Below are 55,512 nucleotides of genomic sequence, written 5' to 3'. Positions count from 1 at the left end.
TCAAGTCGCTGACGATCTTCGACGCTGTTGCACTTGCCCCCTGGGGGTCGCCCTTCGTGCAGCACGTGCGGCAGCACGAGACCGCATTTGCGGGAATGCCCGATTATATGCATCAGGCGCTGCTGCGCGCCTATTTGCAGACCGCCGCGCACCGGCCGCTGTCGCCAGAGGCAATGGATATCTATGCAGCGCCCTGGACTGGCCCGGTCGGGCAACCGGCCTTCTATCGCCAGATCGCCCAGATGGATCAGAGATACACCGACGAGGTTCAAGGGCTGTACCGTCAGATGGATTGCCCTGTCACCGTCCTGTGGGGAGAGCGCGATGCCTGGATCCCCTGCGACAAAGGCATGGAGCTGGCGGCTTTGATCTCAGGGAATGCCTGCACTCCCATCCCCGATGCCGGGCATCTGGTTCAGGAGGATTGCCCCGAAGCGATCGTTGCCGCCGTCCTGAAGCAGATCACCTGACCCTGGACGATCCCGGCCCCCTCTATCCCCGGCCCAGCGCTGCTGCGGCACGGGCCAGGGCCTCGATCCCGGCCCAGTCGCCCGCCGCCACCATGTTCTTGGGCGCCACCCAGCTGCCACCGGCACAGACCACGTTGGGCAGGCTCAGATAGCTCTCGGCATTCTGCGGCGACACGCCGCCGGTGGGGCAGAACCCGATCTGCGGCAGGGGCGCCCCGATCGCCTTGAGCGCGGGTGCCCCGCCCGAGGCCTCGGCCGGAAAGAACTTGAGCATGTCATAGCCCCGTTCCAACAGCCGCATCGCCTCGCTGGCGGTGGCGGCACCCGGCAAGAGCGGCAGGCCCTCCGCCTCGCAGGCGGCCAGCAGTCTGTCGGTCGCGCCGGGCGATACGCCGAACCGGGCGCCAGCGGCCTTGGCCGCGCGCACGTCCTCGGGCGTGACCAGCGTGCCGGCGCCGACCACGCCGCCGGGCACCTGGGCCATGATGCGGATCGCCTCGAGCGCTGCCGGAGTGCGCAGCGTCACTTCCAGTGCGGGCAGACCTCCGGCGACCAACGCCTCGGCGAGCGGGCGCGCATGGGCGGCATCGTCGATCACCAGAACCGGAACGATGGGCGCCATCTCGCAGATGGCGCGGGTCTCTCGGGATGTCATGCGCTAACCTCCAAATACGCTGGCGCCAGTATCTGCCGAACCGACCGCCGCACGGAAGGCGGCAAACAGGTCGCGGCCGGTGCCGAACTGGTTGCCGGACAGGTCTGCCGTGACCGGGTCGCGTGCCAGTACACCCTCGGTCAGGATATCAAGCACGCCCGCCTCGGCATCGACCCGCAACAAGTCGCCATCGCGCAGCCGCGCGATGGGACCCCCCTCCAGCGCTTCGGGCACAACGTGGATTGCGGCCGGAACCTTGCCCGAAGCGCCCGACATGCGCCCATCGGTGACCAGCGCCACCTTTTGCCCGCGCCCTTGCAGGATCGACAGGATCGGTGTCAGCGAGTGCAGCTCGGGCATGCCGTTGGCCTTGGGTCCCTGAAAGCGGACCACCACCACCATGTCGCCGGTCAGCTGACCGGACTTGAAAGCGGCCTTGACCTCGTCCTGGTCGTGAAAGACGCGCACCGGCGCCTCGACCACCCGATGTTCCGGCGCCACGGCCGAGACCTTCATCACCGCCGTTCCCAGCGACCCCGAAAGGCGCGACAGCCCACCGGTCGCCTGAAACGGGTCCGAGGCCGGGCGCAGTATCTTGTCGTTCAGGCTCGTTTGCGTTCCGGCCTCCCAACCGAGCACCCCATCCCGCAGCTTGGGCTCCTGTGTATAGCGCTCGAGCCCCCGGCCCGCCACCGTCAGCGTGTCGGGATGCAGGAAACCGGCCTCGAGCAGGGTGCGGATGGTATAGCCCAGCCCGCCCGCCGCGTGGAAATGGTTCACGTCGGCCAACCCGTTAGGATAGACCCGTGCGATCAGCGGCACCACCGCCGAGATCTCGGCAAAGTCCTGCCAGTCAAGCAGGATACCCCCCGCCCGCGCCATGGCAACCAAATGAATGAGCAGGTTGGTCGAGCCACCGGTCGCCATCAGCCCGACAATGCCGTTCACATAGGCGCGTTCATCCAGCACATGCGCCACCGGGGTATAGGTGTTGCCCAACGCCGAAAGGCTGAGTGACCGCCGCGCCGCCTCGGCGGTCAGCGCCTCGCGCAGGCCGGTGTTCGGCGGCACGAAACTGGCGCCCGGCAGGTGCAACCCCATGAACTCCATCAGCATCTGGTTGGTGTTGGCGGTGCCGTAAAAGGTGCAGGTGCCCGGCCCGTGATAGGCGGCCATCTCGGCAGCCATCAGCTCGGCATGGCCCACCTCACCCTTTGCAAAGCGCTGCCGCACCTTGGCCTTTTCATCATTGGGCAGACCGCTGGTCATCGGCCCCGCAGGCACAAAGACCGCCGGCAGGTGGCCAAAGCTCTGCGCCGCGATCACCAGCCCCGGCACGATCTTGTCGCAGACGCCCAGAAACACAGCCGCGTCAAAGGTGTTGTGGCTGAGCGCAACACCCGCCGCCATGGCAATCACGTCGCGCGAGAACAGCGACAGTTCCATTCCCGGTGCGCCCTGGGTGACGCCATCGCACATGGCCGGAACCCCGCCCGCCACCTGCGCGGTGCCGCCGACAGAGCGGGCGGCCTGGCGCAGCACATCCGGATAGCGCTCGAACGGCTGATGCGCCGACAGCATGTCGTTATAGCTGGTGACGATGCCCAGATGCCCGGCCGAGCCGGTGGCCAACGCCTGTTGATCCTCCCCCGCCCCGGCATAGGCATGCGCCTGTCCCGAACAGCTGAGATGCGCCCGCGCCGGGCCCTGGTCGCGGGCCGCGTCGATCCGGGCCAGATAAGGCCCGCGCGTTTCGGCGCTGCGCGCCACGATCCGGGCCGTCACCTCGGCTATGGTCGCATGTACCATGGTCATCCTCCGATCTGCCGCCAGCGGCGGCCGTCGCGATGCAGCAGCATCAGCGCCTCTTCCGGACCCGAACTGCCCTGATCATAAGGATAGGGCCGGTCGCGGTTTCTTTCCCATTCGGCGATGATCGGATCAACCCAGGCCCAGGCGGCCTCGGCCTCGTCACCGCGCATGAACAGGGTCTGGTCACCCCGGATCACGTCCATCACCAAACGCTCATAGGCGTCCTGTGGCCGGGTATCGCCGCCCAGCGCCTCGGCAAAGCTCATGTCCAGCGGCACCTCGGCCAGCCGGAAGCCGCCCGGCCCCGGATCCTTGATCGTGGTGCGCAGGGTGATGCCCTCATCCGGTTGCAACCGGATGATCAGCTTGTTGCCGTGGATCGGCCCCACATTGGGAAAGATCGAATGTGGCGGATCGCGGAACTGCACCACGATTTCCGAAACCCGCGCCCGCAGCTTCTTGCCGGTGCGCAGATAGAACGGCACCCCGGCCCAACGCCAGTTGGCCACATGAACCCTGAGCGCAATGAAACTCTCGGTGCGGCTCTGGGGATCGCCCACATGGTCCAGATAGCCATCGCCGCCCTCGTCGGCGCGGTATTGCCCCCGGGCGATGTCGCCGGGCGGAACCGGGTCAAGCGCCTCGATCACCTTGACTTTTTCGTCGCGCACCGCGTTGGGGGTGAATTTCGATGGCGGCTCCATCGCGGTCAGACAAAGGAGCTGCACCAGATGGTTCTGAACCATATCCCGCATGGCGCCGGACTGGTCGTAATAGGCCTCTCGCCCCTCGACGCCGATGCTTTCGGCGACCGTGATCTGCACATGGTCGATATGGGTCGCGTTCCAGAGGGGTTCGAACAGCGAGTTGGCAAAGCGCAGCGCCATCAGGTTCTGCACCGTTTCCTTACCCAGATAGTGGTCGATCCGATAGATCTGGTGTTCCTCGAAACAGACCCTCAGACCCGCATTCAGGGCGCGCGCGGTTTCCAGATCGCGGCCAAAGGGCTTTTCGACCACGATCCGCGCCTCGGGCGTGGCCATGCCGTGGCTCTCAAGCTGCCGTGCGATGCCGGCAAACAGGGACGGCCCGACCGAAAGGTAGAAGGCCCGCACCGCATCCGCGCGCAACATGGCTGCAAGCGCCTGCCAGCCATCCTCGCCGAGCGCATCCACCGCCACATAGTCGAGCTTTTGCAGGAACCGTCCGAGCACCTCGGTGCGGGTCGGGGTGTCCGGGGTAAATTCCTCGATCGCCTGACGCACCTCGGCGCGAAAGGCCTCGGTCGTCAGCTCGGTGCGGGCCGAACCGATGATCCGCGCCTCCTCGGGCATCTGTCCCACTTCGTAGCGATGAAAGAGCGCTGGCAAGATCTTGCGGCGAGCAAGATCGCCGGTAGCCCCGAACAGAACCAGATCGAAGGCACTGACCGGAATGACACGGGATACCATGCTGTCTCCTTTGCAACGGCTCTTTTGCGTATCCACGCCGGGCTCCGGGACGGGACATCACAAATGTTAACGCTAACAATTTGCCGTCCTCTTTACGGATACCCTGCAAAATATCAAGCCCATCCTGACATAAAACAGTTTTCTGTAGCGGCCCTGATCCAGTCCACCCTCAGCAAGCGGCGACGAGCACGACGAGAAACGATTGTGGATATCTGTGACACGACTGCTCACCATCAGACGAAATAACCTATATGAAAACAGGTTTTTCAGGCCCATTAAGCTCCTGCTTTCGGCTGTGGAAAACTCTGTGGGTGATATCGAAAGTTGACTTTATTATAAATGGTTAGACATGAATACTTATGTAGCGGTTCAGCATTTGAGACCACTACGCACGGATTCAATGGAGAAATCGCATTGCACCTGATATCCGTGCCACCAAGAGTAAGGTGAACGAGGCTTGCTGCCAGAAAACGACCTGCGGAGATACGTCAAAGCATATCGTACAGCGGATTTCCTGTCTGCACAGCAGTTGTGGATGAAATTGATGCACAAAACGCTTGTTATCAAAAATAGAATATTCTAGGGCAAAATCTTCCTGAAATTCGATGAAATGAATCAAGAAACATCAATTATTTACGGCAAAACGCTGGTGAATTTATCCACAGCTCTCGCTCTCAATTGACCCAAACCGCTACTCGATCCGGCCCAGGACCAGCAAAGATTTGCTGAAAACAACAGACAAATAGCACCGGGCCCGTACGGGCACTGTCAGAGATCCGGTATCGGGGAAGATCAAGGATTCTGGCTAAGCCAGTCCATCACCGCAGGACGCACGGACTGAACACCACGGTGGCGGGCATCCGTGATGATCTTGCGCAGCTCACCCAGATCCGTACGCAAAAGCAAGCTCTTGACGGGTCCAATTGAAGCGGGGCGCATCGACAAGGTGCGGATACCCATAGCCGCCAGACAGATCGCCTCGATCGGTCGTCCGGCATCCTCACCGCAAAAGCTGAGCGGCGTTCCAGAGATGCCGCACCGCTCGACAATCCGTTCGATCAGGCTGAGAAAGCTGCTGTTGAGCGTGTCATAGCGCCGGCGCACGCGTTCGTTCTCGCGGTCGGCGGCAAAGAAGAACTGTTTCAGATCGTTGCCACCGATCGAGAGAAATCCGACATCGTCAAAGAACTTCTGCGGCGCAAAGGCCAGCGACGGCGTCTCGAGCATGGCGCCGATTTCCAGCGTCTCGGGCAGCGGATGGCCCAGAACCTTTTCGCGGGCGATGGTCTTGTCCACCTCGGCGCGCGCGGCGTGATACTCCTCGGCCTGGGCGACAAAGGGGAACATGATGCTGAGCGCACGGCCATTTGCGGCCCGGATCAGCGCCTGCAACTGCATGCGCATCACTCCGGGCTTGTCCAGCCCCACCCGGATAGCGCGCCAGCCCAGCGCCGGGTTCGGCTCGTCCGTGGGCTTCATATAGGGCAGCACCTTGTCCGACCCGATATCGAGGGTGCGGAACACGACCCGCTTGCCCTTGGCCGCGTCCAGAACGCGCGAGTAGAGCGCCACCAGTTCCGATCGTTTCGGCATCTGGTTGCGTACCAGAAATTGCAGTTCGGTCCGAAACAACCCCACCCCTTCGGCACCCGAACTTTCGAGCGAGGGCAGATCCGCCATCAGCCCCGCATTCATCACCAGATTGATATGCTGTCCGTCCTTTGTGATGGCGGGGGTTTCCCGGATCGAGGCATAGCGCGCCTGTGCATCCGCCTGCATCGCGATCTTGTCGCGAAAGGCACTGACCACACTCTCCTCGGGACGCAGGTGCACCACCCCCTGATCGCCATCGACCAGGATCTGATCGCCGTTCAGTGCCTCGGTGGTGATCCGCTCGGCATGCACGACCAGCGGTATCGCCAGTGCCCGCGCAACGATGGCCGCATGACTGCCGACCGAGCCTTCCTCCAGCACGATCCCCTTGAGCGAGCGGCCATATTCCAGCAGGTCGCCGGGCCCGATATTGCGTGCCACCAGAATCGGATCGGGCGGCAGTTCGGCGCCGGTCTGCTTGCCCTGACCGGTCAGGATGCGCAGCAGGCGGTTCGACAGGTCATCGAGGTCGGCCAGACGCTCGCGCAGATAGGAATCCTGTACCTGCCCCATGCGGGCGCGGGCCAGAGACTGTTCCTTTTCCACTGCCGCCTCGGCGCTGAGGCCGCGGGCGATATCCTCTTCCATCCGGCGCATCCAGCCTTTGGAATTGGCGAACATCCTGTAGGCCTCGAGAACCTGCAACTGTTCCTTGTCGCCGTTCTGCGACATCTCCAGCATCTTGTCGACGCCGACGCGCAACTCGTCCACAGCCTCGTTCAGGCGCTCCATCTCGCGATGGGGATCGTCGGCGATCGGGTTGGTGATCACCACGCGTGGCTCGTGCAGCCAGACATGGCCCTCGGCCGCGCCTTCCTGCCCGGTGCCGCCCCGGAACATGGCAGATTTCTGATGCAGCGGCGACAGCGCCGCGCCCTCGCCGACAAAGGCGCCCAACTCGGCCATCTCGGCCAGCACCATGGCCACCACTTCCAGCGCATAGACCTCGTCGGCGGAAAACTCGCGTGCGTCGCGCGACTGCACCACCAGAACACCCAGCTTTTCGCCAAGCCGCTGCACGGGGATGCCCAGGAAAGAGGAATAGCGTTCCTCCCCTGTCTCGGGCATGTAGCGGAATCCCTTGGCCGAGGGCGCATCGGGCGTGTTGACCACCTTGCCGGACTTGGCGACGCGGCCGACCAGCCCCTCGCCCAACCGCATCCGGGTCTGGTGCACCGACTCGGGCTTCAACCCCTCGGTGGCGCACAGTTCCAGCGTGTCGACATCGCGGAACAGGTAGATCGAGCAGACCTCGGTCCCCATGCTGTCGGCGATCAGATGCGTGATCCGGTCCAGACGGGCCTGACCGGCCTCGTCCGTCGCCATCGCCTCGCGTAGCCGCCCCAGCAGCTTGCGGGATTCGCTTTCGGTTCCGTCCGCCATGGGTCCTCGCGCCGTTGCAGGATCAGGCGCGCCCGGCCCCGCTTGGATCAGGCCGCCTTGTCCAGTTCAAACGCATCATGCAGCGCCTGCACGGCAAGTTCCATGTATTTCCGGTCGATCAACACGGAAATCTTGATCTCAGAGGTTGTAATCACCTTGATGTTGATCCCCTCATCCGAGAGTATCTTGAACATCTTGGCGGCCACGCCCGACTGGCTGCGCATGCCGATGCCGACGACCGAGACCTTGCAGACGTCATAATCGACCAGCAGGTCCTCGAATTCCAGCTCCCCGGCTTCCTTGACCGCGTTCATCGCCTTTTCGGCGCGCGACACCTGGTCGGTGGGGCACGAGAAGGTCATGTCGGTGATGCCTTCCTCGGACACGTTCTGCACGATCATGTCGACGTTCACGCCGCCCTCGCTGAGCGCATTGAAGATGGTGGCCGCAACGCCGGGACGGTCCTGGACCGAGACAACGGTCATCTTGGCCTCGTCGCGGGAATAGGCGACGCCGGAGACTACATTGGATTCCATGATTTCCTCCTCATCGACAACCAGCGTACCGGCGGTGTCGGATTGTTCCTCGAAACTGGAGAGGACACGCAGTTTGACCTTGTACCGCATGGCCAGTTCGACCGAGCGGGTTTGCAGCACCTTGGCCCCCAGCGAGGCCAGTTCGAGCATTTCCTCGAACGAAATCTTTTCCAGCTTGCGCGCCTTGGTGCAGATGCGCGGGTCGGTGGTATAGACGCCATCCACATCGGTATAGATGTCGCAGCGCTCGGCCTCGAAGGCGGCGGCAAAGGCAACGGCGGTGGTGTCCGACCCGCCCCGGCCCAGCGTGGTGATGCGGCCCTCGGGGCTGACGCCCTGGAACCCGGCGACCACCGCAACCTTCATGCCTTCGGCGAATTTCTGGTTGATATTGTGCGGCGGGATATCTTCGATCCGGGCCTGGCTGTGCGCGCTGTTGGTCATCAGCGGCACCTGCCAGCCCTGCCAGCTGCGCGCGGGGATATCCATCTCTTGCAGCGTCAGCGCCATCAGGCCGGCGGTGATATTCTCGCCCGACGACACAACCGCATCATATTCCCGCGCATCGAACAGCGGCGAGGTCTCGTTGACCCAGCCCACCAGTTCATTGGTCTTGCCGGCCATGGCCGAGACGATGACGATCACGTCATAGCCCTTGGCCACTTCGACGCCCACGCGCTTGGCCGCGCGGCGGATACGGTCGAGATTGGCGACCGAAGTGCCGCCGAATTTCATCACGAGCGTTGGCATGGGGGCTAGGTCTCCGCGCCTGTGGAAAAATGTCCCGAGCCTCTTATGCGAGGGGGGGTACAAGAGCAAGAGGGCATTGGGGCCGTACCGATTTGACGCAGGACCGCAAGGCGGCGTACGGGCTTTACAGATCCCGGTCGGAATGCGAGCGTTGCAGAGCCTTTAGCCAGCAAGGAACCACCATGCGCGCCACCATCCTCGCCGTCAGCCTGATCTTGTCTTCGCCTGTGGCGTTTGCCGCCACCGTATCCGGAACCGACGGGCAGAACGCGCTGGGAACGGTCCCCTGCGCGACGGGTGGCGCGGCCCTGTCCGATTGCCCGGCAGAACTGCGCCGCAAGGAGGATGGTACCGCGACACTCGCCGTCATCCTGCCCGGTGGAACCGTGCGCAACATCTATTTCGAGGATGGCAAACCGGTCTCCAGCAGCGCGCCCTCGCCCGTCAGCTCGGAAACTGTCGGGGACACGCTGCGGATTTTCATTGCACCAGGCGAGGTATTCGAACTGCCGGCGGCCGCGGTCGCGTCTCAATAAGGGTGCGCGCGCCCGTCCCAGGTTTCGAAACATCCCGTCGTCTCGGGCGATAGCGTGGCAAAGCGCTCGATCAGGCCGCCCGCCGCCTCGGTAACGTCGATATCGCCGCCCTGACCACCCATGTCGGTACGGACCCAGCCCGGATGATAGACGCCCACGGCGATGCCCTCGGGTGCCAGATCGGCAGCCAGGTTGCGGCCCAGGTTCAGCACAGCCGCCTTGGACGCGCGATAGGCATAGCTGCCGCCCGGCGCACGCGTGTGCGAGGCCATCTGCGACGAGATGATTGCAATCTTGCCGCCGGCGGCCCTGATATTGGGGAGCAGGGCCTGAACGGTCAGAAAGACGCCGGTGACATTGGCGGCAAAGCTGTCGGTCCAGACCTGCGCGGTGTAGCCCTCCAGCGACAGCCCCTTGTCCAGATAGACGCCTGCATTGCAGATCAACAGATCAATGGGGCGCCCCGCCAGCACCTCGGCCATGGCGCGGTGCTGGACCGGGTCGGTCACATCAAGCGCGATATCGCAGCTGTCATCGCGCGCGGTGGCGGTGACGTCATGGCCCGCCTTGCGATACTGTGCGGCGAGCTCCCGCCCGATCCCGCGGTTGCCGCCGGTGATCAGTGCATGCATGTCAATTCGCCTTTCGGTTCGGCAGGAATGGCAACGGCGCGACGGGGATACCGTCCTCAAGCAGGGCCTTTGCCTCTTCCATCTTGGCCTCGCCATAGATCGCCCGTTCCGGCGCCTCACCCAGATGCATCCGGCGCGCTTCGGTTGCGAAATCCCGGCCCACATAGTCGGAATTCGCCTCGATCTTGCGCCGGATCTCGGCCAGTGCCTGTTCGGCGGGTGTTGCAGGCGCGGTCAGCGGGCGGGCGTCCTTGTTGGACCGGACCGAGGTGACACGGGGGCTCATGATCGCCTTTTCGACCTCGGTCCCGCCACAGATCGAGCAGGCGACCATTCCGGTCGCCGCCAGTTTTTCAAATGCGGCAGCCGATTGGAACCAGCTGTCAAAGCTGTGCCCGGCGCTGCATTTCAGAGAATACTGAATCATCTGGCCATTCCATTGCGGTCCGCCCAGTAGATATCCACATATGCCGCAAGATCAAGTAGAGCGCGGCATCCCGGACGATTGACACAGGCCGCGCAGAGCGACCGGATCAATACCCATCAGCAGCTGATGCAGGCCCGGTTCGTCGACCAGCGCGGCGGAGTCAGCCAGCGGCACCCATCTTCGCTGCCGCTGGCCCGTTTCGGGGTATTCATCTTCCAGACGCGCAACGCAGAGCGGATATACCTCGATCTTGCAGGGAACCTCGCGCCGTTTATCGAGCAGCTTGACATAGTGGTAAGCCCCCAGCGAGACCGGAGAGACACGCCCCACGACGCCCGCCTCCTCCCACGCCTCGCGTGCGGCGGTGGCGGCTCCGTCCAGGCCGGGTATCGGCCAGCCCTTGGGCAGAATCCAGCGCCTCGTCCCGCGCGAGGTGATCAGCAGCACCAGAGGCGTGTCCCCGTCGAACCGGTAGCAGAGCGCGCCATATTGCAGCCGGGTCAACGCCTGCGCCCTTTGCATCGTCACCGCCTTGTCGAGCTTTGCGTTCATCGCGCTCCGTCCTGTCCGCGTGGTCGCGCGGGTTGAAACCAATTAACGGCGGAATTGTGAAACTGCGGTTACATCCCTTCGCCCAGCGCCATCTTGTCCGACAGGCGCGCAACCAGTTCGGCATGGGGAATATCCGCATCCACCGCCAACCGCCTGAGCCCGAAATGCACATGCGCGATCTGCTGGTAATAGCGGGTATAGACATAGTTCACCGATGCCCCGGCAACCGCGCCCAGCACCGGCACCGATTGCGCCGCCAACTTTTGCCCCAATGCTGTTGCAAGTCGCGGTGCCACGGCCGAGATCATCTTGTGCAAGGCCCCACCGGTCAGCGTAAGCCGCAGCGAGACAAAACCCAGATCGGCGCCGTCATCCGTCGACAACGGGCCTGCGGCGGCAAAGACCCGGATACAGTCGAACTGCACGTTCTCGGCGGCGGGATCGAACCCGTGTTCGGCGGCCACATCCTGTATCGCGCGCAAAAGAACCGCGGTGGTCGCTGGCAATTCGACGAGCGCCGAAGGCAACCCACCCATGCCACCGGCGGCGCCCATGGCTGTGGTCCAGATCATGTTGGTTCGTCCGCTCTGTCCCGGCACCGCCAGGCGCGAGCCTTGTGCGGCACGCATAGCCAGCACCAGCGCCCGCTCGGTCGCCTCGGTCAGACCGGCGCGCACCTGATGCGGCAGCCGGTCAAGCAGCCCTTCTGCCTGCCCGCCCAGCGCGTTTAGCAACCGGATCCCGGTGCCGCCCGCCGCACGATAGCGCGCGGCCAGCGCCTCCAGCTCGGCCTCGGCATCCACCGGGGCAACGATCACGATATCCTGCATGGCGCATGCCTCCTCTGACTTTCAAAGATCGGCATCGCATCTTGCGATTTCAACGGGTCCAGCGGGTGACCCGGCCTGAAACGCCTGCCCAGGCGCCGGGCACCAGATCCAACCCCAGCACCCGGTCGGGATTGGTGGGTGGCGGCATCTCGACCCCATCCAGCCGGGCAAAGCCGAAGCGGCTGTAATAGGGCGCATCTCCCACCAGCATCACCCGTGCCCAGCCGCTTTCGCGGCCCGCCTCCAGCCCTTCCTGGATCAGAAACCCACCCAGCCCTTCGCCCTGGTGGGTGGGGTGCACGGCCACGGGCCCCAGAAGCAGCGCGTCGCAATCGCCCACATGCACCGGCCAGAACCTGATCGCCCCGGCCAGTGTGCCATCGCTGTCGCGCGCAACCAGCGACAGGCCGGCCACTGGCGGTACATCATCGCGCAGCCGGTACGAGGACAGCGCCGTGCGGCCCGGTGCAAAACACAGGTCATAAAGCGCCTCGACCTCCCACCAATCGTCCGGTGTTTCCGGTTTGACCTCGATCACCTGTCTTCCTGCCTCTCCCTTCGGGTGGAAATCGCCCTATCACTTCGTTACCCCTAGGGCAAACGCTTGGAGATCAAAGACACATGTTCTATCGACCTGAAGACGGGCACGGCCTGCCGCACAACCCGTTCAACGCCATCATCACGCCGCGCCCCATCGGTTGGATATCCACCCGTGCTGCGGATGGCACCAACAACCTTGCCCCCTACAGCTTCTTCAATGGTGCCGCCTATGTCCCGCCTCAGGTGATGTTCTCGACCACGGGCAGCAAGCCCGACCAGGACAACACCAAGGACACCGTCGCCAATATCGAGGCGACAGGTGTCTTCTGCGTCAACATCGTCGAATACGCGATGCGCGACGCGATGAACGCGACATCGGAGAGTCTCCCGCGCGATGTGGATGAATTCGCCCATGCCGGGCTGACACCCGTCGAGTGCGAAACGATCGCCTGCGCCCGCATCGCCGGGGCGCCCGCCGCGCTGGAATGCAAGCTGACGCAGATCGTGACGCTGCCCGGCGAGTCCAATCGGGTGGTATTCGGCGAGGTGACCGGTATCCACATGCGCGATGACTGCCTTAAGGACGGGATTTTCGACGTCACCACCTATCAACCGCTGGCCCGGCTTGGCTATCGTGACTATACCGTCGTGCGCGACCTCTTTACGCTTGCGCGCCCGGACGACAGATGACCCTTCCGGACCCAGGTCGTCGCTACCCGATCACGTTGCCTGACGGGTCCGACCATGCTGGCACCGTGTTCCTGAACCGGGTGATAGACCATCCCCGGTTCCGCGCCGGGGACTACAGCTATGCCTCTGATTTCGATCCGCCGAAGGATTGGGCGGCGCGGCTAGCGCCCTATCTGTTTCCCACTTCGGCCGAAACACTGACACTAGGCCGCTTCTGCCAGATCGCTCACGGGGTCCGCTTCATCACCGCCTCGGCCAATCACGCCCAGAACGGGATCACCTGCTTTCCCTTCCCGGTCTTCGACCCGGCGCAAATGACCTCCTATCAGCCGGACCGCCGCGATACGGTGGTCGGCCACGATGTCTGGATCGGATATGGGGCGATGATCCTGCCCGGCGCGCGGATCGGCAACGGCGCCATCATCGGCGCCGGCGCGGTGGTGCGTGGCACGGTGCCCGCTTACGCGGTGGTCACCGGCAATCCCGGCCAGGTGATCCGCTTCCGTTTCGATCCCGACACCATTGCCCGGCTGCAATCTCTCGCCTGGTGGGACTGGCCGCCCGATCTCATCGCCCGCGCCGAACCGGCGCTGCTCTCAGGCGATCTTGCCGCTCTCGCCGCCCTCGCCCCCTGATCCCTCTTTCCTCTTGCCCCAAATATCCCGGAGCGCGAGGCAGCGCCTCGCATCCCGCACCGAAAGGTGCGGCAACAAGAAAGCGCGCGCCGTCAGGCGCGCACCGCTTGGCAAAGGGTCAGTGACCACCCAGGATGCCGGTCCGGACCGAGTAATCCACCGCCAGCCCGTAATCGGGGTCATCGTCGCTGTCGACCATCAGATGCCCGGCCTTGGTCAACAGCTGGTGGCAGTCGCGGCTCAGATGCCGCAGCATCACCTGCTTGCCCGCCGCCTCGTATTTGAGCGCTACCGCCTCGATCGCCTGCAACGCCGACTGGTCGACAACCCGGCTCTCCTTGAAATCGACGATCACGGTTGCGGGGTCCTGTTCGACCTCGAACAGTTCCACGAACCCGTCGGTCGAACCAAAGAACAGCGGCCCCTGAATCTCATAGACCTTGGCGCCCTTTGCGGTATGCGACTCGCGCGTCACCGCATGGATGCGCTTGGCGTTGTTCCAGGCATAGGCCAGCGCCGAGACGATGACCCCCACCACAACGGCAACCGCGAGGTCCTCCATCACGGTCACCACGGTGACCAGAACGGTGACAAAGGCATCGGTCAGCGGCACCTTGCGCAGGATCATAAGCGAGTTCCAGGCAAAGGTGCCGATCACCACCATGAACATCACACCAACCAGCGCGGCCAGCGGGATCTGCTCGATCAGCGGTGCGCCCACCAGGATGAACACCAGCAGGAACAGCGCCGCCGCGATACCCGCCACCCGGGTCCGGCCGCCGGATTTCACGTTGATCATCGACTGGCCGATCATCGCACAACCGCCCATGCCGCCAAAGAAGCCGGTCACCACATTGGCCGCGCCCTGGGCGATGCATTCCTGGCTGGCCCCGCCCCGCTTGCCGGTGATGTCGCCCACCAGGTTCAGGGTCAGCAGCGACTCGATCAACCCGATCGCCGCGAGGATGACGGAGTAGGGCAGGATGATTTCCAGCGTTTCCCAATTCAGCGGCACCATCGGGATGTGGAACTGCGGCAACCCGCCCTCGATAGAGGCCATGTCGCCAACCCGTGGCACATCCAGCCCGGCGCCGATCACCAGCGCGGCGACCACGGCGATGCCCGCGAGTGGTGCAGGGATCACCCGCGTCACCCGCGGCATGATCCAGATCACCACCATGGTCAGCGCCACCAGCGCCAGCATCAGCATCAGCGGGCCACCGGACAGCCATTCTCCGCCGCCCATCCCGTGGCCGGTATTTTCCATGCTGCCCGGCACCTTGAACTGGCCCATCTGCGCCAGAAAGATCACGATGGCCAGCCCGTTGACAAAGCCCAGCATGACCGGATGCGGCACCAGCCGGATGAACTTGCCCCATTGCATGACCCCGGCGACCAATTGCAACAGCCCCATCAGCACCACGGTGGCAAAGAGGTACTCGACCCCATGCTGCGCCACCAGCGCCACCATCACCACCGCCAGCGCCCCGGTTGCGCCCGAGATCATGCCCGGCCGCCCGCCGATCAGCGCGGTGATCAGCCCGACCAGAAAGGCCGCGTAAAGCCCCACCAGCGGGTGCACCCCGGCGACAAAGGCAAAGGCCACCGCCTCGGGCACCAGCGCCAGCGCCACGGTCAGCCCTGACAACAGCTCGATCCTGAGGCGCGAGGCGGTCAGCGGCTCGTCCGGCATCCAGCGCAGGTCGGGAATGGCGAGACGATTGGCAAGACTTGCCAGGAAGGCACGGGGCATGGGTCAGGTCCTGATGGGGAGTTCGCGTTCCGGGCCTTGTAACGAATCGCCACCCATACGGCCATGGCACAGCACGGGTAGCGGCTATGCGTCGCATGCATGACTTTCGCTCGCGGCAACGTGACTTGCACCCGGCCCGCCCGCTGCTCACCTGTCTTGCATGCGTTCCCTGATCCCCTTGCTGCTTTCCGCCCTGATCGCCCTGCCCGCCCATGCCCAGGACATGCAGGGCAACGATACCGCCGGAAACTGGCGGGTCACCCATCACCGACTGATCGGCATCTGGGATTCCATGTGCGACGAGCGGTTCGAGCAAGGGAGATTGGTGAAACGCTGCTATCTGCGGCACGTGGACGTGTTCTCGCAACATCCCGAATTCGCCGCGCAATATCTCTTTGTCACCCCCGAAAGCACTGGCTTCGCGGTCGAGATCGGGATCGAGCCCGGCTCGCTTTTCGCCCCCGGCGGCCTTCGGATCGAGGGTGAACAGGGGCGGATCTGGCACAGCAATTGGCCCGGCTGCCTGACCGGACTCGGCTGTACCTTCTCCGAGGGCAGCGCCGAAATCCTGATCGCGGCGATGCGGCAAGGCGAAAGCTTTCGCTTCACATTCCGAGACCGTCACGGACGGGCGCAGAACCGCGACTGGCCGCTTGGCCAGTTCGAGGCAGCCTGGCAGGATTTTCTTGTGCAGTCGCGGACGCGCGGACTTATCGGCGGCGGCAGCCCGAGGCAAGAATGAGCCACGCCCTTGAAATGCGCGCCGGAATCCGCACAACTCGGACGCGAAACGCCCGCAACAGGAAAAGGCCAGCAACATGCGCAACACCAAGATCGCCGTGATCGGCGGCTCGGGCATCTATGACATCGACGGGTTGGACGCGGCGGAATGGGTCACTGTCGACACCCCATGGGGGGCGCCTTCGGACCAGATCCTGACCGGACGGCTGGGTGGCGTCGACATGGCCTTTCTGCCCCGACACGGGCGCGGCCATGTGCATTCCCCGACCGAGGTCCCCTATCGCGCCAATATCGATGCGCTGAAACGGCTGGGTGTCACCGATGTGATCTCGGTTTCCGCCTGCGGATCGTTCCGCGAGGAGATGGCGCCGGGGCATTTCGTGATCGTCGACCAGTTCATCGACCGCACTTTTTCGCGTGAGAAGAGCTTCTTTGGCACCGGCTGCGTCGCCCATGTCAGCGTCGCCCATCCCATCTGCCCACGCCTGTCGGACGCCTGTGAAACCTCTGCCCGCGCCGCCGGCATCACGGTGCATCGCGGCGGCACCTATCTGGCGATGGAGGGTCCGCAATTCTCGACACTCGCGGAATCGAAGATGTACCGCGAGCACTGGGGCGCCGATGTGATCGGCATGACCAATATGCCAGAGGCGAAGCTCGCCCGCGAGGCCGAGCTTTGTTATGCCTCCGTCGCGATGGTCACCGATTATGACAGCTGGCACCCCGATCATGGCGAGGTGGACGTGACCCGGATCATCGCCACGCTGATGGGCAATGCCGACAAGGCGCGCGCCATGGTCAAGGGCCTGCCCGCCCTCCTGGGTGCCGAGCGCACACCCTGCCCGCATGGCTGCGACCGGGCGCTGGACCATGCCATCCTGACCGCCCCCGAGGCGCGCGATCCTTCCCTCCTCGCCCGGCTTGACGCGGTTGCAGGCCGGGTGTTGTGAGCACAAACGAACGCTTGACCGTGAACGGATAAGCAGGCTGACTGCCGCCTGCCCTTACCCTGCGGAGACCCCAATGCCCCTCGATCTCTGGCTTGCCTTTGTTGCCGCTTCGACTGCCCTTCTGCTGATCCCCGGCCCCACAGTGCTGCTGGTCTTGAGCTATGCCCTGTCCAAGGGGCGCGGTGTGGCCGTTGCCTCGGCCACGGGAGTGGCTCTGGGAGATCTCATCGCGATGAGCGCCTCTCTCGCCGGGCTTGGCGCATTGGTGCTGGCCTCGGCCACGCTGTTTGCGGTGCTCAAATGGGTCGGCGCCGCCTATCTTCTGTGGCTGGGCTATCGCCTGTTCCGCAGCGCGGGCAGCGCGGGACTGGCGCAGATGCGCGTCTCGCCGGATGTGAGCGCACGGTCGGTCTTTGCCCATGCCGCCGCTGTCACAGCGCTGAATCCGAAATCAATCGCCTTCTTCATCGCTTTCGTGCCGCAGTTTCTGCGCCCCGAAGCCCCCTTGGTTCCGCAATTCGCCATCCTGATCGCAACCTTTGTCGGTCTGGCAGGGCTGAACGCGCTTGCCTATGCGCTGCTTGCCGACCATCTGCGCCGCTGGATCGACCGGCCATCGGTCATTGCCGGGTTGACCCGAACCGGAGGGATAACCCTGATGGGCATGGGTCTTGCCACTGCCCTTCTGAGGCGCCCCACCTAATCGTCCGGATGCGCCTTCATGAACTCGCGGATGAAGCGGCGTATCTCGCGCGCGGCGCTGGTGTCGAGCGCCTTGCACTTTTCCACAAACGCGTCCCGCTCGTTCTTGTCGAGCCTCAAAACCAGCTGCGCATCCTTTCTGGAGGCGCTTTTTCCGTCTTTCTTGCCCACAAACCTACCCGGTGGTTGAAAAATCTGCATATGCTTTGTATATACAAAGCATATATCATGTCGATGCACTTCGACCGTAGCAACATGACGAAGGCAAATGCAATGAACCTGCACACCGCACAATCGCTGCTGATACAGGATCGCCGCGACTGGGTGAAACCGCACCTGTCCTGGTTGCCGGCCGCGCTCTACCGGTCTTTTGGCAGCCTCAGGACCAAGACCTGACGACGCCCCCGTTTCGGGGCGATACAAGTCGCCCCTCCCCCTTGCGTCTGCGCGCGTCATGCGCCAAACCGCAGGAAACGCTGTTTTCCGGGGGGCCACATGTCCAGAACGAAATCGGTTCAGGATTACATCCGTACCATCGTCGATTTTCCCCATGAAGGGATCCTGTTTCGGGATGTGACCACGCTGTTTGCCGATCCACGCGGTTTTCGCATGGCGATCGATCAGATGCTGCATCCTTATGCCGGCGAGCGGATCGACAAGGTGGTGGGGCTGGAAGCGCGCGGTTTTATTCTTGGCGGGGCCATTGCCCACCAGTTGAGTGTCGGTTTCGTACCGATCCGCAAGAAAGGCAAGCTGCCCGGCACCACGATTAGCCAGGACTATAAACTGGAATACGGCGAGGCGATTGTCGAGATCCACGACGATGCGATCCAACCAGGCGAGAAGGTGCTGCTGGTAGATGACCTGCTGGCCACCGGCGGCACCGCCGCCGCCGGGATCCGGTTGATAGAACGGTTGGGTGGTGAGATCGTCTCTTGCGCCTTCATCATTGACCTGCCTGACTTGGGCGGCCGCAAGGTGCTGGAAGCGATGGGCATGGATGTGCACGCGCTCTGCGCCTTCGAAGGTCTCTGACCGGCGCAGAACAAAATTCTGCGAATTTTGTTCACTAGAAAATTCGCAGAAATTTCTTGCTCTTGCCTCTCACGCAAGCACTGCACCCGGATTCATGATACCGAAAGGGTCTAGTGCAGTTTTGATCGCACGCATCGCGGCCAGTTTCGCCGGATCGCCATAGCGCTGTAGATCTCCGGTCTTGAACCGTCCGATGCCGTGCTCGGCGCTGACAGAACCGCCGTACTCGTGCACGAGGTCATGCACCAGTCTCTTGAGGCCAGTGGCCTGATCCGCATAATCCGACCGGTTCCGTCCCTTTGGTGGAAACAGGTTGTAGTGCAGATTGCCGTCCCCAAGGTGACCGAAGCAGTTGATGCGGTATGATCCCGCCGCGGCAACCATCTCCTGTCCGCGCCGGATGAACGCGGGCAGTTCCGACAGCGGCAGCGACACGTCATGGCTGGAGATCGAGCCGATCCGGCGATTGGCCTCGGGGATATGTTCGCGCAGGCTCCAGAGCGCGGCACGCTGCGCCTCGCTCTGTGCCACTACGCCATCGCTGGCCAATTCGGCCTCCACCGCCGCCTCGAACAGCGACTCAAGCGCCGTGACCGCGTCCAGACCGCCCGACAGGCCCAACTCCACCAGAACGCTCCATTCCGGAACCGGGTCCAGCGGTTGGCGCAGATGCGGCAGGGTCTCCGCCAGAAAGTCGAAGCTCTGACGGTGGATCAGCTCAAAGGCGCTGATACACTCGCCGTTCTGGCCACGCGCCAATGCCAGAATGTCCAGCGCGGCCTGCGGATCGCGCACCGCAAGCAATGCGGTGCCCAGCGAGCTCGGCATCGGAAAAAGCTTCAGCGCGGCGGCAGTGATGATGCCCAGCGTGCCCTCGGAACCGATCAGCAGGTTCCGCAAATCATAGCCGGTATTGTCCTTTCTCAGACGGGTCAGCCCGTTCCAGATCTCTCCGCTCGGCAGAACCACCTCAAGCCCCAGGCACAGGTCACGGGCATTGCCATAGCGCAGCACCCCCACCCCACCGGCATTGGTGGCCAGATTGCCACCGATCCGACAGGACCCTTCGGACGCCAGCGACAGCGGGAACAGGCGGTTCACATCACCGGCCGCATCTTGAATGTCGGCCAGGATACAGCCCGCCTCGGCCACCACAACGTTCTCTTGCGGATAGACGCCGCGTATCCGGTTCATGCGTTCCAGCGAGATGACCAGCGGCGCGGGCCCGTCGGGCATTACCTGTCCGCCCACCAGCCCGGTTCCGCCGCCATAAGGCAACACCGCCACCCGCTGCGCCGATGCAGCCCGGATCAGTGTTGCCACCTCCTCGGTCGAACGCGGCAAGGCCAGAACGCCCGCCTGCCCGGTCCAGCGCCCGCGCGGCTCGGCCAGATAGCGGGGCTCGACCGGGCGCAACACCTCGGCGGGCAACAGGCCGCGCAGGTGGGTGGCAAAGCTTTCATCGGCGGGATTCAGGATCATACCCTTTCCATGCCCAAGGCGCGCGGGTCGGGCAAGCCCTAATCGAGATCGACGAGGTAGCGCGGTTCAAGCACCACCACCGTGGGCCGGTCGGGCAGCGTGCGCAGCGATATGTCGATCTCGGACACGCCATCGCGGCGAATGTCGAAATCGTTCCGAACGCCTGCAAGAAACCGGTCCAGCGAATGCCCCGAGAACCAGTGCATCGGGATGATGACCGAGCTTTTCAGGCGCCGTAGCACCGCGATCATCTCGGGAAGCGACATGGTCGTGCCACCATCAACAGCGGCCATCACCACATCAAGCCGGCCAAGGGCAGCGAATTGCGCATCGTCGGGAACATGGTGCAGGTGTCCCAGATGCCCAATGCACATTCCCTCGACCTCGAACACGAAGATAGAATTGCCGCGCTCCTCGACCCCACCATAGACCGACCGGATATCGGTCGAGACATTCCGGATCAGCATTTCACCCAGATCGAGATGGTGTTCTATTCCCTTGCCGAACGGGCCCCAGCCTTGCAGAACATGCGGGATCGCCGGGTCGGGGAATTGCGTCCAATGGGTCTCGTGCGCGTGGTTCATGGTCACGATATCGGGGATCATGTCGGCGCTGCCGATGAAGCCGGTGAAATCGGTGACCGCGTTCAGCCCGCCGGGCGTCTGGATCAGAAACGAGGCATGCGCGATATAGCTGATCCGCACCGAATAATCCGGCACCGGATCCTGCCAGCCCGCCTTGTGCAGATACTCGATGCCGGGCGCGGCATCGGCGATGGCAATGCAATGGCTTGGGCGACGCTCTTGAGCCACCGCGCCCCCAGCAAATAAAGTCAATGCCAGTAGAAACCGCCACATTCCATGAATAGTAGCGCATCATCGCGGCAAGTCACGCCCCTGGTCTCTGTTCGTTAGAAAGCGCACCGGCTCCGGAACGGTCCCGACGCCGCGATACCGCCCATCTAGCCCGCATCCGTCTTGCCGCGCCGGTCCGAACGTAGGCAGGCATAGAGGACATGGGTCCGCCAGCGCCCGTTGATCTGAAGATAGGACTGCGCCACGCCTTCATACTTGAACCCCGAGCTTTCCAGCAGTCCGCGCGAGGCCATGTTCTCGGGCAGGCAGGCGGCTTCGAGACGGCTGAGGTCGAGACGGGAGAAGGCGTGGTGCACCACCGCGCCGATCGCCTCGCGCATATATCCCTGCCGGGCATAGCATTGCCCGGTCCAGTATCCCAGCGTTCCCGCCTGGGCGGGACCGCGGCGGATATTGTCCAGCGTGATCGCCCCAACCAGCACATCGTCCGAGCGCCGGAACACGAACAGGGGCACCGCCGAGCCGCTGGAGACCGAGCGTTGCGCCCAATAAACCCGGTTTGTGAAACTCTTGCGGCTGAGATGATCGCTGGCCCAGCTAGGCTCCCACGGGATCAGATAGTCACGCGACGCCCGCCGCAGCGCTGCCCAGTCGGCATAGTCGGAATGCGCCGGCAGACGCAGGCTGAGCCGCTCGGTTTCGAGTGTCAGCTTGCGGCGGCCCAGCAGCATCAGGCGGCGCGCCTCTCTTGCAGCTCCGCCAGGTTGGGGGCGGCCGAAACCGGGCCATAAAGCGCCAGCGCCGCCGGGGCCTGGACCGCCATCCGCTCGGCAAAGGCGCGCACATCGGCGGTGGTGACCGCGTCGATCCGGGCCACGGTATCCTCGAGCGAAGGCACCTTGCCCCAGATCTGCACGAGCCGCGCCAGCCGTTCGGCTCGGTTCGACGGGCTTTCCAGCCCCATCAGCATCCCGGCCTTCATCTGGGCGCGGGCACGGGCCACTTCGGCCTCGGTCATATCGTCCGCGGCGCGCTTCATCTCGTCGATGGTGATGCCCGCCAGTTCGGCCACCTGCCCCGCGCTGGTCCCGGCATAGATGGTGGTGGTGCCGGTATCGGCATAGGCGCCGGTCTGAGCAAAGATCGTGTAGCACAGGCCACGCACTTCGCGCACTTCCTGGAACAGGCGCGAGGACATGCCGCCCCCCAGCGCCGAGGAATAGATCTGAGCGGTATAGATGGCGTCGTCGCGATAGCCGGGTCCCTCGAGCGCCAGCGCGAAATGGGCCTGCTCCAACGCCTTTTCACGCCGTGCTTCGCCGCCGGTAAACAGCGCAGGTTCCGCCAGCGCGCCCTTGCGCTGGGTAAGATGGCCGAACATCTCTTCAGCCAGCCGGACCAGCAGGTCGTGATCGACCGCGCCGGTTGCCGACAGAATCATCTGCTCGGGCCCGTAATTCTCGGCCACAAAGGCCGACAGATCGGCGCGGGAAAAGCTGCTGACCCGCTCGGCCGGGCCAAGAATGGTCCGGCCCAGCGGCTGGTCGCGATAGCTTTCTTCCTGCAACCAGTCAAAGATCACGTCGTCGGGCGTGTCATGGGCCTGGCCGATCTCTTGCAGGATCACTCCACGTTCGACCTCGATCTCGCGCGGATCAAAGACCGGGTTGAGGACGATATCGCCGATCACGTCGAGCGCCAGCGCCACGTCCTCTTTCAGGACGCGGGCATAATAGGCGGTCACCTCGCGCGAGGTATAGGCGTTGATATAGCCGCCCACATCCTCGATCGCCTCGGCAATCTGCAGCGCCGAGCGGCGCTCGGTTCCCTTGAACGCCATGTGTTCCAGGAAATGGGCGATGCCGTTCTGGTCGATCCGTTCATGCCGCCCGCCCGCGGTCACCCAGATGCCGATGGCCGCCGATTGCAGGCCCGGCATGTTCTCGCTGACGATGCGAAAGCCGTTGGCCAGTTGGTCCTGTCTTACTGTCACGCAGGGATATGCCTTCTGATATGATCCTGGAGGGCGGCCAGATCGTTGGCGATCCGGGTCACCCGTTCCGGACGTTCATACAGATCCGACATGCGAGGGGGAAGAGGTGGAAACACACCGCTGGCCTGTTCCACCGCAGCGGGGAATTTCGCCGGATGCGCGGTGGCCAGCGTGATCATCGGCGCCGCGTCGGCCGCGCGGGCCTCTTCGGCGACCTTTACCCCCACCGCCGAATGCGGGCACAACAGCTCGCCACTGGCGGCCAGCGTGGCCTTGATTGTGGCCAGTGTTTCCTCTTCCGAGGCGCGGCCCGAGGAGAAGCTTTCGCGCAGGGCCTGCATGGCGCCCTGGCTGACATGGAACCCGCCCTGTTGCAGCTCGTCCATCAGCTGCGACACCGCCGCGCCATCCTGGCCATAGGCGTAATAAAGCGCGCGTTCGAAATTGGAGCTGACCTGGATATCCATCGACGGGCTGATCGAGGGGATGGTTTCGCCCTTGAAATAGCCCTCGCCCGACAGGCAGCGGTGCAGGATGTCGTTCTGGTTGGTGGCCACCACCAGCCGTTCGATCGGCAACCCCATCCGCTTGGCGATATAGCCCGCGAAAATATCGCCAAAATTGCCGGTGGGTACGGTGAAGCTGACCTTGCGATGCGGTGCACCAAGGCTGGTGGCCGCCGAGAAGTAATAGACCACCTGCGCCAGAACCCGCGCGAAATTGATCGAGTTCACACCAGCCAGCCGCACCCCGTCGCGGAAGGCAAAGTCGTTGAACATGTCCTTGACCCGCGCCTGACAGTCGTCGAAATCGCCATCCACTGCCAGCGCGTGCACGTTGCTATCGGCGGGCGTGGTCATCTGACGGCGCTGCACCTCGCTGACGCGGCCATGCGGGAAGAGGATAAAGACATTGACCGCATCCAGCCCGCGGAACGCCTCGATCGCGGCCGAGCCGGTATCGCCCGAAGTGGCGCCGACAATGGTCACCGTCTCGCCGCGCCGCGCCAGCGCCGCCTGAAACAGCTGGCCGATCAGCTGCATCGCGAAATCCTTGAAGGCCAGCGTCGGCCCGTGGAACAGCTCCAGCAGGAAGTGATTCTCGTTGAGCTGTTTCAGCGGCGCCCGGGCGGCATGGCCAAAGCCTTCGTATGCGCGGGCGATGATGCCCCGGAATTCGTCCTCAGCAAACGATCCGCTCACATAGGACCACATTACACGAAAGGCGATCTCTTCATAAGGCAGGCCCGCCAGCGCGGCGATCTCGTCCTGATCCATCACCGGGATCTCGGCGGGCAGGTAAAGGCCGCCATCGCGGGCCAGACCGGTCAGCATCGCCTCTTCAAAGGTAAGCTCGGGCGCCTGCCCGCGGGTCGAGATGTATTTCATCGCTGTCAGCCTTTCTTGCGGGCGCGGCTGCGCCACAAAAACAGGGAGGTCATCGCGGCCCAGACCAGGGCCAGGCCAAACCAGGTGATTGCATATTGCAGGTGATCGTTGGGGATGCCGGCGCTGTCGACCGGCAAGGGTGTGATACCCGGGCCGGTCGGCGCGCGGGCGATCAGCAGCACCGGTTCGGTGCCCAACTCCGCTGCCATCGCGGGTACGTCGCGAGCGAACCAGATATTGCCGTTCCGATCGGGCGCGGGGGTATAGCCGTCGATCTCGTCGGGCCAGTGCAGGTTGCCCTCGACCCGCATCGGGCCGGTTTCGCGGCGGTCCTGCTTGGCGGTCGTCGGTATGAAGCCGCGATCGACCAGGATGCGCCTGCCCTCGTCTGTCACGAAGGGGGCGATGACGCGGTAGCCCGGCCCGACCATCTTGACCGAGACCAGCACGTGCAACTCCTCGCCGGCCATCGCGCCACTGACCGCAACCGGCAGATAGCGGTCGCGTTCGGGATCGGGTTCGGCGGGTAGCGCCTGCGGCGCGCCGGCGATGCGGCTGTCGATATCTGCCAACATCGCCTGTTTCCAGTCCAGCCGCCGCAACTGCCAACTGCCCAGCGCGATCAGCACGGCGAGGCCCGCGAGACCTACGAGTAGCAGAAAGAGAACGCGGCGCATGACGGCTCCGGAACAGGTGAAACGGCCCGGCGCGGGCCGGTGCCTTGGTATGGCGAGACGGGCCGCATTTGCAACCGGTCAATTGTATCGGGTGCAATTCAGGGATCGCGCCGCCGGAACACCAATGAAAAAGCCGCCCCGAGGGGCGGCCTTGTCTGTCTTTCCGGCGCAGGGCCCATGCGATCAGAGCAGCGGCCACTGACCCCAGATGTAGACGGCAAAGAAGAGGAACAGCCAGACCACATCGACGAAGTGCCAGTACCAGGCGGCGGCCTCGAAACCGATATGCTTCTCAGGGGTGAAATCGCCCTTGAGCGCGCGCAGCAGACACACCGCCAGGAAGATGGTGCCGATGATCACGTGCATGCCGTGGAAACCGGTTGCCATGAAGAAGTTCGAGTAGAACTGGTCGCCACCAAAGGTCCAGTCTTCGTGCAGCAGCAGCTCGGCATATTCATAGCCTTGCAGGAAGGTAAAGATCATGCCCAGCACGATGCCGATCGACAGACCCTGGATCAGCGCCTTGCGGTCGTTGTTGTGCACCAGCGCATGGTGCGCCCAGGTCACGGCACAGCCCGACAGCAGCAGGACCAGCGTGTTGATCAGCGGCAGGTGGAACGGGTCGACCGCGTGGATGTTCGGTGCCACATACTCGGTGCCGACATAGTCCTGCATCGGATACATGCGGTGTTTGAAGAAGGACCAGAACCAGGCAAAGAAGAACATCACCTCGGAGGTGATGAACAGGATCATGCCATAGCGCAGGCCGATGCGGACGACGGGCGTATGGTCGCCAACACGGCTCTCGGCCACGACCTCGGACCACCAGGCGAACATGACATAGAGCACGGCGATGAAGCCGGCCCAGAACATGTAGGAAGTGATTCCGTGCATCCAGAGAACGGCGCCGAAGAGCATGACAAAGCCGCCGATCGCGCCGACCAGCGGCCAGATCGACGGGGCCAGAATGTGATAATCGTGGTTCTTAGCGTGTGCCATCAGTGTCCCTCACCTTGCGGCGTTAGTTCGTGTTCGTTGTTGTAGCTGCATCAAGGGCGGCATAGCCCTCGGGCAGATCGATTTCGTAGAATGTATACGACAGCGTGATCGTATGCACATATTTCGCGTCCCGGTCGTTGACGATCTCGGGGTCGACAAAGAAGCTGACCGGCATCTGCACCCGTTCGCCGGGTTGCAGCACCTGCTCTTCGAAGCAGAAACAGGCGATCTTGTCGAAATAGCCACCCGCCGAATAGGGCGCGACGTTGTAGGACGCCTGCCCCGCCACCGGCCGGTCTGTCGGGTTGTAGGCCTCGTAAAAGGCCAGCCCGGTCTCGCCGATGCGCAGCTCCATCTCGGTTTGAACGGGGCGGAATTCCCAGGGCATGCCGCGCTCTTTCGAGGCGTCGAAGCGCACCTTGATTGTCTTGTCGAGGATGGTGTCCGAACCGGCCTCGGCCACGCCGGTGGCGCCGCCAAATCCGGTAACCCGGCAGAACCAGTCATAGAAAGGGACCGAGGCCCAGGCGAGCCCGCCCATGACCACGACCACGCTGACCAGTTGCACAACGGTTTTCTGAGGTCCCTTCAAAGCCATCAGCCCTGCCCTCCGGTACTGGCCTGCGGCGGCTCGAAATCACCACGGGTCACCTTGACCACGGTCAGGCCGAAAATGATGACGATGAACGCCGCAAGCGTCAGCGCAACGCCGAGGTTGCGGCCAAAGCGGCGCTGATGCAGCTCATGTGTCTGGCGCAGGCTCATCCCCAGCCTCCCAGCCCATAGGGACGCAGCAGCGCTTCGGCCAGAATGGCGCCGAAATGCAGGAAGAGGTAGAGCAGCGACAGTTTGAAGAAGTTCCGCTCGGTCTTGAAGTTGTCGGCCTCGCTATCGGCCTCGTCCCGGCGCCAGATACGGATGGCCCCCAGCAGGAACAGCGCGTTCAGCACCAGAGCGACGGCCAGATAGATCGGTCCGCCGATATCGGAGAACGCGGTACCCAACGCCAGAAGTGCCAGCAGGACCGTATACACGAGGATGTGAACACGCGTCGCGCGGCGACCATGGGTCACGGTCAGCATCGGCACCCCGGCGTCGTCATAGTCGGACCGCATGAACAAGGCCAGCGCCCAGAAATGCGGCGGCGTCCACATGAAGGTCAGTGCGAACATCAGCCAGGGTTCGACCGACATGTCGCCGGTGGCCGCGATCCAGCCGATCACCGGCGGAAAGGCCCCTGCCGCACCACCGATCACGATGTTCTGCGGCGTCGTCCGCTTCAGCCACATGGTATAGACGACGACATAAAAGAAGATGGTGAAGGCGAGGAAGGCACCGGCAAACACATTGGTGGCCAGCGCCAGCATCATCACCGACAGGCCTGACAGGCCCAGACCCACGGCCAGCGCCTCGCCCGCTTCGACCTTGCCGGCGGGGATCGGACGCTTTTTGGTGCGCTTCATCACCTGGTCGATATCGGCATCCCACCACATGTTCAGCGCACCCGAGGCGCCGCCACCGATGGCGATGAACAGGATGGCGCAAAACCCGATGAAGGGATGCACCGGCACCGGCGCGGCCAAGAGGCCGACCAGCGCGGTAAAAACAACAAGCGACATGACCCGCGGTTTCAGCAGGGCGAAATAGTCGCCAAAACCGGCCTCGTCCGGGCGATGTGCGGCCCGGGCAGTGCTGGCGTTGAAGCTTGCGTCGCTCATGCGGTGGTCCCTTGGGGCAAAAGCCGCGCGACATGCGCGCAGCCCGGGTCAGTCTTGGCAGGCGGGGTCAGGCCCCGCCCGAAAGGTTCAGTTCGAGGCGACCTGATAGCTGGTCGGCAGACCGGCATATTCTTCTTTCGCGCTTGCCAGCCACTTGGCGTATTCCGCCTCGCTGACCACCTTGACGGTGATCGGCATATAGGCGTGGTCCTTGCCGCAAAGCTCGGAGCACTGGCCGAAATAGATGCCTTCCTTTTCAGCCTTGAACCACAGCTGCGCCAGACGGCCCGGCACTGCGTCCTGCTTCACGCCGAATGCGGGGATGGTCCAGGAATGGATCACGTCTGCGCCGGTCACGCTCATCACGACGACCTTGCCCACGGGCACGACAACGGCGGTATCGGTCGCCAGCAGGTACTCGTCCTGGCTGTAGCCATGATCTTCCAGATCGTCGCGGCCCAGCATGAAGCTTTCGAAGCCGAAGCCTTCGTCGGTGTAGTCATAGCCCCAGTACCACTGGTAGCCGGTGACCTTGATGTTGATCTCACCCTCGGGAATTTCCTGCTGATTGAACAGCACCGGCAGCGAGAAGGCGCCAATGAAAACCAGAATCAGGATCGGCCCGACGGTCCAGAGGATTTCCACAGGGGTGTAATGCGAAAACTTCGCCGGAGTCGGGTTGGCGCGGCTGTTGAACCGCACGATGCACCAGACCAGCAATGCCGCCACCAGCAGGCAGATGACGGTGATGATCACCAGAATCATGCCGTCCAGCGATTGCAACTCGCGCGCCAGCTCGGTTGCGGCGGGCTGAAAGCCCATCCCGCCGTCGACCGGTTTGCCGATGATCTCCAACTCCTGCGCCGCGGCGGGCAGGCTCGAAAGGGTGGCGAGAAGCGCCGAAAGCGTCAAAGCGTTCTTCATGTTCTGTCCTGATCGTTTGATCTTTGCGTCCCTGACCGGGGGGTTCGTGAATCAAACACACCCCGCCCGTTGTCTTTGGTCGCGTTAAAAATCATATTCCCGGAGGCAGATAAAGCAAAATGCTTGCGTCAAACAGACGCTATTTTTGATCTGGATCAAACAACGAGGCCGCAAATCATGGCGCAGGACCCTTTTCGCCCTTTTGAAACAGCCCTTCCGCAGGACGAGGCACTGGCCGTTCTGCGGGCGGCCACCGACGGGGCGGAGGATGGAGAGCTGTTCGTCGAGCGCCGCAAATCCGAGGCGCTCAGCTTTGACGACGGGCGGCTGCGCTCGGCCTCCTACGACGCGTCCGAGGGGTTCGGATTGCGGGCGGTCAAGGGCGAGGTGGCGGGATATGCGCATTCCACCGATGTTTCTATCCCCGCATTGCGGCGGGCGGCGGAAACCGCGCGGCTGGCGGTGGGCGATGGCGGCGGCACTTTGGCGGGTGCCCCGGCCCGCACCAATCGCAAGCTCTATACCGAGGATGACCCCATCGCGTCGGCCGCCTTTCCGGTCAAGGTCGAGACCCTGCGCGAGATCGACTCCTATGCCCGCGATCTCGATTCGCGGGTGGTACAGGTCTCGGCTTCGATCATGGCCTCGCTGCAAGAGGTCGAGATACTGCGGCCCGACGGGGTGCATCTGCGTGATGTGCGACCGATGACACGCGTGAATGTCTCGGTCATCGTCGAGCGGGACGGACGGCGCGAAAGTGGCAGCGCCGGTGGCGGTGGCCGGGTCGGGCTGGACGGGCTGATCGCGCCCGAGGCCTGGCAGGCGCAGGCGCGTGAGGCGCTGAGGATCGCTTTGGTCAATCTGGATGCCGAACCGGCGCCTGCCGGGGTGATGGAGGTGGCGCTTGGCCCTGGCTGGCCCGGTATCCTGCTGCACGAAGCGATCGGGCATGGGCTGGAGGGCGATTTCAACCGCAAGGGCACCTCGGCCTTTGCCGGGCTTATGGGTCAGCAGGTGGCCGCGCGCGGGGTCACCGTGGTCGATGACGGCACCCTGCCCGACCGGCGCGGCTCGATCACCGTCGATGACGAGGGCACGCCCTCGCGCCGGACCGTGCTGATCGAGGACGGCATTCTGACCGGGTACATGCAAGACCGCCAGAACGCCCGCCTGATGGGGGTGGAGCCGACCGGCAACGGGCGGCGGCAAAGCTATGCCCACAAGCCGATGCCACGGATGACCAATACGGTGATGCTGGGCGGCGATGCAGACCCCGCCGATCTGGTGGCCGAGATCAAGGACGGCATCTGGGCGGTGGGCTTCGGCGGCGGTCAGGTCGACATCACCAATGGCAAGTTCGTGTTCTCCTGCACCGAGGCGTACCGGGTGCGCAATGGTCGTATCGGTGCCCCGGTCAAGGGGGCCACGCTGATCGGCGACGGCCCTTCTGCGCTGAAACGCATCCGGGGGCTTGGCAATGACATGGCACTCGACCCCGGCATGGGCACCTGCGGCAAGGACGGCCAATGGGTGCCGGTGGGCGTGGGCCAGCCCACGGTGCTGATGGACGGGCTGACGGTGGGCGGCTCGGCGGCGTGAAACCGGACGGCGGCAAGGTAAACAGCTTTGCCGCCGATTCGCCTCCCTGCGTCTGGGCAACCCACGGGTTCGCCCAAGGAATTTTCATCAAAGTTCTTTTATTTCAGATGGTTGAGCGTGACTTTCTGTCCCGAACGCAAAAAACTGCGAAAAATTTAGCTTGATTCACCACCTGTTAACGGGCCGGACCGTAAACCTGTTTCTGCAAACAGGCGGAGCAACGGATGACCGAGGAACAGTTTTCTTCCTATCACCCCCCACTCCCACCCACCACGGAAGAGGACCGGTTTTCCTGGCTCCGCCTTTTGCGCTCGCGCAGAGTTGGCCCGACAACGTTTCGCCGACTGATGCACGAGCATGGCACGGCGCAGAACGCGCTGGCCGCGTTGCCTGAAGTGGCACGTGCCGCCGGGGTCGAGGGCTATGAAATATGCCCGCCCGGTGTTGTCGAAGCAGAGCTCAAGGCCGCAAAAGCCGCGCAAGCGCGGCTTTTGTGCCTGGGCGATGCCGATTACCCCGCTCATCTGGCCGGGATCTCGGATGCGCCGCCGCTCTTGTGGCTGCTCGGTGACCCGGCCCTGTTGCGCCGCCCGATGATCGCGCTGGTGGGCGCCCGCAATGCCTCGTCGCTGGGCACCCGCATGGCGCGGGCTTTGGCGCAGGATCTGGGTGCTGCCGGATTCGTGGTGGTCTCGGGGCTGGCGCGCGGTATCGACACCGCCGCGCATCTGGCCGCGCTGCCCACCGGCACCATCGCGGTGATGGCCGGTGGCGCCGACACGATCTATCCCGCCGAGAACACCCATCTGGCGGGAGATATCGCGCGTCAGGGATTGCGCCTGTCGGAACAACCGATGCGCCTGACCCCGCAGGCCCGCCATTTCCCGCGCCGCAACCGCATCATCTCGGGTCTGGCCCAGGCGGTGGTGGTGGTCGAGGCCGCCGCCAAATCCGGCAGCCTGATCACCGCGCGCGACGCCCTGGATCAGGGGCGAGAGGTGCTGGCAGTGCCCGGTCACCCGTTCGACGCCCGCGCCGCCGGTTGCAACATGCTGATCCGCGACGGCGCCCATCTGGTGCGCAATGCCGAGGATGTGATCGCTGTCCTGCCCGCCCTGACAGCGCCGCAACCGCAACCCGATCTGTGCGACCTGATGCAACAGCCGGCACCGCCCCCCAAACGCAGCCTGCGCGAGACCGCGGCGCTGCACAGCCAGATCCTCGACCGTCTCGGCCCCTCGCCGGTGGCCGAGGATCAACTGATCCGCGATCTGGCTGCCAGCCCGGGCGAGGTCGCCCCGGTGCTGGTCGATCTGGAGCTTGAGGGCCGGATCAACCGTCAGGCTGGCGGGCTTCTGTCGCGCGTCAGCTGACCCCTGCGCGACATGTGCCCAAGGCCGCAACGGACCGGCCACATGTGCCTCTGACACTCGGAATATCTGCGCCCAAACAGCACCGATTGACAATCGGGGCTTGCACCCCACATGTTGCCCCGCCATAGAACGCGCCGTGTCCGATGAATGAGGTTGCCACTTAAATGCCTGTTGTTGTTGTAGAATCCCCTGCCAAGGCAAAAACGATCAACAAATATCTCGGCTCGGACTACACGGTTCTGGCATCTTATGGGCATGTGCGCGACCTGCCTGCCAAGGACGGATCGGTCGATCCCGAGCATGATTTCGACATGACCTGGGAGGTTGCCGCCGACAGCCGCAAGCATGTCAAGGCGATCGCCGACGCGCTGGCCGAGGACAACGAACTGATCCTCGCCACCGACCCCGATCGCGAGGGCGAGGCGATCAGCTGGCACCTGCAGGAGGCTCTGACCAAGCGCCGTTCGATCAAGAAGGGCACCGCCGTCAGCCGCGTCACCTTCAACGCCATCACCAAGGACGCGGTGACCAAGGCGATGCAGAACCCGCGCCAGGTCGACATGCCGCTGGTCGAGGCCTATCTGGCCCGTCGCGCGCTGGATTATCTGGTGGGCTTCAACCTGTCCCCGGTGCTGTGGCGCAAGCTTCCCGGCGCGCGCAGCGCGGGCCGGGTGCAATCGGTCTGCCTGCGCCTGATCGTCGAGCGCGAGATGGAGATCGAGGCGTTCAAGCCGGTGGAATACTGGTCGGTCAAGGCGCTGCTGGAAACCCCGCGCGGTCAGGCCTATGAGGCGCGGCTGGTCACGCTGGCGGGCAACAAGCTCGACAAGATGGACCTGTCCAACGCCACCCAGGCCGAACTGGCGGTGCAGGCGATCACCAGCCGCGCGCTGAGCATCCAGTCGGTCGAGGCGAAACCGGCGGCGCGCAACCCCTCTGCCCCCTTCATGACATCGACCCTGCAACAAGAGGCCAGCCGCAAGTTCGGCATGGGCGCGCGCCACTGCATGAGCGCGGCGCAGCGCCTCTATGAGGCCGGGCACATCACCTATATGCGGACCGACGGCATCGACATGGCGCCCGAGGCGGTGATGGCCACCCGCGACGCCATTGCCGAGCGGTTCGGGGCCGAATACGTGCCCGACAGCCCGCGCATGTACAAGAACAAGGCCAAGAACGCGCAAGAAGCGCATGAATGCATCCGCCCCACCGACATGCGCAAGGATGCCGCCGCGCTGAAACTGAAAGACGAGGATCAGCGCCGTCTCTATGACCTGATCTGGAAACGCACCATCGCCTGTCAGATGGCCGCCGCCCGGCTGGAGCGGACCACGGTCGAGATCGGCAGCGCCGATGGTCAGGTCGGCCTGCGCGCCACCGGCCAGGTGGTTTTGTTCGACGGGTTCCTGCGCGTCTACGAAGAGGGGCGCGACGATGTCGAGAATGATGAGGACAAGCGCCTGCCGCAGATCTCGATGGGGGAAAAGGTGGTCTTTGCCAAGACCTCGCTGGCCGATCAGTTCGCCAAGGCAACGGGGGATACCCCGCTGACCGAGGGTGCCAAGATCGCCAAGGAAGCGATTCTGTCCGAGAACGAGGCCGTGCTGGCGCTGCAGCATCACACCCAGCCGCCGCCGCGCTATACCGAGGCGACGCTGGTCAAGCGGATGGAAGAGCTGGGCATCGGCCGCCCCTCGACCTATGCCTCGGTCATCACCACGATTCAGGACCGCGAATATGTCCGCAAGGACAAGAACCGCCTGATCCCCGAGGAGAAGGGGCGGATCGTCACCATCTTCCTGCTGAACTTCTTTCGCCAGTATGTGGGTTACGAGTTCACCGCCAATCTGGAAGAGCAGCTGGATGACGTCAGCGCGGGCTCGCGCGATTACAAGGACCTGCTGGGCCGGTTCTGGCGCGATTTCTCGGCAGCTATCAGTGAAACATCCGAGCTGCGCATCTCCGAAGTGCTCGACAAGCTGGACGAGGCGCTGGCGCCTCAGCTCTATCCGCCGCGCGAGGATGGATCCGACCCGCGGATCTGCCCCAAATGCGGCACCGGCCAGCTGCATCTGAAAACCTCGCGCACCGGCGGGTTCGTCGGCTGCGGCAATTATCCCGAATGCCGCTATACCCGCCCGATCAGCGGCGACGCGGATGACAGCGCCGAGCGGCTGCTGGGTGAGGATGGCGGCGACGAGATCTGGCTCAAGGCGGGCCGGTTCGGCCCCTATGTCCAGCGCGGCGAGATCAGCGAAGAAAACAAGAAACCCCCGCGCGCCAGCCTGCCGCGCGGCTGGTCGGCCGAAGACCTGGACCTGGAAAAAGCGCTGGTGCTGCTCAGCCTGCCGCGCCAGATCGGGCAACACCCCGAAGGTGGCATGATCAGCTCGAATTTCGGGCGGTTCGGCCCCTATCTGGTGCATCAGCTGCCGGACGAGGCCAAACCGGTCTATGCCAATCTCAAGGACCCGAACGACGTGTTCGAGATCGGCATGAACCGCGCGGTGGAACTGTTGGCCGAGAAACGCGCCAATCCCCGCGCTCGGGGCCGGGCGGCGGCCAAACCGCTCAAGGAGTTGGGCGAACATCCCGAACACGGCGGCGCGGTCAACGTGCTGGACGGCCGCTATGGCGCCTATGTCAAATGGGACAAGGTCAACGCGACCCTGCCCAAGGATGTCGAGGCGGCAGATGTGACGATGGAGATGGCGGTCGCGCTGATTGCCGAGAAATCAGCCAAGAAGGGCACCAAGAAAAAGGCCGCCCCGCGCAAGAAGACCACCAAGAAAACCGAGAGCTGACCACGACACGGGCGCGGGCATCAGCGCCCGCGCAACCCCACTACCAGCCGTGTCATCGCGCGTTCAAAGGGCGCGGGCTCGGCCCCTTGCGCAATCGCAAGCGCGGCGCGGTCGAAAGCGGCGGACAGCACCTCGGTCAATGCCTGCATCTCGTCCTCGCCGATACCGCTGACCACCAGTTCGAGTCCGGCGCGCAACGACGCACGGCCACCGCCGGCGTCGATCCGGCTCATCTCCTCCGGCCCCAACACCGCCGGCCCGTCGATCAGCAGCAGCCGGGCGCGACCCGGCTCGGCCATGGCGCGGAAAAAGGCGGCGCTGCCCGCTTCCATGCCCTCTGCCCCGGCGCTGACCGCCTCGGCGTCGATCCGGTGCACCAGCGCCTCGGCCTCGGCCTCGACCACGGCGCGAAACAGATCGGCCTTGTCGGCGAAGTGGTGATAGAGCGCGCCGCGCGTCACCTCGGCGGCGCGCACGATCTCGGGTGTCGAGGTCTCGGCATATCCCTTGTCCACGAACAGCGCCCGCGCAGCGGCGATCAGGCGTGCCCGCATCGCGGCGCGACGGTCGGCATTGGGGACGGGTGTATTTTTCTCTTGCATACATACAGCCTGTATGTTTAATTCCATTTCACATACAGACTGTATGCATGTTGAGGAGAAAGGCAATATGAAAACGACCCAGTATTACCCCGTCATCCAGACCGGCGACGTGCAGGGCACCGCCGATTTCTATCGCAGCCATTTCGGGTTCCACACCGCGTTCGAGGCCGATTGGTACGTTCACCTGCAATCCAGCGCCGACCCCTCGGTCAATCTGGCGATCCTGGACGGGCAGCACGAAACCATCCCGGCCCAGGCCCGTGGCCCGGTGCGCGGCGTGATCCTGAACTTCGAGGTGGCAGACGCGGCGGCGGAATATGACCGGCTGACAGCGGCTGGCCTGCCGATGTTGAAACCGCTCAAGGACGAGGCGTTCGGCCAGCGCCATTTCATCACCGCCGACCCCAATGGCGTGCTGATCGACGTCATCACCCCGATCCCGCCCAGCGCCGAATTTGCCGCGCAATACAGTGCCGAGGCCCTGCCCCAGTGACCCGGCCGGGGCGGTTCCGCCGCCCCGGCCCGTGCCATTCCGTAGAAATACCATCCCCCGGAACCCGTCATTGACTCCGCGCTGACGCGGCGGCAAAACCGGCGCAATCACCAAGTCATTGGGGGAGTTTCCATGAAAAAAGTCTATGCCAACGCCACAGAGGCGCTCGACGGTCTGCTGCGGGACGGCATGCTGATCGCGGCGGGCGGCTTCGGCCTGTGCGGCATTCCCGAACTGCTCTTGCAGGCCATCAAGGAGTCGGGTGCCAAGGATCTGACCTTTGCCTCGAACAATGCGGGTGTCGACGATTTCGGCATCGGCATCCTGCTGCAAACCAAGCAGGTCAAGAAGATGATCAGCTCGTATGTGGGGGAAAACGCCGAGTTCATGCGGCAATACCTGAGCGGCGAGCTGGAGCTGGAATTCAACCCCCAGGGCACCCTGGCCGAGCGCATGCGCGCCGGTGGCGCGGGCATCCCCGGCTTCTATACCAAGACCGGCGTCGGCACCGTCATCGCCGATGGCAAGGAGCACAAGGACTTCAACGGCGAGACCTATATCCTCGAAGAGGGTATCTTTGCCGATCTGTCGATCATCAAGGCGTGGAAGGCCGATGACACCGGCAACCTGGTGTTCCGCAAGACCGCGCGCAATTTCAACGTGCCCGCGGCCACCTGCGGCAAGATCTGCATCGCCGAGGTCGAGGAAATCGTTCCGCGCGGCGAACTGGACCCCGATTGCATCCACCTGCCCGGCATCTATGTGCATCGCATCATTCAGGGCGAGCATGAAAAGCGCATCGAACAGCGCACCACCCGCAAACGTGAGGAGGCTTGAGCCATGCCCTGGGACCGCAATCAGATGGCCGCGCGCGCGGCAGAAGAGCTCGAAGACGGCATGTATGTGAACCTCGGCATCGGGATCCCGACGCTGGTGGCCAACTATGTGGGCGACAAGGACATCACCCTGCAATCGGAAAACGGCATGCTGGGCATGGGCCCCTTCCCCTATGAGGGCGACGAGGACCCGGACCTGATCAATGCCGGCAAGCAGACCATCACCGAACTGGCCCGCACCGCCTATTTCGACAGTGCCACCTCGTTTGCGATGATCCGGGGCGGCAAGATCGCCGCCGCGATCCTGGGCGCGATGGAAGTGGACGAAAAGGGCGATCTGGCCAACTGGATGATCCCCGGCAAGCTGGTCAAGGGCATGGGCGGCGCCATGGACCTGGTGGCGGGCGTCGGCCGCGTGGTGGTTGTGATGGATCACACCAACAAGCACGGCGAATCGAAAGTGCTCAAGGAATGCACCCTGCCGCTGACCGGCAAGGGCGTGGTCGACCGCATCATCACCAACCTGGGCGTTCTCGACGTGGTCGAGGGCGGGCTGAAGATCGTGGAACTGGCCGATGGCGTGACCGAGGCCGAGATGCGCGCCGCGACCGAGGCGACGCTGGTCGACTGACCACACCTCTTTTGAACCGACGAACCCGCCCCCGCAACCGGGGCGGGTTTTTCTATTGCATGGCGGTGAACACGCAACCGTCGGTGATCAGTTCGGGCGGTGTGGCGCAGAGCCCGCGCGCCACCTGATAGGCCGCCAGTACCTTGGGCACGTAGTCGCGGGTTTCGGCATAAGGCGGCACGCCTTCGTGTTTGCGCACCGCGCCCTCGCCCGCGTTGTATCCGGCAAGCACCAGCACCGGGTCGCGCCCGAACTCCTCCATCAGCCAGTTCAGATAGCGCACGCCGCCCTTGATATTCTCATCCGGTGACAGGCTGTCGGCCACGCCAAAGCGCGCCGCCGTGTCGGGCATCAGCTGCATCAGCCCCTGCGCACCCGCTCCGCTGACCGCATCGGCGCGGCCTGCCGATTCCACCGCGATCACCGCGAGCACCAGCGCTGGCGAAACCTCGGTTCCCACGGTCGAGCGCAGGATCGAGATGCCCTGTGCCCGCGCGATATCCTGCAAGGCCTGTAGGCGCGGCGCATCCACGCCGCCGGCGGACAGCGCGCTCAGCATGTCCTCCAACTGGCGGGGCCGGTCGGGGCCAAGCGCGGGAGAGATCTTGTCCCAGAACCAGGCATAGCGCCCGGTGGGCGCCGCCGCATCGGGCACGGGCGTGGCTGCGGCGGTGACAACCTCCTCCGCCTCGACCGGTTTCTGCCGCCCGGCAACAGGTGCACGGGCGTGCTCCTCGGCCGAGATCTGCACATCGACCCGTGGACGCGTCCCCGGCGCGGGTGCGCGCACCCGCTTGAACTTGACTTCGGGTAGAGGCGCGGGGTTTTCCGCGCGCGACTCGACCGCAGCCGCAAAAACAGCCGCGCTTGCAATCATGGTTATGTATCTGAGGACCATCTGCTCGCCTCTAGATATGTTTTTTTCCGAGTTTATTGCTCAAAACCCGTCACCAACACCAGAAAACCCGCCGGATTGGGGCGATTTTGCCATATTTGATGCGGTTTTGCATCGCCAACAGACGGGGCAACAGAAAATCCTAAGTTTTTTATCTAACCAAAACATACGCTTAACTTGTTTCTGGGAAAAAAATTAAAATCAGGCAAAGAAATCCGAGTTTTGGCCCAAATCCTGCCACGGCCCACAGGCAAATATACTCCCATACCGCGACGGACATGAGCCAACGAGAGAGAGCAGGTTCAGACGGACGGCGAGGTTGAGACAAACTCTTGTGATCCTTAGGAGGGACTAACCATGATCAAATTCTTCAAAAACTTCCGCAAAGACGAAGATGGCGCAGTGACCGTTGACTGGGTCGTGCTGACCGCAGCTGTCGTGGCTCTGGCCGCTGTTGCTTACAACGGCATCTCGACCGGTACCGGCACTCTGTCGACCGCCATCAATACCGAGCTGGGCAGCGTGACGCCGGATACCGGCCTGTAATAGCCTGGCTGATTACAGCAGATCGGGGCCGCGTCTTTACCCAAGGCGTGGCCCTTTCTATCTGAAATCAATGCGACGGAGGCACTGCCATGCTGTATAGCTGGATGCTCTTTGCAAAAGAGGAAGACGGCGCCGTCACGGTCGACTGGGTGGTTCTGACTGCTGCTGTGGTCTCTCTGGCCGGTATCGCTTATTCGGCGATTAATGGCCCGACAGGCGATGTATCTTCGGCCGTTTCGACCACCATTGGCACGGTCAACGTGGATACCGGGCTCTGACCTGGTTGCGCCGCCTGGTTCGAAATAAATTCGAAGTAAAACAAGTTTCAGTTTGTCTGTTAGAGGCGCCGTAGGGGCGTTCTTTGACCCAGAGAATGACACATTTGAAGCGCAGAATATGTTTCGAACAGCCTGTGCCCGGCCAGAAAGGCCGCGGCCGGGCGACCGAAACGGAAGAGAGGTGACAAGATGCGAGCAGTATTCGGACTGGTCCTGATCGTGGGGATCGCACTTGCCGGGGGGGCGGTGATGATGGCCCGCAACTATATCTCCGCATATCAAAACGAATTGGCGCGCGAGCGGCAGGCGCGGGCACAGGTCGTACCCACCAAGACCGTATATGTAGCCTCGCGCCCGCTCCGTTACGGCGAACGCCTGACCAAAGAAGACGTGCGTGCCGTGAATTGGCCCGAAAACGCCATTCCCGAAGGCACCTTCATGGATGCCGCAATGCTGTTCCCCGAGCGTCAGGAGGACAACCGCTATGTCCTGCGCGCGATGGAAAAAGATGAGGCCATCATGGCCGTCAAGGTCACCAAGCCGGGTGAGGATGCGGGGCTGACTTCGCAACTGGCGCGTGGCATGCGGGCCTTTGCCATCAAGGTCGACGTAACCAGCGGCGTCTCTGGCTTTCTGCGCCCGGGCGACCGCGTCGATGTTTATTGGACCGGTGGCCTGTCCGGCGCAACCGGCCCGCTCGAAGGGAAGCAGGGCGAGATCACCCGCCTGATCCAGACCAATATCCAGATCGTCGCGATCGACCAGATCGCGGGCGGTGACGTGACCGGCGCCAATATCGCCCGCACGGTTACTGTCGCTGCCCTGCCCCAACAGGTGGCATCGCTGGCCCAGGCCCAGACCACAGGGCGCTTGACCCTGGCCCTGGTCGGCGCCGACGACGACACCATCGCGGCTGCGGTCGAAGTGGACCAGCGTATGCTGCTGGGTCTCGGCGCCCTCGAGGCGGTGCCGGAAAAGGCCGAGGAAAAGGTTTGCACTATCCGTACCCGCCGCGGTGCCGAGGTTGTCGACATCCCGATCCCCTGCACGAATTGATGCTTCGGATTCAACAGATCAAAAATCGGGACCGCGCCAATGGGCGCGGTCCTTTTGCCTTGTTGCGCAATACACACATTAACGAGGGGCCGAAAAGCAATGATTCTTGCAAAAAAGAGCCAAGTCGCGCAGACTGATAAAAATATCGGGCAAAAAGACCCGGCTCAGAGGCGTGATCGGAAAGGCAGGTCACATGAAAATTGAAGGTTTGATCAAAGCGGCCCTGACGGGGCTCGCAATTGCGTGCAGCCCAGTTGCCGGCCTGTCGCAGGCTCAGGACCTGCGCGTGGTCAAACAAGGGACCGCAGAAACCCTTGATGTTCCGATGAACCGGGCCATCGTCGTCGAAAGCGAAACGCCCTTTGCCGAGCTTTCGATTGCCAATGCCGGCATCGCCGATATCTCATCACTTTCCGACCGTACCATTTATGTCCTAGGTAAATCGCCGGGCCTGACCACGCTCAGCCTGTTTGATGCGGGTGGGCGCCTGATCACTAACGTGAATGTGCGCGTCTCGTTCGATGTAGCAGAGTTCAAGGAACGCCTGAAACAGATTCTGCCCAACGAAAAGATCGAGGTTCGCACCGCCAATGACGGCATCGTGCTATCGGGCACCGCGTCGAGCACGGCACGCCTGCAAAGAGCACTGGACCTAGCCGAACGCTACGCGCCCGAGCGAGTGTCGAACCTGATGAGTGTCGCCGGTGTGCAGCAGGTCATGCTGAAAGTACGCTTTGCAGAGATGCAACGCTCGGTCTCGAAATCTCTGAGCGCCTCGCTTGGTGTCAGCGGTGGCAACGCTATCGGCGGCCTGAACACACTTAATAACCAGCCCGCTTTGACCAATGCCATCACTGGCAACATACCGGTTCTGAACGATAATGCTGGCGCAATTCTCTTTGGTTTCAGCGCGGGGTCGACACAGGTTCGACTGCTTCTCGAGGCGCTGGAGCGCAAGGGTGTCGTCCGCACCCTGGCCGAGCCCAATCTTTCGGCACTCTCCGGGCAAGAGGCCAAGTTCCTTGCCGGTGGCGAATATCCGATCCCGGTGGCCCAGCGCGATGGGCTCTTTACCGTCGAATACAAGCCATTCGGCGTCGAGATGGCATTCATCCCCCGCGTGGTCGATGGCGATCTGATCAATCTGGAGCTTCTGGCAGCAGTTTCGTCGCTCGACCCCAATAACTCGATCACGGTTAACGGCTTCGAGATTGCCGCCTTCCAGCGACGCGAGACCTCGACAACTGTCGAACTAAAGGACGGCGAAAGCTTTGCCATTGCTGGTTTGATCGAAGACGAGTTCCTTGACAACAACTCGCAATTACCTTGGATCGGCGACGTACCAGTGCTTGGCGCCCTGTTCCGCAGTGCGAACTACCAGCGCTCGCAGACGGAACTGGTGATCATCATCACCGCCCATCTGGTTTCGCCTACTCGTGGCGAGGCATTGGCGCTGCCGACCGATCGGGTCAAGCCGCCCACCGAGAGCGACCTGTTCTTGCGCGGCAAGACATCCCGGACCGAGCGTGCCCGTAGCGGCGCTGCCTCCGAGGTCGCGCGACAGGATTTCAGCGGCTCTTATGGCTATGTCTTGGAGTGATCAGGGGATGGGACCGATGCGGAACTGGATGATATGCCTGGGGCTGACCGGAACACTCGCCTCCTGCGGCCTTGAAGCCGGCTATCAGGTCGACTCTGGGACGTTCGGCAATGCGACTCTGAACAATACCCAGATGATGAACGGCGAGCGCAGCTATGCGCAGGTCCTGGCGGACCGGTTTGCCCGCGAGGTTCCGACCCAGATCAATTTTGCCTTTGACAGCGCTGAGTTGGACGCAACCGCTCAGCAGGTGCTGACATTGCAGGCCGACTGGATCCGGCAATTCCCCGAGGTGCGCTTCCGGGTGTATGGCCATACCGACGCGGTCGGTTCCTCGGGCTATAACAAGAGCTTGGGCATGCGTCGCGCGCGCGCGGTCGTCTCCTTCTTTGCCAGCCGGGGCGTCAGCCGTTCGCGGCTCGAGGCGGTTGTCTCCTACGGTGAAACCCAGCCTCTAGTGCCCACCAGCGAGCGCGAGCGCCGCAACCGGCGCACCGTCACCCAGGTGTCAGGCTTTGTCGATGGTCACCAGAACCTGCTGGACGGCAAATATGCCCAGGTGGTCTATCGCGAATACATCAAGAGTGCCGAGCCCAAGACTACGGTCGAGATCGACACCTCCTCCAGCGCCTTCGAACAATAAGTGGAATCGGGCGGCATCGTCGCCCGATTCCCTACAATTGGTTCTTTTCGGCCCAAATCTCGCCCAACTTACCCGCGACATTGCTTCCAATAGGTGACGTGCGACCAGATTCCCGGTCGCACGCGGGCGAAGGCAGACCGGACACCGTCTCGTTGCCTCGCCCCCGTAAAGAGGAAAGAGGCAATGAGCAGCGCAATGCCGCAACCCGAAACGACGCCGATCCTGGCCTGTACCGTCAGTCGGGACGTGCAGAACTTCGACCTTCTGATTGAGGACATGGAAGCCGCGATGGGCGAAAGCTGGGGTGACCTGGGTTTTGCCGAGGCGCTGGCCTTCTTCAGCCAGCCGGAATCCGACTCTCTCGAATTCATCGCCCTCGCGATTGACTCGGATGACGAGGACAACCTTGTCCTGATGGGCGAAATCATCACACAGGCCAAGACGCGTGGCATCAAGATCATTCTGATCGCCGAGGACGTCACCCCCGCTTCGCTGCATCAACTGCTGCGAAAGGGGGCCGACGAGTTTGTGCCCTACCCTCTGCCCGAGCGCGAGTTGCAATCAGCCATCGACCGGCTGAACAAGCCCGAGCCAGAGCAGGCCCAGACCCATCACAACACCGCGAACCTGAACAAGGGCGCTGCCCGCGAGGGGGCATTGATCGTAGTGCACGGCCTGGCAGGGGGTACTGGGTCTACCACCATGGCAGTCAACCTCGCTTGGGAACTGGCCAGCATCGGCGGCGAGGATGCTCCCAGCGTCTGCCTGCTGGACCTCGACCTGCAATACGGTTCGGTCTCAACCTACTTGGATCTGCCCCGCCGCGAGGCGGTGTTCGAGATGCTTTCGGAAACCGAAAGCATGGACGAAGAGGTATTCGGTCAGGCCCTGCTCAGCTTCGAGGACAAGTTGCAGGTGCTCACCGCGCCCTCGGACATGGTTCCGCTCGACATTCTCACGCCCGAGGACATCCAGCGGGTGATCGAGATGGCGCGGGCGCATTTCGACTATGTGATCGTCGACATGCCCAAGACGCTGGTCCAATGGTCCGAGACGATCCTTCAGGCCGCACATGTCTATTTCGCGATGATCGAGCTGGACATGCGCTCGGCCCAGAACGCGCTGCGGATGAAGCGCGCGCTGCAATCCGAGGACCTGCCCTTCAACAAATTGCGCTTTGCCCTGAATAAGGCGCCGAAATTCACCGATCTCAGCGGCAAGAGCCGGGTCAAACGGATGGGGGAATCTCTTGGTATCTCGATCGACCTGCAACTGCCCGATGGTGGCAAACAGGTCACTCAGGGCGCCGATCACGGTCTACCGCTGGCAACCTCGGCGCCCAAGAATCCACTACGCCGCGAAATCGCGAAACTGGCGCAATCGCTGCACGAATTGGGGCGCAGCGACGCCAAGGCAGCCTGAACACCATAGACGAGGGGGTCGATCGTGTTTTCAAGATATAAAAAGACCGACAAGGCAATGCCAGTGGCCGCCTTGGCCGCAAAGAAAGCCGAGGCGCCTGCCGCAAAGGCTGAGCCCGCACCCTCGGCCAGCCTGCGCAAACCGGCTCAGAAGCAGGCCGCAGAGGCGGCCCCGCAGGACCGCGACCGCAAGCGCAAGGAACGGTTGAGCGAGCTCAAGATTGAACTGCACCGCGACCTTCTGGAAAACCTTAATCTTGCGGCGCTGGAACATGCCGCCGAGGCGGAACTGCGCGCTGAAATTACCGCCATCACCAGCGAGATACTAGAAAACAAAGGCGTGGTACTGAACCGCGAGGACCGCATGCAGCTCAATAAGGAGCTGTATGACGAGGTCACCGGTCTGGGACCGTTGGAAACCCTACTTCAGGACGATACGGTCAACGATATCCTGGTGAACGGGCCGCAGCAGATTTTTGTCGAACGTTCGGGCAAGCTGCAACTGACCGACATCACATTCAAAGACGAACGCCACCTGCTTCGGATCATCGACAAGATCGTCAGCGCGGTCGGCCGGCGCGTCGATGAATCGAACCCCTATGTCGACGCCCGTCTGGCCGACGGCTCGCGTTTCAACGCGATGGTGCCGCCGATTGCGGTTGACGGTTCGCTGGTGTCGATCCGGAAGTTCAAGAAGGACAAACTGGGCATCGACGACCTGGTTCAATTCGGTGCATTTACCGAAGAGATGGCCGCGTATCTCCAGGCCGCTGTCGCCACCCGGCTGAACGTGATCGTTTCGGGCGGCACCGGTTCGGGCAAAACCACGACGCTGAACGCGCTGTCGAGCTTCATCGACAATGCCGAACGCATCCTGACGATCGAAGACACTGCTGAACTCCAGCTGCAACAAACCCATGTGGGCCGAATGGAAAGCCGCCCGCCAAACGTCGAGGGTAAGGGCGAGGTTTCTCCCCGCGACTGTCTGAAGAACGCGCTTCGGATGCGCCCCGACCGCATCATCGTCGGCGAGACCCGCGGCGAGGAAGTCATCGACATGCTCCAGGCCATGAACACCGGCCATGACGGTTCGATGACCACGATCCACGCGAACAGCGCCCGTGACGGTGTCAGCCGTCTGGAGAACATGATCGCCATGGCCGGGATCGAGATGCCGATCAAGGCCGTGCGCAGCCAGATCGCCAGCGCCGTCAACCTGATCGTGCAGGCCAGCCGTCTTCAGGACGGCAGCCGCCGTATGACCTCGATCACCGAGATCACGGGGATGGAGGGCGACGTCATCTCGATGCAGGAAATCTTCCGCTATCAGCGGGTGGGCCTGACCCCCGACAACAAGATCATTGGCCATTTCACCGCCACCGGCGTGCGCAGCCATTTCTCGGAGCGCTTCCGGATGTGGGGCTATGATCTGCCGCCGTCGATCTATGAACCGACCACGATGTAAGGATCAAGACCATGCAACTCAGTGCAGAACCGATCATCTACGGCCTGATCTTTGTCGGGGTCCTGGTGCTGGTCGAAGGGCTCTATCTCGTCGCTTTCGGGAAATCCATCAGCCTCAACAGCCGGGTGAACCGCCGGCTCGAGATGCTGGACAAGGGCGCCGGCCGCGAACAGGTGCTGGAGCAGCTCCGCAAGGAGATGCAGCAGCACATGAAGTCGAAGTCGATCCCGCTCTATTCGCTCTTGGCGGAAAAGGCGCAGAAAGCGGCCATCGCATTTACCCCCCGACAGCTGATCATGATCATGGCGCTGTTGGCGGGCATCGCCTTTGTCGGGCTCAGCATTGGCACCCAGACAGAGGTCAAACTGCGCGCCGCTATCTCGGTCGCCATCGGTATCGCCGCAGTCTATCTCTGGGTGAACCAGAAGGCCAAGAAACGGCTGAGCATGATCGAAGAGCAGCTCCCTGACTCGGTCGAACTGATGGTGCGCTCGCTCAGGGTCGGGCATCCGCTGGTCTCGGCCATCCAGATCGTGGCCAAGGAATCCGAAGATCCGATCGCCACCGAATTCGGCATCATCGCCGACGAAGCCGCCTATGGTCGCGAGGTGGGCGAGGCACTCAAGGAAATGGCCGAGCGGCTGGATATGCAGGATCTGCGCTTCCTCTCGGTGGCGGTGACCATCCAGCAGCAATCGGGTGGCAACCTCGCAGAGGTTCTGGCCGGTCTGGCCAAAGTGATCCGCGCCCGCTTCCGTCTATTCCGCCGCGTCAAAGCGATCACCGCCGAGGCGCAGTGGTCGGGCAAGTTCCTGTCAGCATTCCCGCTGGTGGCGCTGATGGTCATCTTGGTGAACGACCCGGGCTATTACGACGGGGTGATGGATCACCCGCTGTTCATCCCCGCCTGTTTCGTCGTCGGCGTGTTGCTGACCGCCAACCTGTTCGTCATGCGCATGCTGACCAATATCAAGGTCTGAGGAGGACATCATGGAACTTCTGAACCAGATCAACGACTTTCTGACAGGTCACCTGGGAGAGTTCGGCCCCCTGATCGTGGTCGGCGTGCTGGGCCTGTTCATGGTCCTGTTGGCCGTCCCACTGCTGATGAACCAACCCGAGGACCCGCTGAAAAAACTCAAGCGGGACATGAACCCCAAGACGGTCGCAAAACCGAAGAAAGATCAACTGCGTCAGAGCGGGCGCAACGAACAGCTGCAACGCTTTGCCTCTTTCCTGGAACCGCAGGACGCCGACCAACTTTCGGCGATGCAGCTGAAGCTGCGCCAGGCCGGGTATCAATCCAAGGACGCGGTGCGCTTCTTTCACTTTGCCCAGATGGCGTTGGGCCTGGTGGGCCTTCTACTGGGTGTGCTCTATGTCACCGTCATCGAGGCGGACAAGGACCTGGACGCCCAGGGGATGCTTCTGCGGGTTCTCGGCCCCGGTGCCGCAGCCTATTTCTTGCCGCGCTACTGGATCACCCGTCGCGTCGATACCCGGAAGGAGAACATCACCCGCGCGTTTCCGGATGCGCTGGACATGTTGCTTGTCTGCGTCGAAGCAGGCCAGTCGCTGGACCAATCCATCGTCCGCGTGGCCAAGGAATTGCGGGCATCTTATCCCGATCTGGCAGACGAATTCGAAGTCGTCGCCCATGAAATGAAGGCGGGCAAGGAAAAGGACAAGGTACTGCGCGATATGGGTACTCGTTGCGGTGTGATCGATGTGTCCTCTTTCGTCACCGTGATGATCCAGTCCGCCCAATTCGGCACCTCTATTGCCGAAGCGCTGCGTGTCTACGCCGGAGAAATGCGCGACAAGCGGGTGATGCGCGCTGAAGAGGCCGCAAACAAGTTGCCAACCAAAATGACCCTTGCCACAATGATGCTGACGGTTCCGCCATTGCTGATCATCCTTGTTGGCCCGTCGGCAAAGGGCATCATGGAACTTGGCAACATGAGCAAATGACGACATGACATCATCGGCTGTGCCGGCCCGACGGCCAAAGCCTGCGCTCGCATGGGCCATCGTCACCGCGGTGACGGTGGCCTCTTGCACGAAAGGCGACGAAAATACTCTGCCCGACAACCCCTTCCCGCCCGGTGTGGATCACCGCAAACAGGCGGTAAGCGGTGTCGAAGTGGGCCAGCGCCTGATGGCCGCCGGCGAATACGAACTGGCGCTTGACGCCTTTACCCGCGCCGCGCTGGACGAGGGAATGACCACGGAAATCCTTACGGGCCTGGGCACTGCAAATCTGGGCCTGGGGCGGCTGGGGCAGTCTGAATCCATGCTGCGCCGCGCTGTCGAAGAGGCCCCTGACTGGCCCGAAGCCTGGAATAATCTCGGCGTTCTGCTGATGGAAAAGGGCGAGATCGCCGAGGCGACCGCCGTGTTCCGCAAGGCATATGCATTGGACAATGGCGAAAGTGACTCAATCCGAAACAATCTGCGGATTGCGCTCGCAAAATCGGAAAATCCTGTTATTAATATTGAACAAAAAGAAGAATTCAAATTGGTGCAGCGGGGACAAGGTGATTTCCTGATCCGCAAGACACCATAGAGGGCAAGAGCAGCAAGAAGGACGCAAAAATGCGCCACTTTATCCTGGTTCCGGTCATGCTGGCAGGTGGCCTGACCCTATCGGCCTGTTCCGACAACGCGGATGAAACCGTCGAGCGCGCGTTTCAGGACGTGAATGTCGTCGACGAAACCAATCTGAACGACGTGATGCTGACGGTGGCAGACCCCAATGAAGCGGTCGACTATTTCCAGCGCGCTGCAAAGGACAATCCCGACCGGGCTGACCTGCAACGTGGACTGGCCAAGTCGCTAACCCGCGCCAACCGCAACACCGAGGCCGTCGCCGCCTGGAACCGCGTCGTCAAGATGGACGGCGCCATCCCGGACGACGCGGTCGATCTGGCCGATGCGCTGATCCGCAACAACGAGTGGGATCGGGCAGAGCAGGTGCTGGACGGAGTGCCGCCCACCCACGAGACCTTCAAACGCTACCGGCTCGAGGCGATGGTGGCGGATTCCAATCAGGAATGGAAAAACGCCGATACCTTTTACGAAATCGCCGTTGGCCTCACCACCCGGCCTGCCGGCGTGATGAATAACTGGGGCTATTCCAAATTGACCCGCGGCGATTTCGCCGAGGCTGAGCGCCTGTTCGGCGACGCTATCCGTCAGGACGACAACCTTTTTACCGCCAAGAACAACTTGGTTCTGGCCCGCAGTGCCCAACGCAACTATACGCTGCCCGTGGTCCCGATGACCCAGATCGAGCGCGCTCAGTTGCTGCACACCATGGCGCTGTCGGCGGTCAAACAGGGCGACGTCACTACCGGCAAGGCACTGCTGCGCGAGGCAATCGACACCCATCCGCAACATTTCGAAGACGCGGTACGCTCGCTCCGGGCGCTGGAGATCGGCTGATCTCATGGCCCTTCCTGCCTATGCCGCGCTGTGGTTTTTACCCTTCGCGCTGCCGATCTGCCTCTATGTCGCTTATACCGACTTGGCCGAACTGAAGATCCGCAACCACGCGGTCATGGCACTGGCCGGGGTTTTTGTGGCGGTGGGACTGATTGCATATCCGCCCTTTACCAGCGAATGGGCATCGGGCCGTATCGGCCCGATACCGATGGCCCTGCCCACCTATGCCTGGCAATTGCTGCATCTGCCGCTGATCCTGCTGGTCGGGATAGGGTTTAACGCAGCGGGCGCCATGGGTGCGGGCGATGCCAAGTTCCTGGCAGCGGCCGCGCCCTTTGTCTGGACCGCCGATCTGATCCTTGCCATGGCGATCCTCGCCGCCAGCCTGCTGGGTGCCTTTGCCACCCACCGCATCGCCAAATACAGCGGGCTAAGGCGCTTTGCACCCGACTGGAAAAGCTGGGACAGCGGCAAGAAGTTCCCCATGGGCCTGGCGCTGGGCCTCTGGCTGGTCACCTATTTGGCGCTTGGTATCGCACGGGGCAGCTAAGCGCGGCTGACCCATCAATCACCGCCCCGGCGCCCTTGTGATGCCACATTGTTGCATCACTTTCGGCACCAAGCGGGACACCCGCAGACATGTCACCAGAACCACTGCAGGCACACCGATGAATATGCAACCCACCGCCGTGATCGCCCCGCCCGCACCAAAGGGCATAGCCGAGATGCAACTGCCCATCGTCATGATGCGGGACATTCTGTTGAAGACCGTGTTCCGCAAGAATGTGGAAACCGCCCGCGAAGTTGCCGAGGCCATCTGTCTGCCGCTTTCGGTCACGCAGGAACTGATCGACATGTCCCGCGGCCAGAAACTGCTCGAGGCGACCGGGACTCTCAACGCCAACAGCGGCAACGAGATGGGCTATCAGCTGACCGATGCGGGCAAGTCGCGCGCGCTCGACGCACTCAGCCAGTCTGAATATTTCGGCGCCATGCCGGTCCCGCTCGAGGTTTATCGCGAGCAGGTGAAACGCCAGTCGATCCGCAACATCCAGGTCACCCGTGACCAACTGGTGCGCGCGATGGGTCATCTGGTGCTGCCCGACAGCCTGCTGGGGCATCTCGGCCCCGCCGTCAGCGCCGGCCGCTCGATTCTGATGTATGGCCCGCCCGGCAACGGCAAATCCTCGATCTCGAACGGCATCCGCGACGCCTTGGGTGACAATGTCTATGTGCCGCGCGCCATCGAGTATTCCGGCCAGGTCATCACCGTCTATGACCCGATCGTGCACACCGCCGTCGAACAGGAACCAGACGATCCGACCCAACTGCGCCGCCGCGCCCGGTTCGACAGCCGTTATGTGATGTGCGAACGCCCTACCGTGATCACCGGGGGCGAGCTGTCGCTGTCGATGCTCGACCTGGTCTACAACCCCACTGCGCGCACCTATCAGGCGCCCTTGCAGCTGAAATCCACCGGCGGCATCTTCATCATCGACGACCTTGGCCGCCAGGCCGAACCGCCGCAGGCGATCATCAACCGCTGGATCGTGCCGCTGGAAGAGGGCAAGGACATTCTGGGCCTGCAATCGGGCGAGAAATTCGAAGTCCCCTTTGACACCCTGGTGATTTTCTCGACCAACTTTCACCCCAACGAGATCTTTGACCAGGCGGCGCTGCGCCGAATCTTCTTCAAGATCAAGATCGACGGCCCGAACCAGGAAAACTTCCTGAAAATCTTCGCCATGGTCGCCCGCAAGAAGGGCGTGCCGCTGGACGAAAAGGCGCTGGTGCATCTGCTCAAGGTCAAATACCCGACCATCGACAACATCTATGCCAATTATCAGCCGGTCTTCCTGATCGACCAGATGATCGCCATCTGCGAGTTCGAAGGCATCCCCTATCAGATGAGCCCTGACCTGATCGACCGCGCCTGGGCCAACATGTTCGTCAAGGACGAGAAGATCGTGAAATGATCGGGGTCGCGGGCTGTGGCCGCATGGGGGCGCCGATGCTGGCCGCCCTGCGACGCGCGGGGTTCCCGGCGAAAGGTTTCGACATTCGACCATCCAGCGATTTTGCAGGTAAAGATCACGGGATTACCGATGATATCGCAGTATTTTCGCAAGACTTGAACATTCTCATCACTGTCGTCCGTGATATTGCGCAAACTGAGCAGGTATTGTTCACAGATCAGAAACTCACTTACGCAAAACACCTCGATTGTGTCATCCTCTGCTCCACCCTGTCGCCCCGCTATGTGCGCGCGTTGCGGGCGCGGGTGCCGGACCATATCACCCTGATCGACGCCCCCATGTCCGGTGCCCAGGTCGCGGCCGAGGAGGCGCGGCTCTCTTTCATGCTGGGCGGCGCACCCGCCGATCTGGATGCGGCACAACCGCTCTTCGACGCGATGGGCAGCCATTTCCACCGTATGGGCCCCTTTGGCTCGGGCATGCAGGCCAAGGTGCTCAACAACCTGCTCGCCGCCGCCAATACGGCGATGACACGGCTGGTGCTGGACTGGGGCGATGCCGCCGGCCTCGACGAGGCCGCGCTGCTCCGACTCATCCATACCAGTTCGGGCCAGAATTGGTTTGCCAGCAATTTCGACCAGATCGAATTCTCCCGTGACGGGTTGAGCGAGGACAACACGATCGGCATCCTGGTCAAGGATGTCGAAAGCGCGCTCGACGCCGCGCCGCAGGGCGCCGACACCACCCTGCCCCGCAGCGTCCAGACCGCGATCAGGTCCCTGCGCCCGCGCCCTTCTTCTGTTTGAAAATACCTCCGGGGAGTCGCCCATAGGGCGACGGGGGCAGCGCCCCCTTCCCTTGCCCAAGGCTGGTGATAAGGTCACCCCATGCCGCAGCTCCCCGCGCTCCTCACCGACTGGTTCACCGCCAAGGGCTGGTCCGTCCATCCCCATCAACAAGCGATGTTTGATCGCGCCGACCGCCCCGCAACCCTGTTGATTGCCCCCACCGGTGGCGGCAAGACCATGGCCGGGTTTCTCCCCACACTGGCCGAGCTGGCAACGGGACAGCATCAGGGCCTGCACACTCTCTATGTCTCCCCGCTCAAGGCGCTGGCCGCCGATATCAAGCGCAACCTGCGCACCCCGGTTGACGAGATCGGCCTGGCGATCCGGATAGAGGATCGCACCGGTGATACCTCGGCCACGCAAAAGAAACGACAGCGCGCGGACCCGCCCCATATCCTGTTGACCACGCCGGAAAGCCTCGCGCTCCTGACCTCCTACGAGGACGCGCCGCGCATGTTTGCCGGGTTGCGCCGCGTGGTGGTCGACGAGATTCACGCGCTGGCCGAAAGCAAGCGCGGCGACCAGCTGATGCTGGCGCTGGCGCGGCTGCAAACGCTCTGCCCCGACCTGCGCCGGGTGGGCCTCTCGGCCACGGTCGAGGACCCGCAGGCCATCGCCCGCTTCCTCGCCCGTCACCCCGACCCTTGCGAGATCCTGCTGGCCGATCCCGGCCCCGATCCCGATATCGCCATGCTGGAAACCGAGGAAATGCCGCCCTGGTCGGGTGGTGGCGCGGCCTATGCGATCCCCGCCGTGCTCGATCAGGTCCGGCGGCACAAGACGACGCTCATCTTTCACAACACCCGCGCCCAGGCCGAGATCTTCTTTCACAACCTCTGGCTGGCCAATGACGGCGGTCTGCCCATCGGCATCCACCACGGCAGCCTCGACCGGACCCAGCGCGAGCGGGTCGAGGCGGCGATGGTGCGGGGCGAGCTGCGCGCCATCGTCTGCACCGGCAGTCTCGATCTGGGCATCGACTGGGGCGATGTCGATCTGGTGATCCAGATCGGCGCCCCCAAGAACGTCAAGCGGCTGGTGCAGCGGATCGGGCGGGCCAATCACCGCTATAACGCGCCCTCCAAGGCGCTGCTGGTGCCCGCCAACCGGTTCGAGGTGGTCGAATGTATCGCCGCGCTCGAAGCGGTTCGCGCACACGCGCTGGACGGCGACCCGCGCGGCCCCGGCCCGCGCGACGTGCTCTGCCAGCATATCCTGATCGCCGCCTGTTCCGGACCGTTTGACGCCAATGCGCTCTTTGCCGAGATGACCTCGGCGGGGCCTTATGCCGATCTCTCCCGATCCGAATTCGATGCCTGTCTCGAGTTCTGCGCCACCGGCGGCTATGCGCTGCGCGCCTATGACCGCTGGCAGCGCCTGCAACAGCGCCCGGACGGGCAATGGCAATTGCGCGACCCGCGCAGCGCCCAGCGGATCCGCCAGAATATCGGCACCATCCAGGACACCGACACGCTTAAGGTCCGGCTTAGGCGCAATCGCGGCGGCAAGCCGCTGGGCGAGATCGAGGAAGGGTTCGCCGCCTCGCTCACCCCCGGCGACACCTTTCTGATCGGCGGCCAGATCGTGCGCTACGAGGGCCTGCGCGAGATGGTGGTCGAGGTCAGCCGCCGCGCCGATAAAAAGCCCAAGATCGCCACCTTCATGGGCACCAAATTCGCCACCTCGACCCAGCTCAGCGCCCGCATCCTCGACCTGTTCGCGCAGACCGACTGGCCGCAGCTTCCGCGCCACACCGCCGACTGGCTGGCCCTGCAACGCCAGGTCTCGCGTCTGCCCGAACGCGGGCGGCTGCTGATCGAAAGCTTTCCGCAGGACGGGCGCGAGCATCTCTGCGTCTACGGCTTTGCCGGGCGCAACGCGATGCAGACGCTGGGCCTGTTGTTGACCAAACGGATGGAGGAGACGGGCCTGAACCCGCTGGGCTTTGTCGCCACCGATTACGCGGTGCTGATCTGGGGGCTCGAGGCCACGACCGACCCGGCGCCGCTCTTCGAAATCGACAGCCTGCGCGCCGGGCTGGATCAATGGCTGGCCGGCAACGCGGTGATGAAACGCACCTTTCGCGCCTCGGCCACCATCGCCGGGCTGATCGAGCGCAATCTGGGCGGCCAGCGCAAGACCGGGCGGCAGGCGACCTTCAGCTCGGATATCCTCTATGACACCTTGCTGAAATACGACCCCCATCACCTGATGATGCAGATCACCCGAGCCGAGGCCATGCGCGGACTGGTCGATTTCGGCCGCATCGAAGAGATGATCGCCCGGGTCGGCGACCGGATCGACCTGGTGCGGCTGGACCGGGTAACACCACTGGCCGCGCCGCTGTTTCTGGAGGTCGGCCGGGTGCCGGTGCAGGGCGCCGCCGAGGAGCGGCTCTTGGCCGAGGAAAGTGCCCGTCTGCTGGCCGACGCCGGTCTCTTGACCTGAAAGGACTTGCGCAATCCGGCGTCCCGCGCAAAGAACACATCATGAACGGGTACGAATTCACCTTTGCCGGGGAACGGCTCACCGCGCTTGGCTCGGGCGCGCTCTGGTGGCGCGAGCGACGGCTTTTGTGTGTCTCGGACTTGCATCTGGGGAAATCCGAGCGCATCGCCCGGCGCCACGGCACCCCGCTGCCCCCCTATGAGGTGACCGACACGCTGGATCGGCTTTCATCCGATCTGGAGCGCACCAAACCCGAGACGGTGATCTGCCTGGGCGACAGTTTCGACGATGCCGAGGCCGCCCGCGCCCTGCCCGAACCCGCGCGCCTGCGCATCGCCACGCTCCAGGCCGGGCGGCGCTGGATCTGGATCGAGGGCAACCACGACCCCGGCCCGGTGGACATGGGCGGCAGCCATCTGGCCGAACTGACACTTGGGCCGCTGCTGTTTCGCCATATCGCGCAAGATGGCGCACAGGGAGAGATCTCGGGCCATTACCACCCAAAGGCGGCGCTGCGCCTGCGCGGGCGCAACCTGACGCGCCCGGCCTTTCTGGTCGACACCGCGCGGATCGTGCTGCCCGCCTATGGAACCTATACCGGCGGGTTGCGCAGCGATGCGCCGGTTCTGGCCCAACTGATGCGGCCCGAGGCGCTGGCGATTGTCACCGGCGCCACCCCGCATGCCGTGCCAATGCCACGCTGAACAGAGGATCAGATGATCCCCGCGTCCTCCAGTCCAGGGCGATACTTGCGGCTGATCGGGATCAGATCGCCATTGGTCAGGCGCAAATGGGTCTTGCCCCCGCTGCGCTCGACGCTCTCGATCGCCGCTTCGGTCACCCAATGGGACCTGTGGGTACAATGCCCAGCGATCGGAGACATCTCGTCAATGGCGTCTCCGAACCGCGACCGGATCGTGTGAACCCCCTGATCGGTCACCACATCGACACTGTGATCACGGACGGTCAACCGCAGGATCTGCTCGGAAAATCCTTCTGGCAAGCGTTTGTAAATCCGGGGTTGCGGCGGTTTCTCTACCGCGTTGCCCGACAAGACGCCCCGACGCAGGATGATCAGGCCCGAGGCAAAAATGGTCCCGTAGCGCGCCATGCTCCACAGGTCGGGCGATGCGGCGGCAGAAGGTAGCGCCAGAAGCCGGATCAACAGCCACAACGCCGGTGTAAAGAGCAGCGTGACCAGTGCGACAATCATCAGGTCCTTGCCCAAAAGCGCCGCGTCGGGCAAATGCCGCTCGACCAGACGATGGCTCTGGTGCGCGATGCCGCCCGCGACCCCCATGACCAGCAGCCAGAACAGGAACCGCTGGACAAAGGACATGCTGTGCCCGCCGAACGGGGCCGAGATGCTGGCCAGGAGCGATAGAAACACAAAGGCCGGTCCGATCAGACCCCGTTTATCGGCACTCAGAAAGGATCTCAGTGTGGCTATCATGAAGAACTTGCTTGAACTGATCTGACGCGGAACACCGTCATACCGCAATTGGCACCCTGCGACAAATACCGGGAGGGGTCCATTTTGACAAACTGCGACGCTTTGGCGTCAGGCGGCGCAAGAAAGCAACACCTTAATGTTGTTCAGTAAAGTTAACAGTGCAGCAGAAAACACATTTCGCGCCAAATCCATTTGACGCTCAGAAGCATCAGGGCCACCGGTGCTTGCGCCCCCGGTGGCCCATCGCGTGATCAGAGGATACTCACGGAGTAAGTCCCTTTGGTTCTGTGAGTTTGTTAGCGCGGGTGCAGGCTGTGAGGGTGTTGGCGAGCAGGCAGGCGATGGTCATGGGGCCGACGCCGCCGGGGACCG

Annotated in this window: 57 protein-coding genes and 1 pseudogene (1 of these 58 only partly in view); 31 read left to right on the top strand and 27 right to left on the bottom strand. The window is 63.1% G+C overall.

Annotated elements, in window-relative coordinates:
* Positions 1-470 carry the 3' portion of an alpha/beta fold hydrolase gene (locus tag AC2FNY_RS15105; protein ID WP_496802953.1) on the top strand. Its footprint begins 343 nt before the window's first position, so the window shows 470 of its 813 coding nt (coding positions 344-813); its start codon lies off the left edge, out of view; it ends in the stop codon at positions 468-470.
* 22 nt (positions 471-492) lie between these two features.
* On the opposite strand, the gene eda is transcribed toward AC2FNY_RS15105, so the two are convergent.
* From eda to AC2FNY_RS15080, 5 genes are all read right to left on the bottom strand, one after another.
* Positions 493-1,125 carry a bifunctional 4-hydroxy-2-oxoglutarate aldolase/2-dehydro-3-deoxy-phosphogluconate aldolase gene (gene eda / locus AC2FNY_RS15100; protein ID WP_234165922.1) on the bottom strand — a complete coding sequence of 211 codons (633 nt, stop codon included), beginning with the start codon at positions 1,123-1,125 and terminating at the stop codon, positions 493-495.
* Positions 1,126-1,128: 3 nt separating this feature from the next.
* Positions 1,129-2,934 (bottom strand): phosphogluconate dehydratase, encoded by a 1,806-nt coding sequence (gene edd / locus AC2FNY_RS15095; RefSeq protein WP_496802952.1) that lies wholly within the window; start codon positions 2,932-2,934, stop codon positions 1,129-1,131.
* Positions 2,935-2,936: 2 nt separating this feature from the next.
* Positions 2,937-4,388 (bottom strand): glucose-6-phosphate dehydrogenase, encoded by a 1,452-nt coding sequence (zwf, locus tag AC2FNY_RS15090; protein WP_234139650.1) that lies wholly within the window; start codon positions 4,386-4,388, stop codon positions 2,937-2,939.
* A gap of 792 nt (positions 4,389-5,180) precedes the next feature.
* Positions 5,181-7,424 carry a phosphoenolpyruvate--protein phosphotransferase gene (gene ptsP, locus AC2FNY_RS15085; RefSeq protein WP_234139649.1) on the bottom strand — a complete coding sequence of 748 codons (2,244 nt, stop codon included), beginning with the start codon at positions 7,422-7,424 and terminating at the stop codon, positions 5,181-5,183.
* 47 nt (positions 7,425-7,471) lie between these two features.
* Positions 7,472-8,710 (bottom strand): aspartate kinase, encoded by a 1,239-nt coding sequence (locus AC2FNY_RS15080; protein WP_496802951.1) that lies wholly within the window; start codon positions 8,708-8,710, stop codon positions 7,472-7,474.
* Between the two features lie 182 nt (positions 8,711-8,892).
* Here AC2FNY_RS15080 and AC2FNY_RS15075 point away from each other — a divergent pair, with 182 nt between their 5' ends.
* Positions 8,893-9,246: a hypothetical protein gene (locus AC2FNY_RS15075; protein WP_496802950.1), complete on the top strand. Its 354-nt coding sequence runs from the start codon at positions 8,893-8,895 to the stop codon at positions 9,244-9,246.
* Here AC2FNY_RS15075 and AC2FNY_RS15070 read toward each other — a convergent pair.
* The 5 genes from AC2FNY_RS15070 to AC2FNY_RS15050 form a co-directional block, all read right to left on the bottom strand.
* Positions 9,240-9,878: an SDR family NAD(P)-dependent oxidoreductase gene (locus AC2FNY_RS15070; protein WP_496802949.1), complete on the bottom strand. Its 639-nt coding sequence runs from the start codon at positions 9,876-9,878 to the stop codon at positions 9,240-9,242. The two genes, AC2FNY_RS15075 and AC2FNY_RS15070, sit on opposite strands and share 7 nt — an antisense overlap.
* Position 9,879: 1 nt before the next feature.
* Positions 9,880-10,305, bottom strand: coding sequence for a DUF1178 family protein (locus tag AC2FNY_RS15065; RefSeq protein ID WP_496802948.1), 426 nt, complete (start codon positions 10,303-10,305; stop codon positions 9,880-9,882).
* Positions 10,306-10,356: 51 nt separating this feature from the next.
* Complete coding sequence (locus AC2FNY_RS15060) at positions 10,357-10,857, bottom strand: NUDIX hydrolase (RefSeq protein WP_496802947.1); 501 nt, start codon at positions 10,855-10,857, stop codon at positions 10,357-10,359.
* Between the two features lie 68 nt (positions 10,858-10,925).
* Positions 10,926-11,687 carry an EcsC family protein gene (locus tag AC2FNY_RS15055; RefSeq protein WP_496802946.1) on the bottom strand — a complete coding sequence of 254 codons (762 nt, stop codon included), beginning with the start codon at positions 11,685-11,687 and terminating at the stop codon, positions 10,926-10,928.
* A 49-nt stretch (positions 11,688-11,736) separates the two neighbouring features.
* The gene (locus tag AC2FNY_RS15050; protein ID WP_234139642.1) at positions 11,737-12,225 is read right to left on the bottom strand and encodes a GNAT family N-acetyltransferase; all 489 of its coding nucleotides are present in this window, start codon (positions 12,223-12,225) and stop codon (positions 11,737-11,739) included.
* An 83-nt stretch (positions 12,226-12,308) separates the two neighbouring features.
* On the opposite strand from AC2FNY_RS15050, the gene AC2FNY_RS15045 reads away from it, so the two are divergent.
* Both AC2FNY_RS15045 and AC2FNY_RS15040 read left to right on the top strand, forming a co-directional pair.
* Positions 12,309-12,917, top strand: a complete 609-nt coding sequence (locus tag AC2FNY_RS15045; protein WP_234139641.1) for a flavin reductase family protein — start codon at positions 12,309-12,311, stop codon at positions 12,915-12,917.
* Positions 12,914-13,552, top strand: a complete 639-nt coding sequence (locus tag AC2FNY_RS15040) for a CatB-related O-acetyltransferase (protein WP_496802945.1) — start codon at positions 12,914-12,916, stop codon at positions 13,550-13,552. The genes AC2FNY_RS15045 and AC2FNY_RS15040 overlap by 4 nt, the downstream gene beginning before the upstream one ends.
* Before the next feature lie 118 nt (positions 13,553-13,670).
* Here the strand turns inward: AC2FNY_RS15040 and AC2FNY_RS15035 are convergent, their stop codons facing one another.
* Positions 13,671-15,305: a SulP family inorganic anion transporter gene (locus AC2FNY_RS15035; RefSeq protein ID WP_496802944.1), complete on the bottom strand. Its 1,635-nt coding sequence runs from the start codon at positions 15,303-15,305 to the stop codon at positions 13,671-13,673.
* A 160-nt stretch (positions 15,306-15,465) separates the two neighbouring features.
* Here AC2FNY_RS15035 and AC2FNY_RS15030 point away from each other — a divergent pair, with 160 nt between their 5' ends.
* The 3 genes from AC2FNY_RS15030 to AC2FNY_RS15020 all read left to right on the top strand — a co-directional run bounded on the left by AC2FNY_RS15030 (position 15,466) and on the right by AC2FNY_RS15020 (position 17,699).
* Positions 15,466-16,047, top strand: coding sequence for a hypothetical protein (locus AC2FNY_RS15030; protein ID WP_496802943.1), 582 nt, complete (start codon positions 15,466-15,468; stop codon positions 16,045-16,047).
* 76 nt (positions 16,048-16,123) lie between these two features.
* The gene (locus AC2FNY_RS15025) at positions 16,124-16,996 is read left to right on the top strand and encodes an S-methyl-5'-thioadenosine phosphorylase (protein WP_496802942.1); all 873 of its coding nucleotides are present in this window, start codon (positions 16,124-16,126) and stop codon (positions 16,994-16,996) included.
* 73 nt (positions 16,997-17,069) lie between these two features.
* The gene (locus tag AC2FNY_RS15020) at positions 17,070-17,699 is read left to right on the top strand and encodes a LysE family translocator (protein ID WP_496802941.1); all 630 of its coding nucleotides are present in this window, start codon (positions 17,070-17,072) and stop codon (positions 17,697-17,699) included.
* Here AC2FNY_RS15020 and AC2FNY_RS15015 read toward each other — a convergent pair.
* Positions 17,696-17,869 carry a hypothetical protein gene (locus AC2FNY_RS15015; protein WP_496802940.1) on the bottom strand — a complete coding sequence of 58 codons (174 nt, stop codon included), beginning with the start codon at positions 17,867-17,869 and terminating at the stop codon, positions 17,696-17,698. The two genes, AC2FNY_RS15020 and AC2FNY_RS15015, sit on opposite strands and share 4 nt — an antisense overlap.
* Positions 17,870-17,926: 57 nt before the next feature.
* On the opposite strand from AC2FNY_RS15015, the gene AC2FNY_RS15010 reads away from it, so the two are divergent.
* Both AC2FNY_RS15010 and AC2FNY_RS15005 read left to right on the top strand, forming a co-directional pair.
* The gene (locus AC2FNY_RS15010) at positions 17,927-18,094 is read left to right on the top strand and encodes a hypothetical protein (RefSeq protein ID WP_496802939.1); all 168 of its coding nucleotides are present in this window, start codon (positions 17,927-17,929) and stop codon (positions 18,092-18,094) included.
* 99 nt (positions 18,095-18,193) lie between these two features.
* A complete protein-coding gene (locus AC2FNY_RS15005; RefSeq protein WP_234139634.1) occupies positions 18,194-18,733 on the top strand; it encodes an adenine phosphoribosyltransferase in 540 nt (179 codons plus the stop codon).
* A 69-nt stretch (positions 18,734-18,802) separates the two neighbouring features.
* Here AC2FNY_RS15005 and AC2FNY_RS15000 read toward each other — a convergent pair whose 3' ends face one another.
* From AC2FNY_RS15000 to coxB, 11 genes are all read right to left on the bottom strand, one after another.
* Entirely contained in the window at positions 18,803-20,215 is a 1,413-nt protein-coding gene (locus tag AC2FNY_RS15000; protein ID WP_496802938.1) for an FAD-binding oxidoreductase, read from the bottom strand.
* 38 nt (positions 20,216-20,253) lie between these two features.
* Positions 20,254-21,072, bottom strand: a complete 819-nt coding sequence (locus AC2FNY_RS14995; protein WP_496802937.1) for an MBL fold metallo-hydrolase — start codon at positions 21,070-21,072, stop codon at positions 20,254-20,256.
* A gap of 104 nt (positions 21,073-21,176) precedes the next feature.
* Entirely contained in the window at positions 21,177-21,761 is a 585-nt protein-coding gene (locus AC2FNY_RS14990; protein ID WP_234139631.1) for a GNAT family N-acetyltransferase, read from the bottom strand.
* Positions 21,761-23,023, bottom strand: coding sequence for an insulinase family protein (locus tag AC2FNY_RS14985; protein ID WP_234177799.1), 1,263 nt, complete (start codon positions 23,021-23,023; stop codon positions 21,761-21,763). The genes AC2FNY_RS14990 and AC2FNY_RS14985 overlap by 1 nt, the downstream gene beginning before the upstream one ends.
* Positions 23,020-24,411 (bottom strand): threonine synthase, encoded by a 1,392-nt coding sequence (gene thrC, locus AC2FNY_RS14980; RefSeq protein WP_496802936.1) that lies wholly within the window; start codon positions 24,409-24,411, stop codon positions 23,020-23,022. Before thrC ends, AC2FNY_RS14985 begins: the two co-directional genes overlap by 4 nt.
* Before the next feature lie 5 nt (positions 24,412-24,416).
* Positions 24,417-25,088: an SURF1 family protein gene (locus AC2FNY_RS14975; RefSeq protein ID WP_496802935.1), complete on the bottom strand. Its 672-nt coding sequence runs from the start codon at positions 25,086-25,088 to the stop codon at positions 24,417-24,419.
* Between the two features lie 183 nt (positions 25,089-25,271).
* A complete protein-coding gene (locus AC2FNY_RS14970) occupies positions 25,272-26,087 on the bottom strand; it encodes a cytochrome c oxidase subunit 3 (protein WP_496802934.1) in 816 nt (271 codons plus the stop codon).
* A gap of 22 nt (positions 26,088-26,109) precedes the next feature.
* Entirely contained in the window at positions 26,110-26,685 is a 576-nt protein-coding gene (locus AC2FNY_RS14965; RefSeq protein WP_234139626.1) for a cytochrome c oxidase assembly protein, read from the bottom strand.
* The gene (locus AC2FNY_RS14960) at positions 26,685-26,852 is read right to left on the bottom strand and encodes a cytochrome c oxidase system small membrane protein (protein ID WP_234139625.1); all 168 of its coding nucleotides are present in this window, start codon (positions 26,850-26,852) and stop codon (positions 26,685-26,687) included. Before AC2FNY_RS14960 ends, AC2FNY_RS14965 begins: the two co-directional genes overlap by 1 nt.
* Positions 26,849-27,805, bottom strand: coding sequence for a heme o synthase (gene cyoE / locus AC2FNY_RS14955; RefSeq protein ID WP_234177802.1), 957 nt, complete (start codon positions 27,803-27,805; stop codon positions 26,849-26,851). Before cyoE ends, AC2FNY_RS14960 begins: the two co-directional genes overlap by 4 nt.
* Before the next feature lie 87 nt (positions 27,806-27,892).
* Positions 27,893-28,729 (bottom strand): cytochrome c oxidase subunit II, encoded by an 837-nt coding sequence (gene coxB / locus AC2FNY_RS14950; RefSeq protein WP_234144691.1) that lies wholly within the window; start codon positions 28,727-28,729, stop codon positions 27,893-27,895.
* Positions 28,730-28,906: 177 nt separating this feature from the next.
* Here coxB and tldD point away from each other — a divergent pair, with 177 nt between their 5' ends.
* From tldD to topA, 3 genes are all read left to right on the top strand, one after another.
* Positions 28,907-30,328, top strand: coding sequence for a metalloprotease TldD (gene tldD / locus AC2FNY_RS14945; RefSeq protein WP_496802933.1), 1,422 nt, complete (start codon positions 28,907-28,909; stop codon positions 30,326-30,328).
* Between the two features lie 224 nt (positions 30,329-30,552).
* Complete coding sequence (gene dprA / locus AC2FNY_RS14940; protein WP_496802932.1) at positions 30,553-31,701, top strand: DNA-processing protein DprA; 1,149 nt, start codon at positions 30,553-30,555, stop codon at positions 31,699-31,701.
* Positions 31,702-31,865: 164 nt separating this feature from the next.
* Positions 31,866-34,505: a type I DNA topoisomerase gene (topA, locus tag AC2FNY_RS14935; protein WP_496802931.1), complete on the top strand. Its 2,640-nt coding sequence runs from the start codon at positions 31,866-31,868 to the stop codon at positions 34,503-34,505.
* A gap of 20 nt (positions 34,506-34,525) precedes the next feature.
* Here topA and AC2FNY_RS14930 read toward each other — a convergent pair whose 3' ends face one another.
* A complete protein-coding gene (locus tag AC2FNY_RS14930) occupies positions 34,526-35,107 on the bottom strand; it encodes a TetR family transcriptional regulator (RefSeq protein ID WP_496802930.1) in 582 nt (193 codons plus the stop codon).
* A gap of 67 nt (positions 35,108-35,174) precedes the next feature.
* Between AC2FNY_RS14930 and AC2FNY_RS14925 the strand changes: the two genes are divergently transcribed.
* The 3 genes from AC2FNY_RS14925 (at position 35,175) to AC2FNY_RS14915 (ending at position 37,067) form a co-directional block, all read left to right on the top strand.
* Entirely contained in the window at positions 35,175-35,600 is a 426-nt protein-coding gene (locus AC2FNY_RS14925; RefSeq protein ID WP_011048774.1) for a VOC family protein, read from the top strand.
* Positions 35,601-35,732: 132 nt separating this feature from the next.
* Positions 35,733-36,437, top strand: a complete 705-nt coding sequence (locus AC2FNY_RS14920) for a CoA transferase subunit A (RefSeq protein WP_496802929.1) — start codon at positions 35,733-35,735, stop codon at positions 36,435-36,437.
* A 3-nt stretch (positions 36,438-36,440) separates the two neighbouring features.
* Complete coding sequence (locus AC2FNY_RS14915; protein ID WP_234184242.1) at positions 36,441-37,067, top strand: 3-oxoacid CoA-transferase subunit B; 627 nt, start codon at positions 36,441-36,443, stop codon at positions 37,065-37,067.
* Between the two features lie 52 nt (positions 37,068-37,119).
* On the opposite strand, the gene AC2FNY_RS14910 is transcribed toward AC2FNY_RS14915, so the two are convergent.
* A complete protein-coding gene (locus AC2FNY_RS14910) occupies positions 37,120-37,965 on the bottom strand; it encodes a lytic transglycosylase domain-containing protein (RefSeq protein WP_496802928.1) in 846 nt (281 codons plus the stop codon).
* Positions 37,966-38,319: 354 nt separating this feature from the next.
* Between AC2FNY_RS14910 and AC2FNY_RS14905 the strand changes: the two genes are divergently transcribed.
* From AC2FNY_RS14905 to pdeM, 16 genes are all read left to right on the top strand, one after another.
* Entirely contained in the window at positions 38,320-38,508 is a 189-nt protein-coding gene (locus tag AC2FNY_RS14905) for a hypothetical protein (RefSeq protein WP_234139613.1), read from the top strand.
* An 89-nt stretch (positions 38,509-38,597) separates the two neighbouring features.
* Positions 38,598-38,786, top strand: a complete 189-nt coding sequence (locus tag AC2FNY_RS14900; protein WP_234139612.1) for a hypothetical protein — start codon at positions 38,598-38,600, stop codon at positions 38,784-38,786.
* 189 nt (positions 38,787-38,975) lie between these two features.
* Positions 38,976-39,842, top strand: coding sequence for a Flp pilus assembly protein CpaB (gene cpaB / locus AC2FNY_RS14895; protein WP_234139611.1), 867 nt, complete (start codon positions 38,976-38,978; stop codon positions 39,840-39,842).
* A 193-nt stretch (positions 39,843-40,035) separates the two neighbouring features.
* Positions 40,036-41,442 carry a type II and III secretion system protein family protein gene (locus AC2FNY_RS14890; RefSeq protein ID WP_234139744.1) on the top strand — a complete coding sequence of 469 codons (1,407 nt, stop codon included), beginning with the start codon at positions 40,036-40,038 and terminating at the stop codon, positions 41,440-41,442.
* A 16-nt stretch (positions 41,443-41,458) separates the two neighbouring features.
* On the top strand, positions 41,459-42,085 hold the full coding sequence (locus AC2FNY_RS14885; RefSeq protein ID WP_496802927.1) for an OmpA family protein: 627 nt from the start codon (positions 41,459-41,461) through the stop codon (positions 42,083-42,085).
* A 183-nt stretch (positions 42,086-42,268) separates the two neighbouring features.
* Positions 42,269-43,507 (top strand): AAA family ATPase, encoded by a 1,239-nt coding sequence (locus tag AC2FNY_RS14880; protein ID WP_234139609.1) that lies wholly within the window; start codon positions 42,269-42,271, stop codon positions 43,505-43,507.
* Positions 43,508-43,531: 24 nt separating this feature from the next.
* A complete protein-coding gene (locus AC2FNY_RS14875) occupies positions 43,532-44,971 on the top strand; it encodes a TadA family conjugal transfer-associated ATPase (RefSeq protein ID WP_234139608.1) in 1,440 nt (479 codons plus the stop codon).
* A gap of 11 nt (positions 44,972-44,982) precedes the next feature.
* Positions 44,983-45,951 carry a type II secretion system F family protein gene (locus tag AC2FNY_RS14870; RefSeq protein WP_234139607.1) on the top strand — a complete coding sequence of 323 codons (969 nt, stop codon included), beginning with the start codon at positions 44,983-44,985 and terminating at the stop codon, positions 45,949-45,951.
* Between the two features lie 10 nt (positions 45,952-45,961).
* Positions 45,962-46,942: a type II secretion system F family protein gene (locus tag AC2FNY_RS14865; RefSeq protein ID WP_496802926.1), complete on the top strand. Its 981-nt coding sequence runs from the start codon at positions 45,962-45,964 to the stop codon at positions 46,940-46,942.
* Positions 46,943-46,946: 4 nt separating this feature from the next.
* Entirely contained in the window at positions 46,947-47,537 is a 591-nt protein-coding gene (locus AC2FNY_RS14860) for a tetratricopeptide repeat protein (RefSeq protein WP_496802925.1), read from the top strand.
* Positions 47,538-47,566: 29 nt separating this feature from the next.
* Positions 47,567-48,415: a tetratricopeptide repeat protein gene (locus tag AC2FNY_RS14855; RefSeq protein WP_234139604.1), complete on the top strand. Its 849-nt coding sequence runs from the start codon at positions 47,567-47,569 to the stop codon at positions 48,413-48,415.
* Positions 48,416-48,419: 4 nt separating this feature from the next.
* On the top strand, positions 48,420-48,965 hold the full coding sequence (locus AC2FNY_RS14850) for a prepilin peptidase (protein WP_234139603.1): 546 nt from the start codon (positions 48,420-48,422) through the stop codon (positions 48,963-48,965).
* 118 nt (positions 48,966-49,083) lie between these two features.
* Positions 49,084-50,391 (top strand): DUF8689 domain-containing protein, encoded by a 1,308-nt coding sequence (locus AC2FNY_RS14845; RefSeq protein ID WP_234165896.1) that lies wholly within the window; start codon positions 49,084-49,086, stop codon positions 50,389-50,391.
* Positions 50,388-51,197 (top strand): NAD(P)-dependent oxidoreductase, encoded by an 810-nt coding sequence (locus AC2FNY_RS14840; RefSeq protein WP_496802924.1) that lies wholly within the window; start codon positions 50,388-50,390, stop codon positions 51,195-51,197. The genes AC2FNY_RS14845 and AC2FNY_RS14840 overlap by 4 nt, the downstream gene beginning before the upstream one ends.
* 81 nt (positions 51,198-51,278) lie before the next feature.
* The gene (locus AC2FNY_RS14835; RefSeq protein ID WP_496802923.1) at positions 51,279-53,687 is read left to right on the top strand and encodes a ligase-associated DNA damage response DEXH box helicase; all 2,409 of its coding nucleotides are present in this window, start codon (positions 51,279-51,281) and stop codon (positions 53,685-53,687) included.
* 41 nt (positions 53,688-53,728) lie between these two features.
* On the top strand, positions 53,729-54,391 hold the full coding sequence (gene pdeM / locus AC2FNY_RS14830; RefSeq protein ID WP_496802922.1) for a ligase-associated DNA damage response endonuclease PdeM: 663 nt from the start codon (positions 53,729-53,731) through the stop codon (positions 54,389-54,391).
* An 8-nt stretch (positions 54,392-54,399) separates the two neighbouring features.
* On the opposite strand, the gene AC2FNY_RS14825 is transcribed toward pdeM, so the two are convergent.
* Together AC2FNY_RS14825 and AC2FNY_RS14820 are read right to left on the bottom strand one after the other, a co-directional pair.
* Positions 54,400-55,140, bottom strand: coding sequence for a LytTR family DNA-binding domain-containing protein (locus tag AC2FNY_RS14825; RefSeq protein WP_234165892.1), 741 nt, complete (start codon positions 55,138-55,140; stop codon positions 54,400-54,402).
* Between the two features lie 262 nt (positions 55,141-55,402).
* A pseudogene (locus AC2FNY_RS14820) lies at positions 55,403-55,512 on the bottom strand (bifunctional methylenetetrahydrofolate dehydrogenase/methenyltetrahydrofolate cyclohydrolase); the annotation flags it as partial.

The sequence above is a fragment of the Ruegeria sp. BHSC223 genome (genome assembly GCF_059613025.1).
This window is presented reverse-complemented; position numbering and strand designations above follow the sequence as displayed.

Bases quoted from the DNA above. Each gene is read 5' to 3' on its own strand.
- eda (WP_234165922.1), bottom strand. From the start codon at position 1,125: ATGACATCCCGAGAGACCCGCGCCATCTGCGAGATGGCGCCCATCGTT.
- edd (WP_496802952.1), bottom strand. From the start codon at position 2,934: ATGGTACATGCGACCATAGCCGAGGTGACGGCCCGGATCGTGGCGCGC.
- zwf (WP_234139650.1), bottom strand. From the start codon at position 4,388: ATGGTATCCCGTGTCATTCCGGTCAGTGCCTTCGATCTGGTTCTGTTC.
- ptsP (WP_234139649.1), bottom strand. From the start codon at position 7,424: ATGGCGGACGGAACCGAAAGCGAATCCCGCAAGCTGCTGGGGCGGCTA.
- AC2FNY_RS15080 (WP_496802951.1), bottom strand. From the start codon at position 8,710: ATGCCAACGCTCGTGATGAAATTCGGCGGCACTTCGGTCGCCAATCTC.
- AC2FNY_RS15075 (WP_496802950.1), top strand. From the start codon at position 8,893: ATGCGCGCCACCATCCTCGCCGTCAGCCTGATCTTGTCTTCGCCTGTG.
- AC2FNY_RS15070 (WP_496802949.1), bottom strand. From the start codon at position 9,878: ATGCATGCACTGATCACCGGCGGCAACCGCGGGATCGGGCGGGAGCTC.
- AC2FNY_RS15065 (WP_496802948.1), bottom strand. From the start codon at position 10,305: ATGATTCAGTATTCTCTGAAATGCAGCGCCGGGCACAGCTTTGACAGC.
- AC2FNY_RS15060 (WP_496802947.1), bottom strand. From the start codon at position 10,857: ATGAACGCAAAGCTCGACAAGGCGGTGACGATGCAAAGGGCGCAGGCG.
- AC2FNY_RS15055 (WP_496802946.1), bottom strand. From the start codon at position 11,687: ATGCAGGATATCGTGATCGTTGCCCCGGTGGATGCCGAGGCCGAGCTG.
- AC2FNY_RS15045 (WP_234139641.1), top strand. From the start codon at position 12,309: ATGTTCTATCGACCTGAAGACGGGCACGGCCTGCCGCACAACCCGTTC.
- AC2FNY_RS15040 (WP_496802945.1), top strand. From the start codon at position 12,914: ATGACCCTTCCGGACCCAGGTCGTCGCTACCCGATCACGTTGCCTGAC.
- AC2FNY_RS15035 (WP_496802944.1), bottom strand. From the start codon at position 15,305: ATGCCCCGTGCCTTCCTGGCAAGTCTTGCCAATCGTCTCGCCATTCCC.
- AC2FNY_RS15030 (WP_496802943.1), top strand. From the start codon at position 15,466: ATGCGTTCCCTGATCCCCTTGCTGCTTTCCGCCCTGATCGCCCTGCCC.
- AC2FNY_RS15025 (WP_496802942.1), top strand. From the start codon at position 16,124: ATGCGCAACACCAAGATCGCCGTGATCGGCGGCTCGGGCATCTATGAC.
- AC2FNY_RS15020 (WP_496802941.1), top strand. From the start codon at position 17,070: ATGCCCCTCGATCTCTGGCTTGCCTTTGTTGCCGCTTCGACTGCCCTT.
- AC2FNY_RS15010 (WP_496802939.1), top strand. From the start codon at position 17,927: ATGTCGATGCACTTCGACCGTAGCAACATGACGAAGGCAAATGCAATG.
- AC2FNY_RS15005 (WP_234139634.1), top strand. From the start codon at position 18,194: ATGTCCAGAACGAAATCGGTTCAGGATTACATCCGTACCATCGTCGAT.
- AC2FNY_RS15000 (WP_496802938.1), bottom strand. From the start codon at position 20,215: ATGATCCTGAATCCCGCCGATGAAAGCTTTGCCACCCACCTGCGCGGC.
- AC2FNY_RS14995 (WP_496802937.1), bottom strand. From the start codon at position 21,072: ATGTGGCGGTTTCTACTGGCATTGACTTTATTTGCTGGGGGCGCGGTG.
- AC2FNY_RS14990 (WP_234139631.1), bottom strand. From the start codon at position 21,761: ATGCTGCTGGGCCGCCGCAAGCTGACACTCGAAACCGAGCGGCTCAGC.
- thrC (WP_496802936.1), bottom strand. From the start codon at position 24,411: ATGAAATACATCTCGACCCGCGGGCAGGCGCCCGAGCTTACCTTTGAA.
- AC2FNY_RS14975 (WP_496802935.1), bottom strand. From the start codon at position 25,088: ATGCGCCGCGTTCTCTTTCTGCTACTCGTAGGTCTCGCGGGCCTCGCC.
- AC2FNY_RS14970 (WP_496802934.1), bottom strand. From the start codon at position 26,087: ATGGCACACGCTAAGAACCACGATTATCACATTCTGGCCCCGTCGATC.
- AC2FNY_RS14965 (WP_234139626.1), bottom strand. From the start codon at position 26,685: ATGGCTTTGAAGGGACCTCAGAAAACCGTTGTGCAACTGGTCAGCGTG.
- AC2FNY_RS14960 (WP_234139625.1), bottom strand. From the start codon at position 26,852: ATGAGCCTGCGCCAGACACATGAGCTGCATCAGCGCCGCTTTGGCCGC.
- cyoE (WP_234177802.1), bottom strand. From the start codon at position 27,805: ATGAGCGACGCAAGCTTCAACGCCAGCACTGCCCGGGCCGCACATCGC.
- coxB (WP_234144691.1), bottom strand. From the start codon at position 28,729: ATGAAGAACGCTTTGACGCTTTCGGCGCTTCTCGCCACCCTTTCGAGC.
- tldD (WP_496802933.1), top strand. From the start codon at position 28,907: ATGGCGCAGGACCCTTTTCGCCCTTTTGAAACAGCCCTTCCGCAGGAC.
- dprA (WP_496802932.1), top strand. From the start codon at position 30,553: ATGACCGAGGAACAGTTTTCTTCCTATCACCCCCCACTCCCACCCACC.
- topA (WP_496802931.1), top strand. From the start codon at position 31,866: ATGCCTGTTGTTGTTGTAGAATCCCCTGCCAAGGCAAAAACGATCAAC.
- AC2FNY_RS14930 (WP_496802930.1), bottom strand. From the start codon at position 35,107: ATGCAAGAGAAAAATACACCCGTCCCCAATGCCGACCGTCGCGCCGCG.
- AC2FNY_RS14925 (WP_011048774.1), top strand. From the start codon at position 35,175: ATGAAAACGACCCAGTATTACCCCGTCATCCAGACCGGCGACGTGCAG.
- AC2FNY_RS14920 (WP_496802929.1), top strand. From the start codon at position 35,733: ATGAAAAAAGTCTATGCCAACGCCACAGAGGCGCTCGACGGTCTGCTG.
- AC2FNY_RS14915 (WP_234184242.1), top strand. From the start codon at position 36,441: ATGCCCTGGGACCGCAATCAGATGGCCGCGCGCGCGGCAGAAGAGCTC.
- AC2FNY_RS14910 (WP_496802928.1), bottom strand. From the start codon at position 37,965: ATGGTCCTCAGATACATAACCATGATTGCAAGCGCGGCTGTTTTTGCG.
- AC2FNY_RS14905 (WP_234139613.1), top strand. From the start codon at position 38,320: ATGATCAAATTCTTCAAAAACTTCCGCAAAGACGAAGATGGCGCAGTG.
- AC2FNY_RS14900 (WP_234139612.1), top strand. From the start codon at position 38,598: ATGCTGTATAGCTGGATGCTCTTTGCAAAAGAGGAAGACGGCGCCGTC.
- cpaB (WP_234139611.1), top strand. From the start codon at position 38,976: ATGCGAGCAGTATTCGGACTGGTCCTGATCGTGGGGATCGCACTTGCC.
- AC2FNY_RS14890 (WP_234139744.1), top strand. From the start codon at position 40,036: ATGAAAATTGAAGGTTTGATCAAAGCGGCCCTGACGGGGCTCGCAATT.
- AC2FNY_RS14885 (WP_496802927.1), top strand. From the start codon at position 41,459: ATGCGGAACTGGATGATATGCCTGGGGCTGACCGGAACACTCGCCTCC.
- AC2FNY_RS14880 (WP_234139609.1), top strand. From the start codon at position 42,269: ATGAGCAGCGCAATGCCGCAACCCGAAACGACGCCGATCCTGGCCTGT.
- AC2FNY_RS14870 (WP_234139607.1), top strand. From the start codon at position 44,983: ATGCAACTCAGTGCAGAACCGATCATCTACGGCCTGATCTTTGTCGGG.
- AC2FNY_RS14865 (WP_496802926.1), top strand. From the start codon at position 45,962: ATGGAACTTCTGAACCAGATCAACGACTTTCTGACAGGTCACCTGGGA.
- AC2FNY_RS14860 (WP_496802925.1), top strand. From the start codon at position 46,947: ATGACATCATCGGCTGTGCCGGCCCGACGGCCAAAGCCTGCGCTCGCA.
- AC2FNY_RS14855 (WP_234139604.1), top strand. From the start codon at position 47,567: ATGCGCCACTTTATCCTGGTTCCGGTCATGCTGGCAGGTGGCCTGACC.
- AC2FNY_RS14850 (WP_234139603.1), top strand. From the start codon at position 48,420: ATGGCCCTTCCTGCCTATGCCGCGCTGTGGTTTTTACCCTTCGCGCTG.
- AC2FNY_RS14845 (WP_234165896.1), top strand. From the start codon at position 49,084: ATGAATATGCAACCCACCGCCGTGATCGCCCCGCCCGCACCAAAGGGC.
- AC2FNY_RS14840 (WP_496802924.1), top strand. From the start codon at position 50,388: ATGATCGGGGTCGCGGGCTGTGGCCGCATGGGGGCGCCGATGCTGGCC.
- AC2FNY_RS14835 (WP_496802923.1), top strand. From the start codon at position 51,279: ATGCCGCAGCTCCCCGCGCTCCTCACCGACTGGTTCACCGCCAAGGGC.
- pdeM (WP_496802922.1), top strand. From the start codon at position 53,729: ATGAACGGGTACGAATTCACCTTTGCCGGGGAACGGCTCACCGCGCTT.
- AC2FNY_RS14825 (WP_234165892.1), bottom strand. From the start codon at position 55,140: ATGATAGCCACACTGAGATCCTTTCTGAGTGCCGATAAACGGGGTCTG.